The organism is Clostridioides sp. GD02377, from assembly GCF_045899875.1.
GTDB lineage: Bacteria > Bacillota > Clostridia > Peptostreptococcales > Peptostreptococcaceae > Clostridioides > Clostridioides difficile_A.
In genome coordinates, this window is record NZ_JBJODA010000018.1 from 1 (window position 1) to 57,671 (window position 57,671).

Genomic DNA, 57,671 nt, shown 5'->3' on the forward strand with positions numbered 1-57,671 from the left:
GATGTGTATAGAAATATAAACAAGGGAAATGATTTATGTGAAAAGATTGTAATCGTGGAAGAGTTATTATCTGCTTTTATATTTAAGTTAGCAAAGCAACTTATACCAAATGTAGCTCCAGGAATTTTAAGTGATAGAAAACTTAGAAATATGCTTGAAGAATTAGATTTATTGTACTTAGAAGATAGTTTTGTAAGTGGACTAGAAGGAAATATTACTACTGAGATGGGATTAAGAGTAGGTGATTTAGCTGATTTAATAAGGAATAATCTAAAAGAGATTGATATATTAAATAAAAATCCTAAAGATGCTCATTTATTGCTTTTAAAAAATGCTAGTGATGAATTAAAGAGTGAGTTAAGTGATTTTTTAAGACAATTTGGGATGAGAGGAATTGGAGAAATAGATATAACAAATCCTCGTTATCAAGAAGATTTCACTCCAATAAGTATGTCTATATTGAATAATATAAATACATTGGAAAAAAATGAACATAGAGAAAACTATCAAAGATTGATTGAAAAATCGAGTGAAAGTGAACAATTAATTTTGGAAGCTTATGAGAAGATAGGTAAAGATGATTTAGTAAAAAAAGTTGAGAATCATCTAAATAATATAAAGACTTTCTTGCCTTTACGTGAATATGGAAAATATATTATAGTTGGTGTATTTAATGAAGTAAGAAAAGTAATTGATGAAGTAGGGGATAAATTAGAAAAGGATAATTTACTTGATAATAGATACGATATATTTTATCTAAACCTTGATGAAATATATCAAGCATTAACTGAAAAAGTAAATTTCAAAGAAAGTATACAATGCAGAAAAATAGAGTATGATAGATATGAAAAACTGAATCCACCAAGGGTAATTACAAATGAAGGAGAGATATTCTCTGGGAGCTATTCAAAAGAGGGGGTACCAGAAGGAGCATTTGTTGGTATGCCAGTATCAGCAGGTATCTATGAAGGATATGCAAGAGTTATATTGAATCCAAATGATGACAGTTTACAAAAGAATGAGATTTTGGTGACTAAATTTACAGACCCTGGTTGGACTCCACTTTTTGTAAACGCAAAGGGGTTAGTACTTGAAGTTGGAGGGCTTATGACTCATGGTGCAATAGTATCTCGTGAGTATGGTATACCTGCTTTGGTGGGAGTGGAAGATGCTACAAGTCTGATTAAAACAGGAGATTATTTGAGAATAGATGCATATAAAGGATATGTTGAGATTATATGTAAATAGAGTGGACTTAGTAGAGTATTATAGGAGAGACGTTTACTAGTGAAAATGAATGAGGCAATATAAAATTATGATATATAAAAACACTTCTATGAGTATTTGATTTATCAATAAATAATAAATCTACCATAGAAGTGTTTTGATTTTAATAATAAAAGTGTTTTTCTCATAATAATAAAAGTATTTTGGTTACAATAATCATTTTATCTAATTCTTGTTTTTTAGAATAGTAAAATTTCCACTTGTAGCACTTACATAGAAATTTGTAGCCCCATTTTTATAAGTGTATAAATCATCGTGACGATTCAATTCAAAGTCACTATTTAAAGAACTAGAAATCTTATCAAAACTTAAAGTGAATCCTGGATTATCAGGAATAGATAAATCAATATTGGCAGAAGTAGTCTCGTAGTTTAGAGAAGACAACATTTTGTTAGATATAATTTTTGCATCACCTGAAGTTGATTCTGCTTTAATATCAGAAAGTGTTCCAGATACATCCATTCGTCCAGAAACTGTACTACAGACAAGACTTTTATTATTTATATCTTTTAAACTTATATCACCACTAGTTGTATCTAAATTTAAACTATCAATTTTGCCAGAAAGTTGTATTCTGCCAGATGTTGAGGTAAATGTGGCGTCTTTACTATCTAGTTTTGTTATATCAATATCACCACTAGTTGTGTCTAAGTTTACTTTATTAATATTACCAGAAAGCTCTATTGCGCCTGAAACCGTACTAGCTTCCATTATATTACCTTTTATGTAAGTACTATATATATCTGCTGAAGTAGTAGATAAATTTATTTTATCATAAAGCTTATTAGGCAAATATAGTTCAAGTATTGTTGGTTTTGGAAGATTAACTCCAATAAAGAATTTCTTTGCTGAATTATCATCTATAGAAAGAGAATTTCCATCAACCTTTATATTTGCAAGTTTTTTCTTTGAAAAATTAGAAGGAGTTTTTTGAATTAATTTGATTTTATTAGAATCACTTTTCTTAATTCTAACTTCACCTGAAATCCAGTCAACATTAATATCGTTTATTTTATCTGAAAAACTTTCATTTTTAGCTACTATATACTTATCATAGTTGTATTTAGAATGTAAATTATTAAAAGAAAGATTAAAAGAATGCGAGAATATATTTCCTATAAGAAGAAGGATAAATACTATAGAAAGTGATATTGCAACGATACTCCATACTAAAATCTTTGTTTTTATGAGTTTTTTATTCATGTTTATTATCCTCCTTTGATTCACTTAGTTGTATTATTCCTTTAATAATCTCAACACCAGCAGAACCTATTATAAATAGTATCCATGAAAAAGACCAAATATTAAATAGCATGCTTGTGATTAGATATATAGCAACTATTATAATCCAATATGCACTAATAAATGATTTGTAAGCCGGATTTATATCATCATAATTTGTTTTAAATTCTTTGAATTCTTTTGTTGAAGTATCATTATATAGAGCATAGTTTGGTTTTGTCATTTGATTATAAACTAGTAGTCCTACTCCAATTGCTATTAATATAAGCATTAAAAGAATCCCTAGAGTTGGCTCTATACCAAAGCTCACAATTGAGACTACAAACAAGAAAGGGCTTACTATAAAAAGAGCAATTGCTATTGATGCTCTTAAGGCTCTTTTCTTTTTTTCCTCAATTAATTCAGAAGGTACAAAATATGGTTCTTTAACACTTTCAATTAACTCAGATAAATCTCCAATTCCTGAGATTACTGAATTATATGCTTCTTGTTCTGTTTTACCATCTTGTATTTGGTCGTTGTATTTTTCTTTTAGATTTTCAAATAATTCATCTTTAAGTTCTCTGACTTTTTTTGTTTCATTAATTCCTGTAAAGCTATTATCAATATAAGTACGTATTTTATCTAACATATTTTCACCTCCTAAATTAATATGTCTATTAGTGCTTTTGTATTATCCCATTCTTCATGGCTTTTTATATATTTTTCTCTGCCTATGTTTGTTATAGAATAATATTTTCTTCTAGCTCCAGTAGCTTCATCTCCCCAATAAGAGGTTATTGCACCAGACTGCTCAAGTCTACGAAACGCTGTATATAGAGTGGCTTCTTTTAACTCGTACAATCCATTGGTCTTTTCAAGTATAGATTTATTAATCTCATAACCATAACTGTCTTTTTCAAGTAAATGTTTTAAGATAATTGTTTCTGTATGACCTCTTATCATGTCAGATGCGATTGTCATGAACATCACCTCCGATTAAATATATAATACTTTGATATACCTCGCCTGTCAAGGTATATCATGAGAAAAAATATTTCATAGTGTTATTATAAGATTATAAGAGTTTATATGAAAATAATGTAAAAGTTTTATGGATAATATATTTTATACTTAGTTTTAGATAAATTTATATAGTCATTATGTTAAAAAATGATATAAAGTCTAATTTAATTTAGCAAAATAAGTGATATAATTAAAAAAGAAAAGAAATATGGATTTATTTGGAATAATTTTGACAATCTATTTACTACACGTGTAGAGTCGTATATAATTAAATTATACGTAAAATATAAAAAATAATTTATCAATACGTTAGGAGAAAGTATTATGATAAAGTCAGGCTTATTTTGGAATATTTTCATTATGATATCCTTTATAATAGAATGGTTTCTTTGTAAGAAAATGCTAGATTATACAAGTGAGCAAAAAATTTCTAATAGAAAAATAAATATATACATGGGTAGCATTATTATTTTTGCTAATATAATTTATTTTTTTGATGTATCTCCAGATATAAGAGTAATTATATCTGTGATGTTTACTGTCGTATTTTACAAAATCTCATATGATGTGAGGTTTATGAAGTCTATATTAATATCCTTAATTTACTGGATGTTATTAATTGCTACAGATGCTTTAAGTATATCTTTAACAGTTTGGCTTAATTCTATAGATGATATGAGTAAGATGGCAACAGGTTATATATACAGAATTGAGTCCATGGTATCTGGAAAGATGCTTTTGATTTTAGCTTTATTTTTATACAGAACATTAAAGATAAAATTGAATATAGAAATAAATAAAAAGACATTCTCTTATATAATCATCCCAATAGTCGCTAATATAGCATCTTTTTTTATTATTTTTAAATACATATTTAATTCAAAGTCTGGTAGTGGAATGCATAATAGTCAATTTGTTATGATTTCTGTTGTACTGCTTATATCAAGTATTATTTTAATCTTAATTGCTAAGAAGTTACAGCAATATAATACTTTAATGGTAGAAAATAATATGATTAAAAACGTTTTAAAATCTGAAAGTGAGTATTATGAAGATATAGAAAAGAAATATCTAAAGACTAGATTATTAAGTCATGACATGAAAAATCATTTATTGTGTATAAATGCCATGATTAAAAAAGGTATTGATGTTACTTCATATTTAGATAATCTACAAGGAGAGATTCATGGTAATGACTTATTTTTTAATACTGGTAATTTCATATTAGATAGTATATTAAGTGAAAAGAAAGAAATCTGTGATAAAAATGATATAGAACTAAGAACAGGAATAAATTTTAGTCATTGTGAAGCTATTGAATTAGTAGATGTATGTCATATATTCTCTAATATTTTAGATAATGCGATTGAAGCATGTAACAAAATAGATAGTGGTAATAGAAAGATTTGTATTAAAGGCGATGTCATGCAAAATTTTTATCTAATAAGAGTGGAAAATACTAAAGTAAATGAGATTATTACTAAAAATGGAGATATTGTGACAGATAAAACAGGTCCTTTTCATGGTTTTGGAATAAGAAGTATAAAAAACTCTGTAAACAAGTATGGTGGTAATGTTGTAATTGAATATGATGATGACAAATTTGTAGTTAAAATTGCTATACCACTTAAAAATGTGAAAAAGGTAGTCAATCATGTAATTTAATGTATACAGGTAAAGTCTATAATTATGTGTACATATTGAAATTATTTATTATTTATCAAAATTTTTCAAAGTTGGGATATTATACATATTATAAATGGGGCATATTAATAAGCTTAAGATAGTAAGCTTTTTATTGTGATAAATAAAAAAAGAAGTTGCATCAAAAATAGAAAAACTCTTTAAAGATGTAACTTCTATGGTATATGTATGAGAGGCTATATCGCCATTTCTGGGATTAAGCTTCTCATAGCTTCTATAGTTGTTTGAATAAGCTTATCAAGTTCCCAGCCAAGCATTTCTGCACCACTTCTTATAACATCTCGAGAACAGCCAGCAGCAAATGACTTATCTTTAAATTTCTTTTTAACAGATTTCAATTCTAAATCAGAAACACTCTTTGAAGGACGCATTATTGCAGCGGCACCAATTAAACCAGTAAGTTCATCTACAGCAAATAATACCTTTTCCATAAACTGTTCTGGCTTGACATCTGAGCCAGTTAGTCCATATCCATGACTTACAGTAGAATCGATTATAGATTTATCTAAATCAAGCTCTGTCATTAATTCTCTTTGCTTAACACAATGTTCATCAGGATACATTTCAAAATCTAAGTCATGTAAAAGTCCAACTACTTCCCAAAATTCTACTCTCTCAGGGTCGTATTCTTTTGCATAGTATCTCATAACTCCAGATACGATTTGAGCGTGTCTTATATGAAATTCTTCCTTATTGTATTTTTTTAGTATTTCCCATGCTTGTTCTATATTTGGCATGTAACTCATTTTTATCACTCCTATAGCTGAATATTTTGAATTTTTATAAAGTTTATTTTCCATTGATTATATCAATCAATTTCCAATACGTCAACACACTGATACACAATTTTGCATGTGAATTCAGAAATTAGTGAAAATTGAATTTTTATGTCTGGTTTTTAGGTCTAAAACCTTTCTATTTAAATTCTGAGTATCTAAATTTTTTCATTCTGTAATGTTATTTTCGATATAAATGCTATAAGTAATGTAATAAATCCTACTCCTATTATAATAATATACACTCTATCTGATAATAAATCGAAAAGTCTACCATATATAACCTGCCCAATAGGCATTGCGACAGATGTTCCTGCAAAAAGAATAGCCATAACTTTTCCTAGCAGTTCATTTGGAGTTTTTAACTGTATGATTGTTATAGCATATATTGAGATAAGAGTCGTTGTAAAAAATATTAGCATAGAGGATATAATAAAGATTAAAAATGGAACTGGAAATCCTGTATTTAATATAAATGGATAGACTGAAAATGCCATTGGTATAAATATAAGTGCACATATGATGAAACAAATATGTAAGTTGGTTATTTTCAGATGCTTTGAGAAAATACCAATACTCACAGCAGCTATTAACGAACTAAAAGAGATTGCTCCTTCTGCTACACCATATAGAAAGTTATTAGATTCCATAGTTATTTTTACTATATAGGGGATACCTACGATTAGCATAGAACTTAAAACTAGATTTATTGCCATTGCTAAAAAGAGTATTTTTAATGTAAATCTATTTTCCTTACATATATGGATAATACCATCTTTTATATCAATAAATATAGTTTTTATAATGTTGCCAGTTTGTTCTTGTTTAACAAAAGGAATCTGTATAAATATCTCCATAATTGCAGATAGAAAGAAACTTATACAACTGATAACGACAATTGCATTGATACCAAGGATACTATACAAAACACCTCCTAATACAGGACCTGCTATATTTGTAAGAGAGGCAACTCCAGCTACGATACCATTTGCATTTATTAAATGTTCATTATCTACTAAAATGGGTGTACTTGACTGAACTGTTGGTTGATACATTGTGCTTATGACTGAAAGTATGGTCATAATAATTCCTATAAGTAGTATTGAACCATTATCATTAAATAAGAAGAGTGATAAGATTAGTACTGCAACACTACTTGAAAAATCGAAAATAACCATTAAGTTTCTTCTGTTGAATATATCTGCAATAGCCCCACCAATAGGGGAGAATACTACAATTGGGATTGAAGATACTGCGAGTATCGTAGCAAATATTTCTGCCTTACCAGTCATATCAAGTATGTAGAGAGATAAAGCAAACTTGAGTATTGATGCACCAAATAATGAAATTATTTGACCTAATACCATTAAGTTAAAATTTTTATTAAAAGTATTTAATGATTTTACCATATATATACCTACCTATCTAAGATTATTAAAATATTTATAATGATTGCTATGACAGCAATGACTATAAGGAAGTTTTTTCTTGTTTTAATCCCTAATATTATTATAAATGCAGAAAATATTATAGATAAGATAGAGTAGAATGGCATGAGTTCGCTGCTAGGGTCTACTAGTTTTGTGTGGATATTTAGTTTATCATTTATTTTGTAAATAATATCATTTAGTTTTTGTATTAATTCAATCATATTACCCCTCCTAGTTATAAAGAAATGTTTAGAAAATTTATTTTAAATTATTACTCAAGTATGTGTTCTACAAGATTGTCTACCATAAAATCAAATACTTCAATGTAGTTATATCCAATATCTTCTTTTAGCAATAGACTTGAAAGTAGGGCATTGCAAACACCAAAGGCTTTTTCTTTCTCTATTTTTAATTTGAGATTGTATCTTTCAATTAAGTTGTAAAAACTTTGTACATTATTATATTCAAGTTGCGAAAGCATCTCTTTAGGCATCTTATTTAATAAAGAGATGTAATCAGCATTGTTTGGTGAATATAAGAATGGGTTTTTATCATATAATCGGTATAACATCTTCAAGGCTTTTGCAAAACCCTCTTTTTGAGGCATGTTACTTAAAATTTCATCTACTGATGATATAAGTTTGTTTTGAATTTCATTTAATACTTCAAAAAATAGCTTTTCTTTTGAATCAAAGAATGTGTAAAATGAACCCTTTGCAATTCCTGATTTTGAACAAAGTTCGTCAATGTTAGTTTTTTTGTATCCATATTTAGACCAGTGAATTTCACATTCTGAAATTAATCTTTTTCTAATATTATTTTTTTCTATTTCTGTAAAGCTTTTAGCCATATTTATCAATCCTCTCTATAAGTATATGTTATCTATGACTTAAAATATATTTTAAGTCATAAATATATGATATTGTTCATTTACAAATTTGTCAAGCTTGATCCTGACAATAAGCAATATTTTTTGCTACAATCTGTTATTAATCTCATATGGAAGCCGTTATATGAAGCCAATAGCCATAAGGGATGTTATTTATAGGTTATTGGCTTTATGTCTTTATATCTGAGTATTTGATAGCTGGCAAATTTAATTGTTTTACAGTGATAAGATTTTCTTATTTATATTTGAGATAGGATAGCGAAAAATTTTTAAGCACTATATTTTTCAGATTCCTAACCTTATTTATAATATTTTCGATTTGACACTATATCATTTGAACTAATATAAGGATTATGATATTTTTTGCGTTTTCGAGTGAAATAAGGGAAATTAATGGATTCTTTTGGACAAAAGGAAATGCAAGCCATACACTGATTACATTTATGTTGAAATGTTGGTTTACCATTTTGCATTATTATATTTTTGCAAGGGCATACTTTAAAACATAATCCACAAGAAATGCAATCATCCCAAACCTTGAAATATTTATCATTAGATGGACAATTTTTTATATAATGGTCCATTATTTTATGAAAAAGTGTATTTACTAAAAAATTGGGTTTTGGGTAGTTTCTTATTTCTTTTTGTGATATTTCTTTTGATATAATTCTAAGCTGTTCCTCCGTTTTAGGGACACGTTTTTTAGGGTTAGGAAATGGTGGATACATGGCTACATAGTTTGCAACACTATATACTTTATTCCCATAAGATAAATTACACCCTTTTTCCTTGAGTAACAATGCTAATTCTTCCATGCTTTTTCCGTTAATAAAAGCAGGCATAGAAATTGCAAATATATAGGCATCAGGGGATAACTCTAAATTTTTTATAAATTGAATTACAGTTTCTGGTATAGTCCAATGGTATACAGGAAAAATAAATCCTATTCGTTCAGCAGTCAATTTTGAATAATCAGATGGTGATGTTCTCATTGAGATAATCTCTGTATTATTAAGTTCTTGTGCGATTACCTGAGCAGCTCGCATACTATTTCCTGTTCCAGTAAAGTAGTAGATTACATTACGCATATTTTTTACCTCCAAAATATGTTGAATAAGACTTGTAACAGTCTATTTTTTATTCTGAGTTTTAAACAGAATAATGTTCTGTTAGGATTATATCATATATGCAAATTATGGTCAATAATTAAGAGAATAGCGTTCTTTTAATTGTATAATCTGTCCTATTCTTGTTGACATTATGATATGTGTAATTATACCTTGCAAGAAATATAAGGGTGAAATAATGAGAGAATTATTTAAAATACAATGCCATTTAAAATACAAAAAATATAGATTATGAAAAAATTTTTTAAGGTAAACGTTTATTAAAAAAAGAAATGTTTACATAACGAATAAATGGCTATAATTTAAATACACAAAGTTATATCAGAGAGAGGAATAAAAATATGTTTAATGAACTTAGAACAAAAGAAAATGTATATAAAAATTTAATAAATGGAAAATGGGTGGAATCTAATTCAAGAAAACCAATAGAAATTTACTCACCAATAGATAATTCTCTTGTTGGTAAAGTACAATCTATGACAAAACACGAAGTAGATGAAGCCATTGAAAATACAAAAGAGAGTATAAAGGTATGGGCTGAAATGCCTGTATACAAGAGAGCTAATATATTCCATAAGGCTGCTGATTTATTGTTAGAAAATATGGACGAGATAGCTAATATATTGGTACTTGAAATAGCCAAAGATATAAAGTCTGCAAGAGCAGAAGTTGAAAGAACGGCAGATTTTTTAAGATATACAGCTGATGTAGGAAAAAATATGGAAGGTGAAGCTATTAGTGGTGATAACTTCCCTGGTGGAACAAGAAATAAGATGTCTTATGTTTCAAGGGTTCCATTAGGTACTGTTTTGGCGATATCTCCTTTTAATTATCCTGTGAATTTATCAATGTCAAAGATTGCACCAGCACTTATTGGTGGAAATGCAGTTGTATTAAAACCTGCCACACAAGGAGCTATTAGTGCACTTCATGTAGTAGAGATTATGAGAAAAGCTGGTATACCAGATGGAGTACTTAACACTATTACAGGTAGGGGTAGTGAGATAGGGGATTATGTTGTAACTCACAAAGGAATTAATTTTATCAACTTTACTGGTAGTACTGAAGTTGGTCAACATATATCTAAAATATCTAGAATGGTACCATTATTATTGGAACTTGGTGGAAAAGATGCCGCTATAGTATTAGAAGATGCAGACTTGGATTTTGCAGCTAAGAATATAGTGTCTGGAGCTTATTCATACTCAGGTCAAAGATGTACAGCAGTGAAGAGAATCCTAGTACAAGAGAGTGTAGCTGATGAATTAGTGGAAAAGATAAAGCCATTAGTAGAGAAGTTAACGATTGGAAATCCAATGGAGGAAGTAGTTATCACGCCTCTTATAGATAATAAAGCGACTGATTTTGTTCAAGGTTTAGTTGATGATGCACTACATAAAGGAGCAAAATTAATAACAGGTAATGTTAGAAAAAATAATTTATTTTATCCAACATTATTAGACAATGTAAATGTTGATATGAAGATTGCTTGGGAGGAGCCTTTTGGTCCAGTACTTCCAATTATAAGAGTTAAAGATATAAATCAAGCAATTGAAATTGCTAATCAGTCAGAGTATGGACTTCAATCATCAGTGTTTACAAGTGATATTGATAGGGCATTTTATATTGCTGATAAGCTTGAGGTTGGAACTGTTCAAATAAATAATAAGACTGAAAGAGGGCCAGACCATTTCCCATTCTTGGGTGTAAAGGCATCTGGTATGGGAACTCAAGGAGTTAAGTATTCAATTGAGGCTATGACTAGACCTAAGGCAGTAGTGGTAAATGTTAAAGAGTTATAAGTAAATGAGTAGCGTATAGATAAAAATATAGAATAATAACTGGCAATAGAAATATAGAGAAGCAACTAAAAATAATCAATAAATATAAGTGAATGGCTGGAAATATAAAATAAAGTGGAGAGTTTAATTCTCCACTTTATTTTTTGAAGTTTTAAGCAACTTTACTTGATAGAAGTATCTAATCTACTTTATTTTTAGGGAAACATTTAAATATAAAAGATATTCTAAAGAATTTTTAAGATATTTTATCCTAATAGAATTGATATATTTTTGTATAAAATTATCTTAAACTATAGAATAATGTTTAAAAAAATTGTTTTACTTGAATATTTATCCAGTTATGCATTTTGATTGACCAGTTACACGAAATATATTGAATATTAAGAAAATTAGTAATATTATATGGATAAATAAAAAAATATATAGGAGGTATTTTATATGAGTCTTTTTGTTGGTGGATGGTCAAAATTTAGAACTGTCGAGGAAGAAGATTTAAAAGTATTTAATGAAGCTGTAGGAATGTTAAAAGGTGTTGATTATGAAGCACTTATTGTTGCTACTCAAGTTGTTGCAGGAACAAATTTTAAATTTATTTGTAATGCTACTTCAGTCACAAATCCTCCACATGATTATTTAGCAGAAATAGTAGTTTTCAAACCTCTTCCTTGTGATGAGCATGATGCAACAATTACAAGTATTAATGTAATTAAGTAATATTAATAGGAGCTAGGATATGAGATTAAATATAACGAAACAAAACACTCTAGAGGTTGAAAATAGTAAAAAGGAAGATGTCTATTTTGTAATAGTTGATAATGTTTTCTTTGAACGTCATGGTGATGTATTTAATAGTATCACAGACAATAATTTAAATAATTATAATGTAGAAATATTACCGACTAATAATATTTTCTTAGAATTAAAAATAACATCTACTAAAGATTTAGAACCTGTTTTTATTGTAGTTGAAGATAGACAGTATAATCACGGAAGTGTAATGTTTAAGCCAGTAGTGGTGTAATGTCTAAATTTCTTACAGAAGTATAACTATAATAAAAAGAAAAAAGTCTATAAATATGATAACTATGAAAAGATAGTGTTTAAAAATATAACAAAAAAATATAACCAAATAAATGAACTAATTAAAATAACTGTGTTGACAAAATCTATATTCTGCAACACAGTTATTTTACTAAATAAGATAGAAATTTATCAATTACAAAAGTAAAATAAAACCTTTTATTTAAATCAAAATTTATAATTTAGGGGGCAAATAAATGCTAGAAAATCAAAATCAACTTTTAGATGAAATAACACTCTTATTAGATGAAGGAAAAGTAGCGATAAATAAGGCACAAGGTCAAAATTTAATTCTAGTTCTTGGAGGTACAGGTTGTGGAAAAAGTACTGCAATTAATTATCTTGCGGGATGTGTAATGAAGGAAGTAGAAGATGAAGATACTGGTACATCATATATTGAATGTTTAGACCCTGTAGCAGAGATTGGCTCAGGAGCTGTCTCACAAACTCTATATCCGAATATTGTAGATATGAGAAAACCAGTGGAAGGAATGAATGCAAAATTATGTGACACTGCAGGATTTAGTGATAATAGAGGAGTAGCTCATGATATTAGTGCAGCAGTTTCATTAGGTGAGGTATTTAAAAATTCTGCATCTATATGTGCAGTAATTGTACTAATACCAGAAGCAGACATTTTAGACTCTAGACTTACAAAAGTGCTGGATTTATTCCAACAGTTAAATATGTGTCTTCATAAAGATAACTTTAAAGGAAGTATAACTTTTTTCATTTCAAAAAGCTTCTTAGGAAGAACAGAAAAACAATTATATAATATTATCAGAAAAAAATATGAACAGTTGTGTGAATCCTCAGAAAGTAATATAGATGAAAAGGCTTGGTTATTTGAAGAATTGCTAAAAGATAATGGCAAAAATATTCATCTTTGTAAGCCTCTTGTAGCTGAAGAGAGAGAGACTTTATTAAAACAAGCACTAGAATTAAATGAAGTCAAGGATAAGACATCAGCATTCCAATATCCAATTAGTTCGGATGCAAGATTAGTTTTAGATACATTAATAAAAGAGATTCAAAGTAGTATAGTATCTAGTTTAGAAGATTATGTGAAGGCATATACAGAAGACTTTATTAATGTTATTGAAAGAATAACAATGATTCGAGAAATATCAACATATGATAGAGTTGTAGGGACATTTAAAAATTGGTTGGAAAATACATCAAGTCTTACTATAGACAAATTTATTAATGTGTTATCTAAAGAAAGTGGATTATTCTTGAAAGATAGTTGCATGAAGTTACAAAATAAGATAAAGGGAAATTTAGATATAATTGATGCCCTAAGTAAATATACAGAGAATGGAACTGGGGAAATTCTATTACCTTCTGTACACATGGAATCTATTATAGAAAAAGTAAGTAAAAAGATAATGGAGCAAAACTTCACTATAATAAGAAAGAATTTAGAAAAAGTTTTAGTTTCTCATGAAGTACAAAAACAAGTATTTACATTAAAAAATAGAGAAAAATTGATGGAAGTTGCAAATAAAAAGGACTATATGTATAGTGTAAATGATTTTGAAGAAATTTTGATGAATGTTACGACTGTACAGCGTGAAGAATTAGTAGACAGTATAACAAGATTAAATGCATATGGAGAAGAAGGAAACGAAATAATTAGAGAATTTGTAAGTAAATACATCTTAAATCCATTTATAGTAAAAACAATTAATATTAATGATAAGAAGTGTGTTGAAATAAGAGCATTGATTCCAAACTTAGTAATTAGTAGTGTATTGAAATATTTTAAAAATAGAAAAGTAGATGACAATACTACTACATTTATGTTCTTTGCTAAAGAGACTATTTATATGGATGATAACCTTGGAATGGAATTTGCATCAGAGAAAAATATTATTCTTTCTTGTAATAATCTCGATGTAAGTAGCAATGTAAAGATTAACGTAAGTGGAAAGAGTGGAGACCTTGTAGATAATTCTATGTATGGACAAAATGGTAAAGATGGTAGGGATGCAGGTAATATTTACCTATACATTAAGAAAGAAATTAGAAATTATCGCTTAACATTAATTGCAAATGGAGGAAATGGCTCTAAAGGAACAGATGGGAAACGTGGAGATGATGGAGCAAGTGGAGCTAATGGAGCAGATGCAGGATATACAAGTTATTTTGCTGCACAAATATTTAAGGGATATTTTGCAGAAGGCACAAAAGGTAAAAAAGGTGATAAAGGTGGAACTGGTGGAAATGCTGGAATAGGTGGAAATGCTGGTAAGAAAGGTAATATTTACTTCGTTTCAGATTCAGAAGAACAAAAAAATAGAATAATTAATCATTGTGATGTAACAGTGAGAGATGGAGAAGCAGGTCCAAATGGTGTACCAGGCTCAGGTGGATATGGAGGCAAAGGTGGTTATAATGGTTATAATACACTTTCATTCTCTGCAAGTGGTATAGATAAGACTCTGTACTATACAGGATATTTTACAAGTTGGGATTATAAAATAGAGAAAGTATTTTATTATCGTGTAGAACTTAGTGGTGGAAGTTGGAGTGAAGGAAAAACAGGACCATCAAGAGAGTATGCTGAATATGGAGATAGAGGAGACAATGGAGGATTTAATGCACCAAATACCAAGATATCAACAGCCGTTTCAAAAGTAGAAGAAAGTCTAATTAAAGAAAAATATCAAAGCTATTGTTCTGAAATATAGAAAGGGATGGATATATGGCAAATAAACTTTATAGTGGAATCGTAAACCTTTTGGAAGAGGGAAGGGACACACTTGAAAAATATAACTTAAAAGAAAAATCAATTTTATTATTCTTAGGTGCTTCAGGTGTTGGAAAGAGTACTTGTATCAATTATTTAAAAGGTTGTGAAATGGAAGAAAAAACAGATGCAGAAACTGGACAAGTATATATTACTGCAAAAGATTCAGCTGTTGAAATTGGTAATGGTGTATACTCTAAGACGTTATGCCCAGAAGTTGTAGATGTTACAAATAGAGACTTTTCATTATGTGATTGTCCAGGATTTTTTGATAATCGTGGACCAGAATATATGATTGCAGGAGCAATGCTTGTAAGAGAAACTATCTTTACATCTTCAAAGGTGAAAGGAATGGTAGTTATTTTAGACTACCAGTCTCTACTGGATTCTAGACATACACTATTAATAGAAACAGCTAAAAACTTAAAAGATATGTTTAATGATTATACAAAGTATAAAGAAAATTTTTTCTTCCTTATTAATAAAATACCTAAGTCACTCAGTGATAAAGTAACTGAAGAGAAAATAAGAGCTATATTGAAGAAAGTAAAAAAAGACCTAGACAGTCAAGAGAAAGATTATGATGGTTACAAGGAGCTAGTATATCTATTAAATGTAATCTTATCAGACAATATATCTATCAAACTGTGTAATCCACTGGATAAAAAGCCAGAAGTATTATTAGATAAAATGAAAAATCTTCCTGGAAATTTTGAAAAGACAGATATGGGCTTGATGCTTACTGCTTCTTGTAAAATAGAAATACAAAAAGCTGTTGATGTAACATATAATGAGACAGAAAAACTTTTAGTTCCTTATATACAAAGTGTAAAAAAAGGTATAGAAGACTCTATTTCAATTTTACCTTCTATAAAAAGTCTAAAAGATACAGAATCACAATTGGAGAGTATGTATACAAATCTATGTAGTAAAGTAGCTAATATTAGAGAACTTATGGAGTTTGTACAGGAACTTTCATATGGTGACGGATTACAAAAAGTTAATCTATTAGAAGAAGTACGCCTTCTCTTAGAACTAAATAGTTATTGTAGTGAAACTTACATTGTTGGCTTAAGCGAGCTATTAAAATCATTACTAAAGAATACATTAGAAGATGCATTAAGGGATATTAGATACTGGATAATAGAAGAGGAAAATAAGAAAGAAGAGGCCAAAAAGCTTGAAGATGCAGAATATAGAAGAGATAAGATTAGAAGTTGTACATATATAAAATCATATGATAAAGAAAATATACTTTCCATGTATATACCTATACCTAAGGTGAATTTATCAGATTTAACTGAAATAATATCTGGTTATCAACTTAATATTTTATCGTCTATATATATGTATGGAGATTGTGAGATAAAAATCGATTGTAATATGGAGAAAGAAGTTTTCTCAGGTAAAAATATTGTATTGTTAGCAAAAAAATTATGTATACCAGAAGGAACTCATTCAATTAATGTATCTGGTAAAGATGCAGAGCAATTGACTGGAGAAGACACTATTTATAATGGAATGAATGGAAGAGATGGTAATAATGCAGGAACTGCAGGTGACATTTTATTATCTTTTAAAGAGATAGAAAAAAAGGGAGAACTTAAACTTTATGTAGATGGTGGACTAGGTGGAAATGGACAGGATGGAAAAATAGGAGAGACAGGAATAACAGGAGAAATTGGAGCAAATGCAAATATAGGTTCTGAAAAAGAGTTGAAAGAATTTGCTAACGATAACGATACAAAATATTTTGTGATAAAAGCAGAAAAAGGAAAACAAGGTGGAATTGGAGGTACAGGTGGAGACGGTGGAAATGCTGGTCTTGGAAGTAAATCTGGACAGATTTATCTTCTTGGAAAAGCATCTGTACTAAAAGGTGCTATAAGTACAAAAGATGGACATCATGGTATAGCAGGAAAAGGAGGTTCTGGAGGAAAAGGAGGCTCTGGAGGTCTTGGAGGAATTAGAGGAATATATGAAGAAACAATAAGACGTGGAGAAGGGGGCGATTATAGTGATAGAAACTATTATTATTTTGATAGATATGTATTAAGTTACGCCTCAGACTCAACAGAGGTAGCAGATGATGGAGTAAAATTAAATGCTCTTTATGAAAAACATAAAGATTGGAAAATTAGCAAACGTGAAGATTCAGGTTCAGATGGAGCAGAGGGAAAAGAAGGGCGTTTTGGAAATGCACTAAAAGAAAAGGAATTATTAAAGCAAGAGTATTCTTTATCAATGGATATGTTCTTCTATGAGTTCTTTGATAGATTTGGTTTTACTGGAAGTAAGGGATATAGAAACCTTAAACTGTTATGTGCTGTAGGAATCTTAGAAGCTGATATTTTAGAACTTTCACATATTTATGAGATTTTTCATGCCGTTGAGAAAGTAGAGATGCAGTTAAATAAAGAAATACTTCAAAAGTACTTTAAATTTGAGAGCAAAAAGAAAGAACCACTTTCTATAGAAGATATGAATATAAAGAAAGAATTTTATCAAGAGGCAAAAGAGATTTATGAATATCTTATAAATAAATTGATGCAGTCTGATAAAATAGAATCTTTTGTAGCAGAAAAACAGAATTTTAGTGAATGGAGTATGATTTTATTTGCACTTGAGCAAAAGACTGCGTTCTATGTGCAAATGATAGAGGAAAATGAAATTGGAGGAAATCGTGTTACCGATATTCGTGCTTTAACAAATTACCTAGATAAGACCTTAAAAGAATTGGAACAAGGGCAGAAGGACAAATTAAAAGAGGGATATTTCAACACATATAAAGAAGGTATACTGACTCAAATTGAATCTGGAAATCAGCAAATAGAAGTTTTAAGAAATGAACTTGAGAATAAAATGATTTCTGTTTCTGCAAAAATGAATCTATTGATTCAAGAGATTCTAAAGATAAAAGAAGATGAAAAAGAAGATATAGAGAAACTAAAAGAGAAACAGAAAAAACTTGAGGAACAAATGAAAACACAGTTAATTCTTTCAGGGATACAGAGTGCGTTGAGCTTATTAACAGCATTTAGTGGCATTGGTCAAGCTTGTTTAGGGGCATTTGATAGTGCAAAATCTTTGAGTGAAAATCTTTCAGCTAAAGAAGAAGAATATAACTGGACTAACAGAATGGTTGAGTTCTCAGATTTTAAATTAAGTTCTGAGGGTATTAGTGTTGTTCTTGGAGCTCAATTGAAGGATGATAGAAAGAATGTTTTAGAAAAAATGACACATAACTTAGCAGGTGTTGATGAAGGAAAAAGAGAGAAGTTTGACCAGATTAAAGATATTATAGTTAAGTCTGTAGATAATCCTGCATATGCAGAAAGAGATAGTGATATTCAAGCGGCAAGAAATGGATTAAGTGAAGACGAATATAAAGAAATCTACACAAAAATTGAGAAGAAACAAATAGGCATGCTAGAAGCAAATTATAGCAATAAACAACAAAAAGATAAATTAGCTGCACTAGAAAAGAGCAAACAAGCTGTTGAAAGACAACAAAAGACAGCTGCTATTAAAAATGCCTTAAGTATTGGTAGTTCTGCTTGTTCTCTTGTTAATACAGCAATTAGTGGTGTTAATAATTGTCTTAATGTAAAGTCTAGTTTTGAAAGTAAGATAGAGGTTGTAAAAGATGCAATTAAGGATAAAGAAAATAATATTAAAAAATTGGATGAATTAAATACTCAGATGGTAGAGTTTAAAGATAAAACTTTTAAAGAATCTATTGCGCCATTTGTAGAAAAATTTGATAGTACAGTTAAAAATCAAGATATTTTCCAAAATGAGATAAGTAAGTTAAAGATGAAGGAAGTTTTAACTGAGTTAATTACAAAATTTGAAGGTCTAAAAATGGAAAACTCAGCAGAGATTTCTGGAATATTTAAAAAGGTACAAGATATGATGGAAACTCAGATTATCATTACTGATAAGATTGACAAGAAAAAAGATAACCTTGCAATGGGAGAATTAATTTATCAAATGTCGGATAGTGGTAATCAAATGAATGAATATCAGAAAAAACTTATTCATCAAATTGAATTAAATCAGGTTAGATACTTGTGTCAGCTAGAGGCAGCTGCTTTTCAATTGTGGACATTTCCATTTGGAAGTAATATAGTAAATATCTTAAATAGATGCCATGTAGGGATTACAGAAGATGAAAATGAGGTTGTAAATCAAGCTAAAGAGCAAAATAGACAGATTAAAGATTTTCTAGACCAAGATACTTATCAATGGCAAAGAACAGATAATCATATTCTAAAAGTACCATTGGTAGGAAGTTTAGGTGGAAAGAGTAAAGTAGGATTTGAAAATACATATTCTTTATATACTTGTAGTGAAGAAGAAGTGAAGAAGCTTTTGACTGGGGAGGAAATTAACTTTGAGATTCCAGTAAATCAAAACTTTGATGCTATGAAATATGTAACTATTTATGCTAATATACCTAATCTTAGACGAAATATTTTAGATGATAGTGCAAAAGTAAACGTGCATATGCGTTTATATGATAGTGGATATTTTTCACTATATGATGATAGAAAAGACGTCTATTATCAATATGTATTTCCACAAAACTATATTGATATCACACATGGTCTTGATGTTAAGTACAATGATTCAGACTCAATAAACTCAATATGGTCTTCAGTAGAAGATAAAGGAATAGAAAAGTTCAAGAATGCAGGATTAAATTCTGGGAGAAGCCCATACTCTATGGCTAAGGTTTCTTTGAAGTCTCATTTTAATAAGAAACTTTCTTATGATTTATTGACGAATGAACAGAAGAAGAAACTAGAATCGTATTTTAATAAATCTAGTAAATACGCATGGAGTGAGAGTATAGATATATTGAAAAGTCTTGGATATGTTGATTTGAAAGGTGTTTTAGCAAGAAATTGGTCTGAAATCAAGAAAGATATAGATAATGATGGAGAGATTATGAAGCATTTCTCAATATTACAGGCTGATTTGTTGGAAAGAATTATTTATGAGCAGACTAGTATATTAAAAGCAAATATACCTGACTTGACGATTGAATTTGTAGGGTGTGGTATTTATGTAGAGTCTGAATTTAATTATTTAAAGCAAAATGAGTTAAGATGTTATGAACAGAGATTAGTTAAAAATACAGTTGAGGAATAGTCTTTAAATAGGTATGAAAAAATCTAAAAAAGCACTTTTAAATATTTTGTTTAAAAGTGCTTTTTTTAATATGAATTATAAATTTATTATATGTACATATGTTTTGTAAGGAGTTTTATATAATTAGGATTAATTGTAGTTATAAGAATTAGAGTCTTCTAATAAATTTGTCATACTTTTTAAACTTATTCCAACAGTAGAGGCATTGTGTAAAAAGGCAGATGTACTTGGTCTAACAAATCCACCAACACCAAGTAAAATCAGACCTAAATTAAAGCCTATAATAAACTTAGAACTTAAATCAATTCTCTTCATAAGCTTATCACTAATCTGTTTTAAAACGATTAAGTTATTTAAATTATCTGCTGATATGGTAATATCTGAAATCTCTCTTGCTATTTCAGCACCTTCACTCATTGCAATTCCGACATCTGATTCTGAAATAGCAGGGGAATCATTGATTCCATCCCCAATCATAATCACTTTTCGACCATTTAGTTTTTCATTTTTGACAAAGTTGGCTTTATCTTCTGGTAAGACTTCTGAATAATATTCATCAACGCCAATTTTACTTGCTATAGATTTTGCTGTTTTTTCACTATCTCCAGTCATCATCACAATCTTTTTAATTCCATATTCTTTCAAATTTGAAATTACATATTTTGCTTCTTCTCTTAGAGGGTCATTAATGCAAATAACTGCTGATAACTTGCCCGATATTGCCATAAATAGGTGTGAATATTCATCTGATAGATTATTATACTTATCATCTTCACCATCTGGAATAGTACACTTCTCATCTTCAAATACGAAGTGTTTGCTACCTATTATAACTTTTTTATTATCAACTTTTGTTGAGATACCATGTGCAATAATGTATTCTACCTCTGTATGCATCTCTTTGTGACTAAGCCCTTGTTTTTCAGCTTCATATACTACTGCATTTGCTATAGAGTGTGGGAAGTGTTCTTCTAAGCAAGCTGCAAGTCTTAACATTTCTTTCTTATTATAATCTTGGAATGTAATTATATCTGAAACAGTCGGTTGAGCTTTTGTTAGTGTGCCTGTCTTATCAAATACAATAGTATCTGCAGATGCCACACCTTCAAGAAATTTTCCACCCTTTACAGTAATGTTGTGATTGTTACATTCTCTCATAGCTGACAGTACAGAAATAGGGATGGAAAGTTTTAATGCACATGAGAAATCTACCATCAATATAGAGAGTGCTTTTATAGGATTTCTAGTAATTGCATAGGTTAATATGCTTCCTAAAAAACTGTATGGAACTAATGTATCTGCTAGATGTTCAAATTTACTTTCCACAGAGGATTTTAATTTCTCAGATTCTTCAATCATGGTTACTATTTTTTGAAATCTAGTAGTACCAGCTTTTTCTTTGACACACATGACAATATTGCCTTGTTCTATTACAGTTCCAGCATATATGTAAGAGCCTTCTCTTTTGTTGATTGCAAGAGATTCACCTGTAAGTGATGCTTGATTAACCATTGCTTCTCCTGATACTATAACCCCATCGAGTGGAATCATATTTCCCATATTTACACTGACTAAGTCGTCTTCTTTTATTTCTGAAATTGGAACTAGTATTTCGGTATCATCTTTTTTTAACCATACTTTTTCAATGTTCAATGACATACTTTGAGCTAAATCGTCTATAGATTTTTTTCTGGTCCATTCTTCTAGTAATTCGCCTACACCAAGAAGAAACATGACTGACCCAGCTGTATTGACATCTTTTCTAAAAATAGAAATGCCTATAGCAGTGGCATCTAAAACAGAAATTTCTATTTTTTTATTTAGTAGAGAAGAGATACCTTTTTTAAAATATTTTATAGAGTGAAATCCTATTAAAAAAAATCTTAAGGACTTTGGGAAAAATATTTTAGAGACACTCTTAACAAGTAGCTTGTTTACTAATTTATCTCTATAGTAATTATTTAATTCTCTGCTAGTATGTTCAGGGACTAGACTTTCTATTTTGCTATTATTAAAACTAAACTTAGTGATTTCTGTTATTATGTATTCTCTTTCTCCAGTGTAATAAACAACTGCATCACCAGTTCTATCGTAAACTTTTGCTTTAGTAATACCATTTATAGAAGTTAAATAATATAAGAGAGTATCTGATTGCTTACTATTTAATTTACCAAGTTGTAAATCAAAGCGTATACGACCTCTTATTTCATGTTTTATATAAAAATTCAATTTACTTCCTCCTGATACTATTAATCATAATACTTGGTACTGTTAACTATGATATTTGATATTATTGATTATAATACTTGGTACTATTAACTATGATATTTGATATTATTGATTATAATACTTGGTATAATTAACTATAGTACCTAATATTATTAATCATAATAATCGTTAAATTTATTCTGCTGTGCAAGCGCTATTTTTTTCTTCAGTTTCATTTTCTTTGATTTCTTCATATTTAATGCTATTACAATTAGTATCTTCTACAGTTTTTATAGCTTCAGTTTTAGGAGCTTCTTGTTCATATTTAGAGACTTCTTGTATAGCGTCTGCCTTAGATGTTGATGATTCCTCCTGTTCGTTGATTTCTTTTGCTTCTGCTAAAATATCTTCTACGTTTTCTTGGATTTTAGTAGTTGTTTCAAGTACAGAGTCTTTAACTTTTAATGCTCCTGCTGTTGCACGAGTGCAAGTTTTTTTTGCACAGTCGCTTGAAAGTATCTTAACACCTAAAGTACCAAAAAGTACTCCTCCTAAAAATATCCCTGTTTTTTTCATTTTTAAAATATTCATTTTACCTTATCCTTTCGTTTAGTTAGATTTTATTTATATTTATGTACAGAGTAATAAATGCTTGAAGTAACTCTTATATAGCTGATACAATTTTCTATATTTATTTTATATTTTAGAAAATTCTTGATATCTATTTCAAAAATTAAAAATTCAATAATAATTGTTATTAATAGATTTCTAAAATCATATTACATTTATTACCATTTATGAAATTAAGTATAGCATGAGCGAATGGTATTTTCAACAGAAAATGATAATTTATATCAATTAATTTGGTTGGTTTGTGAAAGAATGTAGTAGGAGAGTTTAAGGTGTTGAGATTAAGAATTTTTCTATAGTGGAATTTTATAATGATTTATATGAGTGTTGGCATATGTATGAGTGTTAGCATATGTATGGGATTTGCAATCGTCAAAAAGCTAGAGATTTATGTTTTAATTCTCTAGCTTCTTATTTATTTTCTGTACATTATGCTGGGATAGCACCATGTTAGAATTTTTATTATAACCATTTTATCGATAAATGAGGAACAGTTCTGCCTTCCTTAGTTATATGTGTTGTAGAGAAGCCAATTGCACAGGCATCAAATCCATATTCGCCTGTTGGGACTCCTAAAATATCGCAGAAATCTTTATTATTGCCTAATCTTCCTATTACACTAACAAGTTCAAGACCTAATCCTAAAGCCGTTGATTTAAGCCACATATTTTGCATCACATGAGACAATGATTTTTGTTCTATGGCTGGTATTCCACGACGTTCTGCCACAATAATAAGATAAGGTGCTGTCCCTATACCAAGAACCCCTTTTTTAACTTGCATCTTTAAAGAAGCAATGAAGGATTGAAGAGTGATGTTGTTCTCGGCTTCCTTCTCAAGGGTTGATATTTGAGTTTTAATAACATCAATAAGAATAGTTTTTATTTTATCCATTTGTAAACTGTTATTTGAAATAACAAAGAAATGTCTGAAATCTGTTTGTTTTGCTACTGCAAGTATTGCATAAGGTGCAAGTCTTCCAGTTTCAATTATTTCTTCAACAAGTTCTTTTGAGGGTACTTCTTTTGTAAAACTTCTTACAGATCTTCGAGTTCTTAATAGCATATCCAAAACTTCATTAACATTGCTTTTGTCTAAATTGTTCATTTTGTCCTCCACTAATCAATACATCTACCAAATTATTAAATTTATATCCAATTCATAATTCAATAGATATTTGATATATTCCATTCATTAATATTATTCTTAGGATATTTTATAATACATTCATTAAAGGTAAACTTTTTGGTCATGTTAAACACCTTCTCCAAATTAATTTACTGTTTTTTATGAACACATTGTTGATTAATAGCCTATATGTATATTATAATGTTTATGTTGTTTTATACAATAAACAATAATATTTAAACTGTTAAGTAATGGACATTTACCAGAAAATTGTTAATTAAAATAAAAAAATTTATATAGAATGAGGAAATAATTCATGAATAAAACATCTAGTGATAGAAGAACAATACGTACTAAAAAGATGATTAGGTCTGCCTTAGCAGAGTTAATAGATGAGAAAGGATTTAACAATGTATCAGTTACTGACTTAACTCAAAGGGCAGATATAAATAGAGGAACTTTTTATCTGCACTATGTCGACAAGTTTGACTTGTTAGAGAAGATTGAAGATGAAATCATACAGGAAATTGAAGAAGAGACTAAGCATCTTGATTCAGTAAATATGATGAACATAGATGCTTCAAATGAGCCCCTTCCGTTTATGGTAAAAATTTTTGAATATTTTAGAGACAATTCAGTGATTATTAAGTCTATTTTAGGACCAAAAGGTGACCCTACTTTTGAAAGAAAGATAAAAAGCTTTATTGAGACCAATTTGTTTGAGAAACAAAAGCTTAAAAATTTTAATATAGATGAGGCAGTAATTTCAGAAGAATATTTTATACAATATATACTTTCAGCAGACTTAGGTGTAATTCAACATTGGCTTGAAAAAGACATGAAAGAATCTCCTGAAGAAATGGCACTAATACTTGCTAGAATGTCATTACTTGGTCCATTAAGAGCACTTGGTATTCGTAAAGACTTATAAATAAGTTTTAGATATTAAGATAAATATATCAAGCAATAAAATATAGTTTACTGTGAAGAAGTTTCTATTTTTTGATTCTATTGTAGAAATATGGTATATATACACGACAAGATGCACTTACTTGATTAACCCTTGTTTAAGTGCATCTTCTATTGCTTTTTTTATAACTTTGCTTGAGTTCGTAGCACCTGATATAGCATCTACATCTATTTTTTGCTCATTGAGTACTTCATCAATGACTTTCTCAGCTTTTTGACCCCTTTCATTTTTATGTTCCAATATATTGATGTTTGTAATTTTACCACTGTTTACAACAACTTCTACCTCAGCAGAGATAAGATTTACATTGCAATTCCCAATATAAGTTCCATCTTTAACATCAGAAAGCTTTATATTTTCAAAGGTCATATTCTTTACTGTCTGTTGATAGTCATGTACTCGTTTCATATAGATTCCAAAACATATAAAACCTATCAATAAAACAACAACAATAGTACGATAAATGATTTTTTTACTTTTAATTTTCATTTTAATACCTCTCAATTTTTTAGTTAAAATATTTGTATTTCTTTATTTTTAATATATATAATCACTTATTTGATGATGGAATTATTTTGAGATAGAGCGATAGAGTGTGTCAAATCCATATTTTAGAAATTCTTCTTTAGAGAGTTTGAGTTCTTGTTTTATATAAGCTTCTTTATTAGTTGCTGTTTGTATCAAACCAGATAACATTCCCCAAAATGAAAAAATAGTAGGCATAATTTTAATATCGTCTCTAAGCTCGCCTGATAGGATACCATAACTTACAAATTGCTTTATTTTATCGTTGATTTCCTCACCAACACGGAAAGTTTCTTTTTCTTCAGGTAAATAGTCTGTACTTTCAAAGTCAATGTTTATTTCGTCAAGAGCTATTTTGAAGTAAAATGGAAATTCTTCTTGGTATCTTAGTAGAGAATTGCAGATAAAATCATATCTTGCTCTCGTACTTTCTTGTTCTTCTAAAGAGTGGGTAATGTATGTATGTAGTTTTTTCATGCTTTCAAGTACTAGTACACCTACAATTTCTTCTTTGTTTTTGAAATATACATATATGGTAGCTTTGCTATAGCCAGCTTCTTTTGCAATATCATCCATTGAAGTAGCCTCAATCCCTTTTTTCATAAATAAAGTTTGGGCTGATGAAGCAATGTTTTCACGATGTACACTTCTTGGTTCTTTTTTTCTTCTTCCCATGATATAATCCTTCCTTAAAATTAATTAAACTGGTAGTTTAATTATAGTTAGGGTTAGTTATTTTGTCAATCAGTATTTGGGAGTTATTGCATAATAGAAAGCACCAAAGAATGATGATTTATGGTTTATCATTATTGATGCCATTTGTGTTAATTTATTTTATGTTTTTAGAGTTTTTTTATATCATGAAATATTGATAAAAAAATTCTGTTTTCTTCTTTTATAAATATGAAAAAAGCCGTTAACATTGTTGGACTAACGGCTCATATTAAAGTATTAAATTTAAATTTGTCTGAGTTACATTATATTTATTAGTTGTAGGTTTTTTGTTTTGTCTATGTACTCAAATACCAAGTATACCCGTACATATCAAGTACTTCAGCACCACCATCATTTTCATCTGGAGGTGGGTGAGGTAAAAATTTTTGCACAAGCGTACCACCCTCAGCAAGTTTTACAGATATTTCTTCAATCACTTCTTGAGATGGTAACACAACGCAAATCGCCATGCCAGAAATTAAAACAGGTTCTTCTGTATCTACGCCCATTATACAGCCATCATACTTTGTGAAAGTGACACTTGCGTGTATAATAGGGTTGTTCGGGTTGTTGTTTAGTCGTACAAACCTAGTTTTTCCACCTCCAAAAACCTCAGCATAAAAGTTAAATGCTTCTTCACAAGTATTATTGAAGGTTAAATATGGAGTTAATATGGTAAACATCTCCTTTATTTGGTACAAAATATAAATAATTTGCAGTTATAATTACTCTACAAATTAAGAATTACTAACATTAGTATACCAGAAATACTGATAATTTATATTACTGAAAAAGAAATTCTTGGATATTTTCGAAGTCTTGATTGTAACAATAATAAACAGTTTGCCTTGATTTATCATAAACCATTGAAAACTCTGTTATCCATTCGTCTTCACTTTGTTTGACTGCTTCCAATATCTCAAAGGCTTTTTCTACATTCATATTAACTGATAAGGAGAGTAAGGATATACTCTTATACAAATTGAATCGACAAGTAGATAATGGTAAAATGAACTTAGAAAAAGCAATAATGCAGTTTATACAAATGGGAGGATTATAATGGATTTTCACAAGGCTTATACCTTGCTGGAGTAGAGTGTATAGATGATGCAGAGCCACCAAATGGTTGGGTAAAGTGGACTGTGCCTAGTTATGAATATATCTATGTTGAAAATGAGGGAAAAGATACTTTCCAAACTGTTACTTTGTATCTACATGAAAATAATATCACCCTTGCTGGCTCAGTACATGATTTTAATTGCCCTATAACTGGCAAAGGATATATGTTTTTCCCAATACTCAGATTGTAAGCAGACTTCCATATGAAAGTAATAAATGTTTTAGTTATGATAAAACTTACTATTTTACTGTAAAGAAATCAAATATTGACATACTAGTAGACAATATTACTAAAGCATTTTTATACTCAAATTTTCTATAGAACAAGGAATTATATTGTATCTAAAAAATATCAAAAACTAACGTTGCTTAGGTGGCGTTTTCTTTGCTCGTATATATTGAATAATGTCGAGTAAATCTGCATCTTCTAAAATACGATATTTAATCCAGCCTCCATTATCACCACAAGGATAACGATTTGACCAGTATTCTTTAGCTTTTGGTGTTAAGGCAATTAGCATTTTTTCTACTGCTGGAACTTGTTTGTCACCTATCTGAATCATAACAGTGAATGCCCCTTTTTCAAAGAAAGCATAGCATAGATGAAAAGATTTATGACTATATTTGTAACCCCAACCATAGTTATTCCCAAAAGGGAATCGAAGTTCTTTTGATAAGCTATATTGAGTTTCAAGGTAAGTTTCTAACTTACACAAGCGTGTATACCCATCTTTACCCATGTATTCAATTATTTGAGATAAGCTAGGTTTATTGTTTTTTTCAAGCATACGTTCGTACATTAGATTTCACTCCTTAAACATGTAATTTGTAATTAGAATTAATATCCTAGTGATAATTTATAGTATAAGTTTAAGTCCTTGTTAAGTTTGTAAGTAAGCTGAGGACTATTTTTTATATACATTTTCATAAAGTATCTTATTTTTACTTTTAGTATAACAAAGTAATTATGACAACAGTTTGTCATGTTTTGTAAGTCTTGCCTATATAATATGTATAAAATACAAAGTAGTTAATATTAATAATAATATTGATGGCTAGAAAATATTATATTTATATTTGTTGGAAAATAATGTAAAAGAATGATAAAATAGAGTTTATAATATAAAAGTAAAATTATATTATAATTATATGTATTTGTTGGATTTATGTATTTAAATACTGTAGAATTTATGTTAATTATCGCTAAAAAAGCATAATACTACGGTGTAAGGTTTTATAAACTTCTAATTGAAAGGGGAGAATTCAAATGGATAAAAGGTACTTAAAATCCAATGTGTTTGAAGCTTTTCAAGATAGACTTTCTTATATTTTCAGTGAATTTGATTATGTCTATGTGTCTTTCAGTGGAGGAAAAGATAGTGGTTTATTATTGAATTTAGTTTTGGATTATAAGAGAAAGCATAATATAAGTTCCAAAATTGGAGTATTTCATCAGGATTTTGAAGCTCAATACAGTATGACAACTGAGTATGTTGAAAAAACATTTAAAGAGAATCTTGAAGATATTGAGCCCTATTGGGTGTGTTTGCCGATGGCCACAAGAACAGCTGTAGGAAATTATGAAATGTTTTGGTATCCATGGGATGATGAGAAAGAAGAGTTATGGGTAAGAAAAATGCCAGTCAAAGAATACATAATAAATCAAGAAAATAACCCATTTGTCTATTATAAATATAAGATGAGGCAAGAAAGTTTGGCAAAACAATTTGGCAGATGGATGAGGGATAAGCATAAAGGTGCAAAAGTTGCTTGTTTATTAGGAACAAGAGCGTCGGAATCATTACAACGCTACTGTGCTATTGTAAATAAACAGCATGGATATAAAGGAAAGTGCTGGATAACGAATCAATTTAAAAATGTATGGACAGCATCTCCTATATATGATTGGGAAATAGAAGATGTTTGGCTAGCTAACTATAAGTTCAACTATGATTACAATAAAATTTATGATTTATTCTATAAAGCTGGTGTAGCTCCAAGAAGCATGAGAGTAGCATCTCCATTTAATGATTCAGCGAAGGATAGTCTAAATTTATATAGGGTATTAGACCCAGATGTATGGATGAAATTAGTTGCTAGAGTACAAGGAGTCAATTTCACCTCTATTTATGGAAAAACAAAAGCTATGGGGTACCGAAGTATTTCATTGCCAGATGGACATACTTGGAAAAGCTTCACCTATTTTTTACTTGACACTTTACCTGAAAATATAAGAAAAAATTATATTAAGAAATTTTCAACATCTATTGATTTTTGGCATAATAGAGGAGGAGGTTTACCAGGAAGTGTTATACATGAATTAATAATGAAAGGATATAAAATAGAATTAAATGGAGTTTCAAATTATACAAAAGACAAAAAAATTAGAGTTAAATTTTTAGGTGATATACCTGATGATACAGATGATATCAAGTTTACCAAAGATATTCCAAGTTGGAAGAGAATGTGCTATTGTATTTTAAAAAATGACCATATGTGTAAATTTATGGGATTTAGTCCTACAAAAGAACAAAGAGTTAGGACAGAATATATTAAGAAAAAATATGAAAAAATTCATGAGATAGGAGTTAAGATGCTATGAAACAGAAAAGTCCAGTATATGGAATCATTGCAATACCCATTGAAAAGATAGAATCTAACGACTATAATCCAAATACAGTAGCCCCACCAGAAATGCAGTTGTTATATAAAAGTATTAAAGAAGATGGGTATACAATGCCAATTGTTTGTTATTATAATCAGGAAAAAGACAAGTATATTATTGTAGATGGTTTCCATCGTTATAGAGTAATGCTTGAAAATAAGGATATCTATGATAGAGAGAATGGACTTCTTCCTGTTTCAATAATTGATAAATCTCTTGATGAGAGAATGGCAAGTACTATTCGACATAATCGTGCAAGGGGCTCACATAATGTGGATTTAATGAGTAGTATTATAACTGAACTGTGTGAAATTGGAAAATCTGATGAATGGATATCAAAGCATCTAGGTATGGAGATTGATGAAATTCTTAGATTAAAGCAAATAACTGGATTATCTTATTTGTTTAAGGATAAAGAGTTTAATAATTCATGGATTCCGTCTGATTCTGATAATATGTAAGAAAATTAAGAGTATACATTAAAAATTAAGAGTTTTAAGTTTATATATAAATACAGAGAAAGGGCTGTCTCGAAGTGAATTTTTTGGTTCATGAGACACTCTTTTTTTATGAAATTAAATATATTTTCATCATTTTAATAATGAAAAAGAGGCTTATCTATATTTTGAGATAGCCTCTTTTTTATTTGTATAAATGTTAATACCATATATGAATGTAGAAGTCTTAATACTATATTTGTATAAATGCTAATACCATATATGAACGTAGAAGTCTTAATATTATATTTGTATAAATGTTAATATCATATACGAATGTAGAAGTCTTAATATTATATTTGTATAAATGCTAATACCATACATGAATATAGAAGTCTTAATACTATATATGAAAATATGAATTTTAAGACTAGATAATGAAAATATAATTATTAAAATCATATATGAAGCATGCTTTTTATAATGCAACTAAATAAAATTATAAAATAAATAGACTTGTTTTATTTAAGCTAGATTTAGATTTTAGAAAATAAAAATATAAGGTTTGATAAATTTTAAAAATAATTTATTTGCTAGAAAAAATAGCATTAAAATATATATTTATAAGGATTTAAGTAATAAAAAGTAACATTTTGACGAGAAATAAATATTATATAGTAAATAGTAATTGTGTTATAAGAAATTGTATAAATTCTATACTGATTATTTAGAATGAATATTTATACAAAATTAGTTGAGTAGACAAATTTTAAGAATAAAAGAGGAACAAAAAAGATACTCGTTTATTTCTGTTAAAGTTCTATTAAAACCACTGATTATAATATAACACAAGTATAAAATTATTAAAAATAATACTATTTTAAAATTCGAAAAATTAAGGAGGATAATTAATGGAATATTTAAAAGAGGATAAACAAGATTATTGTTATGAATTTGCTAGACCATACATTAATCGTCAAATTTATGATGACACATACAATCCAAAAACAGCATTAAGAAGAGGTACTTTATTTCCTGAGTTGGATTTAATAGAGTCAAATAACTACAATGATTGGTTATATGAAAATCCTAAAAATAGAGTTAGAGAGAAAAAAGGGGGTAGTATGTACTAATGTCATTAAATAGAAGAGAACTTCTAGAGAGAATTTCAGAATATCAATTTGCTTGTATAGAATTAAATTTATATTTGGATAACAATCCAAGAGATGAGGAAGCTCTTGATTCATACAGTAGATACTGCGATAAATTTACACAAGCTATGTGTGATTATGAGTCTAAGTATGGGGCATTAATTAATTTTGGTTATGAATCAAGTGAATATCCTTGGTCATGGGTATCAGAGCCTTGGCCATGGGACAAGTCATTTTATAAATAAAATTATACAGTATTAAGATTAGATTTACTATTAAATATATTAAGGAGGAGTAAAATAATATGTGGATTTACCAAAAAACACTGGAACATCCAGTTAACATAAGACAAGCAGACCCTAGAATGGCAAAATATATAATGACTCAGTTGGGAGGACCTAATGGTGAGTTGGCAGCTGCAACTAGATATCTTCAACAAAGATACACTATGCCAACAGGAAAATCTCGTGCACTTTTAACTGATATAGGTACAGAAGAAATGGCTCATGTTGAGATAATTTCTTCAATGTTATATCAATTAATAAGTAGCTGTACTCCAGAAGAGCTTAAAGCTGCTGGACTTGGAACTAATTATGCTACTTTTGGACATGGTCTTCAGCCAGTTGATTCTAATGGAGTAAACTTTACTACAAGTTATATTAATGTCTTTGGCGATGCTGTAACTGATTTACATGAAGATATGGCTGCTGAACAAAAAGCATTGGCTACGTACTATCAATTAATAAATTTAACTGATGACCCAGATTTGAAGGATATCTTAAGATTTTTAGGTGAGAGGGAAGTAGTGCATTATCAAAGATTTGGTGAAGCACTAATGGATGTTTACGAGTTTACAGAATGTAAACATCAGTTCTAATAAAATAATAAAAGGAAGGTGCTTCAAAATGAGCTTTTAGTTTATGAGGCATCTTCTTTTTGTATAAAATAAAATAAATCAATCTCTTTATATATAAATTAGTCTTATAAATAATTAAATAAATATAAAAAATTTAAGAATTAAAATATGTCAACTTGACATGATAATTATGATAGAATATAATACTTACTAAAAGTAAGTATATGATTTCGAGCTAATTAAGGAGGAGAATATGGAAAAATATTTACCTGCTTGTCCAGTAGAAATAACGCTACAAATGATAGGTGACAAATGGAAGTTTTTGATATTAAGAGAATTAATAAGAGGTAAAAAACGTTTTGGAGAATTAAGTAAATCAATTGATAATATAAGCCAAAAAATGTTGTCTCAAAATCTAAAAAGTATGGAAGAAGATGGTCTAGTGCATCGTGAGGTATATGAACAATTTCCACCTAAAGTTGAATATTCTTTGACTGAATTAGGGATGACTTTACGACCTATATTAGTTTCTCTGTTTGAATGGGGCAATATGTATAAAGAGTATAGTGAAAAGGAGAGTAAAGATGAATAGAGTAGTAATCACTGGGATTGGAATAGTATCCCCTATAGGAAATAATATTGAAGAATTTTGGAGTAATGTAAAAGCAGGTAATCATGGTATACAGATGATAGATAGGTTTGATACTAAAGATTTTCCTGTAAAAGTAGCAGGGCAAGTAAAAGGTTTTAATCCTTTATTATCATTCTCTAAGAAGGAACTTAGACATAATGACTTGTATTGCCAATATGCAGTAGAAGCTACAAGACAGGCTATTTCTGACTGTGGAACTGATTTTAAAGAATTAGACCCTTATCGTATAGGAGTTATAGTTGGTAGTGGGATAGGTGGAATAAATACTTTGGAAAGTGAATATGGAAAATTTATTGAGAAGGGAAGTAGACGAGTTTCACCATTTACGATACCAATGCTAATCTCAAATATGGCTGCTGGAACGATTGCTATTAAATATGGATTTAAGGGAATCAATTATGCTTTAGTATCTGCTTGTGCGACATCTACTCATACAATAGGGGAAGCATTTGAGGCTATTAAATGTGGAAGATTAGATGTCTGTGTAGCTGGTGGTTCTGAAGCAGCTATAACTGAATTTACATTAGCTGGATTCAATAATATGAAAGCATTGAGTGATAGTGACGACCCTGACAGAGCATCAATTCCTTTTGATAAAGATAGAAATGGATTTGTCATGGGTGAGGGAGGATCTATTTTAATACTAGAGAGTTTAGAAAATGCAAAGAAAAGAAATGCAAAGATTTATGCAGAGGTAATAGGGTATGGTGCTACAGAAGATGCATACCATATTACTAGTCCAGACCCTACAGGAGAAGCAGCTTGTCAGGCTATCTTGATTGCATGTAATGAGGGTGGAATTAATCCAAGTGAGATTGATTATATTAATGCTCATGGTACTTCTACTCCAATTAATGATAAATACGAGACGAATGCGATAAAACTGGCATTAAAAGATTCAGTTAACGATGTACTTATAAGTTCTACAAAGTCAATGACAGGGCATTTGTTGGGAGCAGCAGGGGCATTGGAAGCAATAGTTTGTGTAAAAGCTATAGATGATAATTTTGTTCCTATGACTGTAGGTTATAAGAATTTTGACCCAGATTGTGATTTGAATTATGTTGTTAATGGTGGAATTGAGAAAGAAGTGAAATACACTATTTCTAATTCATTAGGATTTGGTGGGCATAATGCTACTATTTGTATAAAGAAGTTTGAGGAATAGTAGTAAGAATAAGCAAAATTAAAATAAGACTTTCCTTTATTTTTCCAAAAATGTATTGTATTATTGATTCAGTAGTAAATGCAATGAAATCATATGTCAATAATCATTTAGTATTTGCATTATAGTATCATTTAGTTATATTTATTAAATATAAAGAGTAAATAATAAAGATTATATATTTAGTGAATTAAGAGCTATATTTGTTGATATTGTACAGAATTATTGGGAGAAGGAGGAAAAGCATGAAAAAAGATACATCTCATGTTATCAAACGGGCAGAGAACTTTCAGGTAATTTTGATTGGAGAAGGACTGATAGTTGGTGCTGTGGCTGGTTTGATTGTACTTTTATATAGGATACTTTTGGGGCGAGCTGGTATCTGGCTTAGCCAAATTTTGACGTTTGTAGAAGGTTCTACAATAAAAATAATAGCTTGGTTTGCAGTGCTTGCACTACTTGCTTGGATTGTATCAAAGCTTGTAGACTTAGAGCCAATGATTTCTGGAAGTGGTATTCCCCAGCTTGAGGGAGAAATGACAGGAAAAATCAAGCAGGTATGGTGGCGTGTGTTGCCAACTAAATTTATTGGAGGATTTTTGGCACTTATGGGAGGTCTTGCACTAGGAAGAGAAGGACCTTCTATTCAGCTTGGTGCTATGGCAGGGAAAGGTATCTCTAGAGCGCTTGATAGAGGTAAGACAGAGGAAAAATTTCTGTTAACCTGTGGGGCAAGTGCTGGATTGTCAGCAGCATTTCATGCGCCATTAGCAGGTGTTATGTTTTCGCTTGAAGAAGTTCATAAGAACTTTTCAGTGTCTGTTTTAATTTCTGTGATGACAGCATCTTTGACAGCAGATTATATCTCAGCTAATTTTCTAGGGATTGAGTCTGTGTTCCAGTTTGACATTGGTCATGTATTGCCACAGAATTATTATGGATTGATAGTGATTCTAGGTGTGATTCTTGGAGTTATGGGAGCATTTTATAACTGGTTTACTTTATATGTGCAGTCTTTATATAAAAAGATTCCTAAAATCGGTACATTTGGTAAACTGCTGATTCCATTCAGTATGGCTGGTATTCTTGGACTTATGATGCCTCAAGTGCTAGGAAGTGGGCACAATTTGGTGGAGTCACTTACAAGTCATGAATATCTTTTTGGGATGGTTGTTTTGATTTTTGTCGTACGCTTTATATTTTCAGCTGTTAGTTTTGGGTCAGGTGCACCAGGTGGCATCTTTTTTCCGTTGCTTGTTTTAGGAGCATTTATAGGTGGAATATTTGGAATGATAGGTGTTAAGGTTTTTGGAATGAACCCAGATTATATAAATAATTTTGTGCTTTTGGCTATGGCAGGATATTTTACAGCTATTGTACGTGCACCTTTGACTGGTATTATATTAATTTTTGAAATGACGAGTTCTGTTAGTCAAATGCTTTCACTATCTGTAATTTCGATTGTGGCATATATTGTGGCTACTCTTATGAAATCAAAACCTATTTATGAAAGTCTTTTGGAGCGATTACTTGAGAAAAATGGAGAACCTGCTCCTAAAGAGAGGGGAGAAAAGATACTAGACCAGTTTTCTGTTATGTTTGGTTCTCCTGTTGCAAACAAAAAAATTCAGGATATACAATGGCCAGAGAATTGTCTTCTGGTAGCTATTCAAAGAGGTGGTGAAGAGATTATTCCTAGAGGGAAAACTATTCTTAAGCCAAGTGATATAATTGTGACTATGACAGATGAGAGAGACAGTGGTGTTGTGTATGATAGGATGGAGAATTTGTGTAAAGAGAATACTTCCCATATTTTATAGATGAGTGATAATATTAAATTGAGTAAAGAGTCAGTTATTGAGTGGTATGAGAAAATGAAAGTGTAGGATTTTAGATGTAAAGAGTTTGAAAAATAAATTGATTGTATGTAAAATGGTAGATTACATTTTATTGAAATAGTAAATTAAAGTTTATTGAACTGAAAAAATAAATTTGGAAAAAGGAAGATTTAAGTATGTGTGATGAATTTGTAAACTTGACAGTAGAAAATCTTGCCAATGAACATTTATGTTGTATTATCCGTACAAGAAAGTTACATCAAGGTATTGCAGCCAAAAAGCAATGGATTTCTGAAAGATTAAGAGAAGGGCATACCTTTAGAAAATTGAATGTCAAAGGTACTGTATTTATTGAGTATGCACCACTTGAGACTGCATGGGTTCCAATTACTGGTGATAACTATTATTATATATATTGCTTATGGGTATTGGGTGATTATAAAGGAAAAGGGTATGCGAAATCGTTAATGGAGTATTGTGTGGAAGATGCTAAAAAGAATGGAAAATCTGGCGTTTGTATGCTTGGGGCAAAAAAACAAAAAGCATGGCTTTCAGACCAATCATTTGCGAAAAAATTTGGATTCGAGGTCGTCGATACTACTGATAATGGATATGAGCTACTTGCACTTTCTTTTGACGGAACAACACCAGTGTTCAAGCAAAATGCAAAATCGTGTGAAATCGAGAGTGAGGAACTAACTATTTATTATGATATGCAATGTCCATTTATCTATCAAAATATTGAACGATTAAGAGATTATTGCACAACACATGATGTTCCAGCTTCATTTATTCAAATAGACACATTACAAAAAGCAAAGGAATTACCTTGTGTTTTTAATAACTTCGCATTATTTTACAAGGGGAAGTTTGAAACAGTAAATTTAATAGATGTTGCTTATTTGAAAAAAATGCTAAATAAATGATAGAGAATAATATTCTATATCAATGTAGTGGCGGAAGTCTTTTGATTTTCCGCCATATTTGTGTGCAGACAAATTGCTGGTTCTAATGATGACTTAAAATAACATAATTAAGAGGGCTATTTTAGAAATCTTATAATTTTAATTTAGAGTATGTATTCATTTTTTTATATCTTATAAATAAGACATGATTTTTTAGAAATTCAAGTATTGTACAGATAAGATTGACTTATATTGACATATTTAGTTATTCTAGATTTAAGAGAAGAGAGGTGGCTATATGAATTTGATTTTGAATGATATTCTTAGGACTGTTGTATTAAGTGATTTGTGTATAGTTATCCTATTGAGTTTTAGAATGACTATATTTAAAAGGTTTAGCAAAAGATTTAATTATTATGTTTGGTTGATTGTGATTATTAAGTTATTACTACCATTTACATATTATACTTTTACATTTAATAGGAGGGAATATCAATATACTATTAGTAAGGTGTATTTAGAAAATTTTAATACTATCTTTACTTCTAAAAACAGTATTTTATTATTTATTTGGATTGCTAGTATAATAGTATATTTGGTTTATATTAGTTGGAGATACATTAAGATTAAAATTTTGATGAATGATTTATCCTATGATGTTGAGGATAATGAGATAAAAAATCTTTATGAGAATTTATTAAAGGAGCTTAGTATAAATAAAAAGATACAACTTAAATATTCTTATGAAGTTGAAACACCAGTGTTTTTTAATTCAAGTGTCATTTTACCTCCTTATGATTATACATTAAAGGAGCTGGATTGGATATTTAGACATGAGCTTATGCATTTTAAGAGTAAAGACCTTTATGTTAAGTATTTGGTGCTATTTTTAAAATGTGTTTATTGGTTTAATCCTTTTATATATATAATGGAGAAGTTTATAGATTTGGATTGCGAATTTTATTGTGATGAAAGGGTTTTAAAGAACCATACTGTAGAGGAGAGACAGGACTATGCGCTTACTATAATAAGTGCGATGAGGAAAGGTTCAAGTCATTCAAATAAGTTTGTGGCTGGTTTACATAAGGAGTCGGATATTAGAAAAAGAGTGTCTAATATGTTTAATGAAAGATATAGAAATGGTGTTTTGATGGTGGTAATTTTGTGTTTGTTATCTTCTATTACATATTTTAGATTTGATACAATTCATTATGATACATTGACTTATCAAATTCATAAACAATTTTCTATTGAAAATAATAATCAGAATTTAAGATATTTAGGAACTGTTAATACAGATGAGTAATATAAGTTTATCGTTAAATATATGCAAATACAATATATAATATCAAGTATATTGCTCTGAATGATAGATTTAGGATAAAACAGATACTTCATTAAGAAGTATACTATTTGTATGTGAGGTTTTTGAAAATATTGATGGAATTGTAAATATTAAGAATACTGTAAGACTAGAAAGTGATGTTATAACTAAAGAAAAAGTAAACTTTTCAAAAGGTGTATCTTCATATGTTGCAGATTCTATTTTATATAAAAATATAAATTTATTTCAAGCAAAGAACACTCAAGAGGTACTCTGGATAAATAAGAAAATTTAATGATAAAAGAACAAGATATAATAAAAAGTCATTTTTAATAGTAGAGAAAATTGATAATCAGTTTTATTGTGCATTAAGTAATTATGAAGAAGTATTTATTAATTTATTATATAAATTAAGTAATTTTGATTATAAAGAATTTTATTCTTACCTGTGACAATATAAATCATATTTTTAGATATTTTCTTTATAGTATTTTAGTTGTATAATACATTATTGTGTATAAAGGTGTTAGTTATAGTAATCGAATGGATAAATAGAGTATTTAAAATAATTAGTTTATAAGGAGAAATATTTATGAGAAAGCAATTGGAAGAAATGACTTTAGAAGAATTATGGGAGTTGTTTCCAATAGTTTTAACTGTTCATAAGGAATGTTGGAAAGATTGGTTTAAAGAAGAAGAATGTAGCTTAACTGGGGTATTACCTATGCAAAATATTGTTAGAATAAGTCATATTGGAAGCACTGCTGTGAGCACAATCTATGCCAAGCCAATTGTTGATATACTTATTGAGATAATGAATGATTGTAGCATAAAAGAGATTAAAAAGTTAATTGAATCAAAGGGATATGTTTGTATGTCTGAGAGTAGTAGCAGGATTTCACTTAATAAAGGATATACAATAGATGGTTTTGAAGAACGAGTTTTTCATTTACATATAAGGTATGCAGGTGATAATGATGAGTTGTTTTTTAGAGATTATTTAATTGACAATCCAAGTGTAGCTAAGGAGTATGAAGAACTTAAGTTAAATCTATGGAAGAAGTATGAGCATAATCGTGATGCTTATACAGATAGTAAGTCGGATTTTATTAAAGAATTTACTGAAAAAGCAAAGGTATTGTATTCTAATAGGTATATTTAGAGATTTATTTATATATTTTTATTAGGTTACTTATTGATTTTTAATGTAGGTAAGTTATATAAGGGTAGAAAGATTAAGTTTATTAAATTGTATGAAGTTACATACAAAGGGATGTTAGATTGTTTAGATTATATGAATTTAAATAAAAAATGGTAATCAGATTGATTGCCATTTTTTATTTTTAATGAATGTAGAGGTAAAATAGAACTCTTTTACTTTATCTCTTTGTATTAATATAACATTTATAGATTGACTTTTAGACAAATGTCTAATAAAATAAATTTAAAGGTGTGTGATTATATTGAAAAAAATACCAAAGTCTGAATTGTTAGTTATGAATTTTATCTGGGATAAAGATATGGATAAGATACCTGCAAGAGAGGTAGCTCATTTTATGGAAGATTACCATGAATGGACGAAAGGAACTACAGGAAAAGTTCTTTCTAGATTAAGTGACAAAGGATTTTTAGAGTTTGAAAAAGATGGTAGAAATACTGTCTACACTGTTAAGATTAAGCGTGAAGAGTATTTGAAGTTTGAAACAAAAGATTTCTTTGAATTTATGCATAAGAATTCCATCCATAGCTTTATTTCATCACTAGGTTGTGAAACTGAGATATCAGATGATGATATAAAAGAGCTTGAAAAATGGATAAAAAAAAGAAAATAGGAGAAGTATCTTATGGAACTTTTTATAGAGATTTTAAAATTAAATATTCATATAAGTATGCCAATTCTTGTGTTTATTATATTTACTAAAAAAGTAAATAGGTATGGCTATAAGTTTTATTATTTAATGTGTATCTTAATAATATTTAGAATGTTATTTATATCTAAAATAAATTTAAATATATTGACTATGAACAATAACATAATTAAGAGTTATAAACACAGTATTGATAGTTACATATCATATGGTTATAGTATTAATCTAGATATATTTATGTATATTTGGATATTAGGTATTATATTAATATCTTTTTATTATTTAAAAAACAATTTTAAATTTTATAGCTATGTAGAAAATTTACAAGAAGAAGTTTTAGATGTAAATATTATTAATATTTTAGATGAACAAGCAAAAAAATTAAATATAAATAGAAGGTTTAAAGTATTTAGAGTTAAAGGGATTTATTCTCCTGCTATTATAGGATTAAGAGATTATAAAATAATAATTCCAGAAAAAGAATATAGTAATAGAGAATTAAATTTTATTTTTAGACATGAATTAGTTCATTATAAAAGAAAAGACAACTTATTTAAAGTTATGGTTAGCTTTGTATGTACAATATACTGGTTTAATCCAATTTGCCATTTACTAAAGAAACAATTTAATGAATTATGTGAATTATCTTGTGATGAAATTGTAATTGATGAATACACTTCAAGTGAAATCGAAGAATATGCATATCTAATATTAGATACAATAAAGTATAAAAAAACATTAAGGTACTCAACATATGTATCTCAGTTTCGAAATGAAAAAAATATTATTTTAAAAAAGAGGTTGAATCATATGTTTAATAAAGATAAAAAGAAAATTAATTTATGTTTTAAGTTTTTATTAGCTTTTATAATAATTGGCACTATGTTTTCTATTAATGCTAATTCTGAACTCAATGGTGATATATTGGGAAATACTGATGGTAAGATTAGCTATAATAAAAATGGAGAGACATACGGTCCATCTATAACAGGTTCAAAAGGAACTTTAGTTGAGCCAGAACTTATTGAAGCAATAGGTATAGGAAAGAGAGTAGGGTATGTAAGGAAAAGGGATTTGTATGATTGTGATAATCAACCCAAAACACCAGAAGAAGCAGTTGTTTATACAAGAAAAAAAAGATTTAATATATTTAAAAAAAGCATACCTCTTTATGATAGAGAAGGTGTGAAAATTATAGGAAGATTTAGAATTGGTTAAAATAAAAAAAGGGATGTTTCAAAATGAAAATTTGAATCATCTTTTTTTATACAAAAAGAAAAAATTTTATATTATAAAACGATAAAGTATAATTTTTTGTTAAAAGATATAAGAAATATATATATTTAAGCAAATATATACAATAATTTACATCTTTGTAATAACATTTTCTTTACAAGTTTTTAGAGATATGATAATATTTAGAAAAGTGCATATGTATTCATAATAATTACTGAAAAACGCTTAAAATATGAAAAAATAGATAACGTATGCATGAAATAAGCAAAGTTTAAAATTGATAAATTTGGGAGGATATAGTTATGGGAAAATATCAAGGTTCAAAACAAGTTGTAAGAAACTACTTCGAAGCATTAGAAAATGCAAATGTAGATGGAGTTAAGAATGTTTTAAATGAATACATGAAATCAGACTATAATTGGAAAGGTGTATATCCATTTCGTGAACAAGAAGGAATTGAAAATGTAGCAGATGTATTTTGGAAACCTTTAAAAAATTCATTAAGTAACATGCAAAGAAGACAGGATATCTTTATTGCAGGGACTAATGAAATTGACAATAGTGAGTGGGTCATGAGTATGGGACACTTTATGGGACTTTTTGATAATGATTGGCTTGGAATTAAGCATACTCGTAAAATGATTAGTTTAAGATATGCAGAATTTAACTGTGTGCAGGATGGAAAAATTTCTAAAACTGGATTATTTGTAGACATAATTGGATTTATGATTCAAGCAGGAGTAAATCCATTACCTCCACAAACTGGTTCATATTTTGTATATCCAGGGCCAATTGACCATAATGGATTACTTTTTGAAGATGCAGATGAAATTGAAGGAGTAAAAACTTTGGCATTAGTGAATAAAATGGTAGATGATTTATCTGAGTTAAATGAAAGTGGTGCTATGGGATGTCCTCCAGAAGTACTTGAAAAATCATGGGCTAAAGATATGATTTGGTATGGGCCAGGAGGGATTGGTGCTTCTTATACTATACCTAGATATCAAGAGCAACACCAACTGCCATTTAGAAACAATTTAAAAGGAAAGACTTTTAATGGACATGCATGTAGATTTGCAGAAGGAAACTTTGCTTGTTTCTTTGGATGGCCTAATCTGACTAATATACCATGTGGAGGTTTTTTAGGATTGCCAGGTGGTGAGGTTAAAGCAGATATGCAGGTAGTTGATGTGTATTATCGTAAAGGGGATAAGCTTCAAGAAAACTGGGTACTAATTGATATTCCTTATTGGCTAAAACAACAAGGTCTTGATATTCTTGAGAGAACTAAAAGTATTTTTAATGCTTAATTATGCATACGTATCCTTAAAGAAGTGGAGGAATATAAAATGACATCCAATAATAAAAATGATGGAATAGTAAAAGAGCAAGAAAAAGAAAGTTCTATAAGTGAGCTTGAATCAGAAAAAGTTAAGGGAAAACATAAATCTAAAGTAAATCAAACTAATTTTAGTAATATGGATAAAAATGAAGCTACTAATAACGAAATTACTAAAAATGAAACTACTAATAACGAAGTTACTAATAATGTAACGATTGATAATGAAATTACTAAAAATCAAATTAATAATAATAAAACGACTGATAATAAAACTACTAAAAATCAAATTACTAACAATAAAACCACTGATAATAAAACCACTGATAATAAAACTACTAAAAATCAAATTACTGATAATAAAACAGGCATACATAAAACTGAGGAAGATAAATCTAATATAAATATTACTACTGAAAAAAATGAAAAAGTTGTATTTAAGGGGGAATATAATATGGAGTCTACAAAAATTTACTATGGGGATTCACTAGAAGTAACACCTGTTGGAGTGATGGACTACAATGATTTTTCAAAACAGACAAAAAGGGAGCAAGAAATACCTGGATTTGATTCTAAGTATAGGGATTTTGTAGATTATATTATGAAAATAACACATAATATTTGGGAAGAAAAAGGTATAGGGGTTATTTATGATACATATCACAATAATGTTACAATGCACTGTGGTTCTTCTAATTTAGTCGGTATTAAAGATGTTATTTCCAATACTCTTCAAACATTACATGCGTTTCCTGATAGAAGATTAATTGGGCAAAATGTAATATGGTCTAACTTTGGTGCTGATGGTTTTTTATCTTCTCATCGTGTTTTATCTACAGCAACTAATCTAGGTGATAGTAATTTTGGACCAGCAACAGGTAGAAAAATAAACTTTAGAACTGTGATTGATTGTGCTACAACAAACAATAGAATTCATGAAGAATGGTTAGTTAGAGATAATTTATGGATTGTCACTCAATTAGGATTAGACCCTCATGAAGTAGCAAAAGGTATGGCAAAAGCAAGTGCATCTAAAGTACTTAGTTTACAATCAACATATGGTATCTGTGAATCTATGGATGGTCAATTCATGCCAGCTAAGTATCAAGCAAAAGATGAGTCTGTTGGTGAAATGATGCTTGAAATGACAAGTCGTATTTATAATTATAAATATATAAATGAAGTTAAAAAATACTATCATGATAATGCAGTAGTCCATTTTATATGTGATAAAGATTTAAATGGATATGATGAGATACAAGGCATGATTGTAAGTTTACTTGCTTCAATTCCAAATGGAAGTTATGAAGTAGAAAGAGTAACCTGTAATCAGAGGGAAAAAAATGAAGGATATGATGTATCTGTAAGATGGAGATTACGTGGAATAAATGAAGGGATAGGTTTCTTTGGACAACCTTCTGGAAAGCCTGTGGAAGTAATGGGAATTAATCATTATCATGTATTACAAGGTAAAGTAAAGGAAGAATGGATAACTTTTGATGGCATGGATGTTCTAAAGCAAATGTATATGGGTGTGGAAGAGTAAGTTTATTAGAGTATAAATAGTCTTGAAATCTATATAATGAGTATTTTTTTATAAATTTGAGAAATAGATGTATATAGCAAATAATGGATAAATTCTTAGATGTACTATGGTATATAACGAATAACAGGATAAATTCTTAGATGGACTATGGTATATAACGAATAACAGGGTAAATTCTTAGATGGACTATGATTAATATTAAAAAGGGGGATTTATAAAGAATATGAAAACAACAGTTGGAATAGAAAATGATATCATATTAGGAAAGGACTATTCAAACCTAAAAAGAGGAATTGCATTTTTTTCAATTGCTTTAATATACTTTTTTTATTGCTACAACTTTATGGTAGGTACTTTTATTAAACCAACAATGATTTATGCCCTAGCAGAGGGTGGATTTGGTTTTTCATTGAAACAAACAGAAGAAATATTTGCTGTGATGTCTTTTGGTACAATTCCAGGAACGTTTATTTTCGGAGTGATTTCAACAAAAATCGGAAAAAAGAGAACTTTAATTAGTGTTGCTTTATTAATTGGATTGACAACATTTATACCAATGTTGTCTCCTACAAATATCATGTTATGGAAAATTGCACGTTTGTGTACAGGAGTAGTACTAGGTGGTGTATTTGGAACAGCTATGCCTTTGGTTGCAGATATGTTCCCAAGTAAATATCGTGGTAAGTTAGCTGCTATATTGACTGCCTTATTTTCATTAGCTATGATTTTTGGTGGAAAAGTGTATGGAGTATTGGGTGATTCAAATTGGCAAATATTGATGTATACTGCAATTATACCACCTATAGTTGGAGGTATCTTAGCAATTTTCTTTGTACCAGATGATTTGGAGTATACAAAAGAATTAGTTAAAAAGGGAAAAGAAACTGGCGAAAAAATTAGTTATATAAGTATGTACAAGGGAAAATACTTATGGATTGGTATAGGAACAATTCTTTTATCAGGGGCTAATTTTACAGCATATTCAGCATTTTCAAATAATGCAACTACATACTTAGTAACAGGACTAGGAATGACATCAGTAGTAGCTGGTTCTCTATATAGTTTACAAGGAATTGGTCAATTAGTAGGATATTTATTCTGGGGCTCTATAGCAGATAAATTTGGGAGAAAAGTACCTTTTATAGGTATGGCATTAGCAGCAGTATTTGTTTTTATATATACAAAATTAGGAGGAGACAATATAACAACATTCTACATGATATCAGTATTGTTAGGTCTTGTTGTTGGATATTCTGGGGCATGGGGAGCATACTATACAGAACTGTTCCCAAGTAAATATCGCTCACTGTCATCTGGGATGTCGTTTAATGGAGGAAGAATTATATCTACCTTTGCAATACCTGCAATAGCTGGGACAGCTTCTGGTGCTTTAGGTATGATAACTATTTTTTATATATCAATAGCAGTATTTGTAGCAGGTGCTATTGTATGGTTATTCTTACCAGAAACATTAAATAAGAAGTAATAAAATACTGACAAATTTTTTTGTTACTTAGAAAGGGGTGGCTTATGATTTCATCAATTGATGTGTGTATTATAATAGGATATTTGCTGTTAATGTTAGTTATTGGTTATTATTCAGGAAAAGATAATAAAAATCAAGAAGATTATTTCTTAGCAGGTAGGTCAATGCCGTGGATTCCGATTGCTTTATCAGTTGCAGCTACTATGATTAGTGCAAATGGCTTTATAGGTGGTCCTGGATGGGCATATATGGATGGGATGTATCCAGTAATGGTTAATATTACAGTACCTTTAGCAATATTTTTTGCACTGAGCATTACCACCCCAGTTATTTATAGATTAAAGATAACATCTGTATATGAATACATGGGATTTCGTCTAGGAAATTATTCAAGAGGGTTAACTATTATTCAATTTTTTATTAATTCATTGATTCAAGCGAGCTCTATGGTATATATACCAGTGCTTATTATTCAGATGATTACTGGTTGGTCGCTTTATATTTTAGTTCCAATTGTTGTACTTGTATCAATCATATACACGTTATTAGGGGGAATTAAAGCAGTTATATGGACTGATAGTATTCAAATGCTAGTAGTAATAAGTGCTGTATTTATAGTAATTATTGTAGCTTTAAAAGGAATGAATCTTAGCTTTTTTGATACCCTACAAATTGCACAACAGAGTGGTAAATTAAATACATTTGATTTTAGCACAGATTTCTCAGTTACAAATACTTTTTGGGCTACTTTAATCGGTGGAACTATAATGTGGATAAGATACTTCTGTTTTGACCAAGCTCAAGTACAAAGAGTTTTAACATCTAAATCTTTAAACAGTGCAAAAAATTCTTTTGTAGTTAGTGCATTTGTTATGAATCTAGTTTATTACTTTATGTTATTGGTAGGAGTGATTTTATTTGTCTTCTATGATGGAAGAGCATTTGAAACTTCAAATGAAATAATGATTACTTTTATTTTGAATGAACTTCCAGTAGGAGCGATTGGAATTATTATTGCAGGTGTGTTTGCAGCAGCAATGTCTAGTATTGACTCTATATTGAATAGTATGACAACTGTTTTTACAAAAGATATTTATGAGTTTTATTTTAAAAAAGATGGTAAAGAATCATCATTAAAAGTAACAATGATTATAACCATAGTTATAGGTGTTGTTATGACAGGTTTCATTATTATGGGGTTTGGAGGAAGCATTAAGTCAATTCTTGACCTTGTTGGTAACTATATCTCATACTTTGCTGGACCAGCTACAGGTGCATTTGTACTAGCAATGTTTACATATAAGGCTCATGATAAAGGAGTATCTATTGGTTTTATTGTAGGATTAGTTTTAGGGTTTCTTATTTCTAATAAATATAACGTGAGCTGGTTGTGGAATCCAGCAATAGGTGCTACAATAACATTGATATTTGGATATATTTTTAGTATCATCTTAAAAAACAATAATAATGTAGAGGATATTAAAAAATATACTGTACTTGGTATGAGAAAAGAACTTATTTCTAAAGGGATGGATAAAGTAGATGGAGTGTCCATACTACCATTTTCTTTAGGTAAGCAAGAATTAATTGTATTAGCTTTTTTCATTATCCAATATATTATCTTATTTTTAATACAATTTTAAGAAGAAATACTAGATATTTAAGGAGAAATACTAAATGAATCAAAAGAAAGTTCATTATAATAAATCAGCTACATCAAAAGATGTTGCAAGATTGGCAGGAGTATCTCAATCATCTGTTTCAAGAGCATTTGGTAGTGCAAATGGAAAGGGTGTAAAACCTGAGGTAAGAGAAAAAATTTTTCGTATAGCGGATGAAATTGGGTATGTCCCTAATCTGGTTGCAAGAGGAATGATTAGTGGAAAAACAAATGTCATAGGATTGATAGTGGGAGATAGCTTAGGTCCGTTTTACAATAGGATTATTGACCTATTTGTAGAAAAAATTCAAGAAATTGGTAAGCAATGTCTTGTTTTTAAAGTTCCTAGACAGGAAAGTATAGACAGTATAATCTCAAAAGTAATTCAGTTTCAAGTGGAAGCAGTAGTTATTACTGCTTCAGCTATGAATAAGGTTATGGCTGAGACATGTGAAGAAAATAATATTCCTGTCATACTTTTTAATCGTTTTATACCAGGTATAAAAATAAGCACAGTCTATGTAGACCCAATTGAAGGTGGTGGAATGGCTGCTGAGTATCTTATTAACAAGGGGCATAGCAATATAGGATATATTCAATTTACAAGAGAAACTAGTGAAGAAATGGAAAAGAAGATTGGATTTTATTCTAAGTTAAGACAAAATGGGATTCATAGCCTTAAAGAGGAATCAGCAAACTATGATTATGAATCTGGTTATGAAGCAGGGAAAAGAATGTTAGCATTATCAAACCCTCCAACAGCAATTTTTTGTACAAGTGACTTAATAGCTACTGGTGTGATGGATGCAGCGAGATTTGAATATAAATTGAGAATACCAGAGGATTTATCAGTAATAGGATACGATGATATTCAGATGGCTTCATGGAAAAGCTATAGTTTAACAACAATTAGGCAACCATTAAATTTATTGATTGACAAGACTATTAATATACTTAAAGTTTTGCTAAATGAGGATAAATGTGAACCAATAGTTGAGATGCTTAAGCCTGAATTAATTGAAAGGGATTCTACGATTTAAATGGGAGTTAGTTTAAATATATAACATAGTTTTATAAGAAATCAAAAAACTGTTATTAAAATGATTTTTATAATCAATTAATAACAGTTTTAATTATTTATATATTTTGTAAGGCAATTAGATATTAGATTTTAATAGTTTTTTTTGTTTACTATTATTTTAGTATGCCAAAGAGAATCTTATTAATAAGAATTATTGCTAAACTATTTCTGTCATAAAATTTTACTTAAATTCAACATCAGTATACCCCGTTAGAGAAATAGCGATTTGAGTCGCTTCTGTACCTTTTTTATACTTAAATCCAGTATTTGTTTTAGTAAAATAATTAGGATAAACCAATAAATCATATATTAAGAAGTTTTTATCTGTAGCTATTAGGGAAATCTTGCTATTATCATACTTATTTTTTGAAGTAAATTGAATGCCTGCATTTGCAGCGTTAATATTTATTATATCTGTACAATTATCTGGCAAATTATAACTAAAGTCACCATTACGAACTTTGACATTCATAACACGTTTTACATTTGGAACATAAAGCTTAACAAAGTCTGTCTTACCCATTAATGAAACTTTACCAGATATACGAACAATCCATTTACCATTCTCTTTTGTAATATGAACATCATAGTATTCACCATCATAACTAGCTTTTATTTCATTTGAAGAAGAAGGGAGTATCTCCAAACCTCCATTATAAATATCAAAAGACATATCGATATTTTGTATATTGTCTGGTAATTTACCACTACTAGAAGTATCGATATTTTGTGTATTGTCTGTTACTTTATTGTTGTTTTTCTGTGTGTCTAAATTCGAGTTATTATTAGTAGGATTAGAATTTATATTTTTGTTTTTACTGTTATCAACTGGAATTTGTGGTACTGTATATGCTCCAATAGCCGTTGCTCCAACTGTAAATAAAACAGTTATTACAATTGTAAAAAAGACTACTAAATTTGATTTTTTTCTAAAATTCATAATAGCACCTAACCTTTCTTTGAGTAATTTCTTGCTTTCACTTAGAGTGACAGAAGCAAGAGACTCTTTATATTTTCCAACAGTGGCTATAGAGTTTAGTAGAGTCTTTCCATAGTCTTGTACATTATTTGAATCAAGTTTTTTGACAATTGCTTCATCACATGCAAACTCACATGCTTTGTTAATTTCTTTTCCCATAAGATATACAAGAGGATTAAACCAGTGTAAGCAGACTGTAATTTGTACTAGCCATTTATAGAGCATATCAAATCGGCGATAATGTGTAAGTTCATGTAGAACAATATATTGAAAATCTTTTTCTGCAATATCGACCCTCGGCAGTACAATACATGGTCTGAAAAATCCAATCAGTAATGGAGAAGAAATAAGTGGGTTGATGCAAAGCTCTATAGCTCTTTTTATTCTTATTTGACTTCCAAGAATTGCAAGTCTGTCTAAGAGTTCTGTGTCTGAGACAGGAGCTTGTCCAGCTTTTATGTATCGCACGAAGCTTTGGTAAATTGTTATTTTTCGTATGAATAGGATAAGGGCAATTACCAACCAAATTATCCAGATATTATTTACTAGCAAAGTAATTATGTCCTGTACTGCTTGGTTACTGGTGAATAGCTCCATTTTATTTATATATTTTTGATTGCTTCGTTCATTATTTATAGTTGGGGTATTTTTATCATCATTCAAAATATCTTGATTTTGTTGAGCAGGTGGATATTTTTCAGTATGATATGTAGTATTGTCGAATGTTTGAAAAATGGTTCCCATTAAGTTTGTTTCTGGTGTAAATGGTAATAGTAGTCTCATAATGACAATTAACCAAATATAATACTGCCACTGCCTGCTTATTTTGTCTTTAAAAATTTGCTTGCATGAAAAAAGAATGAGAATAAGCAGTGAACCAGAAAGGGACATTGATAAGAATACTTTCAGTACATTATTCATTTATCTTTTTCCCCCCTCCAAAAGTTCCTTTAGCTCATCGTATTCTTCATCAGTCAACAAATCACTTTGAATTAAATTAGAGACAAGTCCTTTAACATTTCCTTCATAGATTTTATCGAGTAATTTTTTTGTTTGACTTGTTTGATATTCAGATTCTGATATAAGGGGAGAGTATTCATTTCGGCGTCCTAATTTTTTTGCTTTTAGATACCCTTTATCCATAAGTCGAGCTAAGAGCGTTATTAGAGTGTTTTTTTGCCATGTTTTGCCTATTGATGTTAGCTCGTCTAAAAGAGATGCAAAAAGTACTGGTTTATCATGTGTCCAAATAATTTTCATAATTTCAAGTTCAGCATCTGATAGTTGTTGAATCACCTAAATCTACCTCCTTTTGTATGACATTATGTCATTTTATTTTAGTATAATGCTATGTCATACATTTGTCAACAAACTTATTTAACTTAGAAGGAGTGATAGTTTGTTGGTGAAATAATCAAACTATGCTTGTTAGAAGAATAGAATGGTAGATAGAAAGACCTAATATAAGAGGGATATGGAAAAGTTAATAAAAAGAGGTAATAGTAAATAGATGTGGGAAGAAGAGCGCAATTACGAAAGGAGGTAATAAAGAAAAATGAGTAATTACAAAAAGAAATAACTAGAGGAAAGGTGTAATTATAAAAATAAAGAAGTGATTATAAAAGTAAATAACAATAATAAAGAAGTAATTATGAAAATAAAGAAGTGATTATAAAAGTAAATAACAATAATAAAGAAGTAATTATGAAAATAAAGAAGTAATTACAAAAATAAATAACAAGAAAAAAGAAGTAATTATAAAAATATAGAACCAATAACTAATAAATACGGTTATTGATTCTTATATATATGCCAGTTTTTTATGTGATTTGTATATGAGTCTTATGCTAACAAACTAAAATAATCTAATATAAAGAAATAAAGAAAATTCGTTATCTGTATAAGAAATATTCAACTCTCCATTATACTTATCGACAATTCCTCTAATATTCTCAATACCATATCCATGAGAATTACTATCTTTTTTATCTGAAACAAATAATTCATGTTTTTTATTAATAGGATTTACTTTATTATTTGTCAACAAATAGCTAAAATACTCTTTCTCACAACGAGCCTTTAACACCACTTTTCTATTTGATAAATCTGATATTTTTAAAGATGCTTCTATAGCATTATCCAAAGAATTTGAAAAAATAGTACACAAATCTATAGGCTCTATACCTAAGTGATTGTCTATATCTATATTAAAATGGACATCAACTCCATTTTCTTCTAACTTTGTATGACGAAGATTTAAAATTGAATTAAGAGCTTGATTTTTACAAAATTGCTTGCCACTAAGAGTGCCAAGTCCTATTTTCAACTGATTAAAATATTCTTTAGCTCCATCAATATCTTCCACCTCTAAATACGATTCAATCATTTGAAAGTGGTTATTCATATCATGACGTATTTTACGTATTTGAATCTGTTGATTTTCTAGTAAGTTGTAGTATTTTTCTTTTATGTGATTTGCTTGATTTTCTATCTTCATCTTTACATTTTCAATTAATGGTTGTAAAAGAAGTATTACACCAATATTTGCTATAATTGCTGATAAAATGATTATATAAGTGCCATAAGAATCACCTAAGATAATATTGTTTTTACTACCCATAGGAATTAAGTTAGTTGGTGGCAGAATAATAGCAATTAATATTGATAAAAATGAAGCTATACAGACCATGTCTATAAAAATCCATATCTTGTTTGATAGGTACTGTTTTATGTTGACTAATCTATTTTTTAAGAACATGTGTATAAAAAACCAAAACAATAATTTTATTATAGCAGAGACTATCTTAACAATTGAAAGTATTAAAAGATACTCACTTGAACAGATAAGTTCCCTATATAGAGGGTTGTTTATAAAAAGAAAATTGATACCAACTATAATAGGGTAGAGTATCATGATAATTGATACTATGGGAATCAATCTACTTTTACTACAGATTATAAGCATTATCAGATACCCAAGTAATGTAAATAAAATATTTACAGGGTCGGAAGCCCATATTATCATCTGGCTGATAATAGAGTAACCAAAAATCAATATGACTTTAAAAATCCAATGGTTTCTAAAGTCTATAAAATAAGAAGTCAACTTATAAAGAAAAAAAGCTATGTAAATATTAATTAAAACGATGATAAAAGTTGTGCCATTATTAAGTAAAGAATAAGAGTTCATCTAAGATACCTTTCTAAAAAATCGTATTCTAATATGTGTTTTAAAACTAAGATTTTAATATCCTTTTTAAAATTAAGTTTCCAATATATACCTTGTAAACTTTCCTACAACTTCTTGATACTTTTGACGGCTTATAGGAATTTTTTCATTATGAACTTTAGCATAAGTTTGATTTACACTATCTACATGGTTTAGATTAACAATATACCTTTGATGTGTGCGTACAAAGTTAGATGGAAGAACAGTTTCCATATCATTTAACTTCCCATAATATTCTAAAGTTCTATCAGAGGTCACTACAGTCAATTTTCTTAGCTCACTTTTAAAGTAGATAATGTCTTTCATATTGATTTTACAAAGGTTAGTTCCAATTTGAACTGTAATAAAGTTTTCTTTCCATTGTTCTAATTTTTTTAGTGCCTCTTTTAGTACCTCATATATTTTTTCACTTTTGTAAGGCTTTAAGATATAGTTCAAAGCACCTACATCATACCCATGAAACACATAATCAGAAAAACCTGTGACAAAGATAATTATAGTATCTTCTGAGTATCTTCGTATAGTCTTTGCTATATCAACACCATTGCTTTCTCCAAGTTCAATATCTAAAAAAATAATATCCATATAATAGCTTTCTTGCTCTAGGTTGTATATTAGGCTTTCACCATTTGAATACTCTTTTATTTGGCATGGGTGACCCCACAAATCCATTTTCCTTGTAATGATTTTATTTAACATATTTCTTTGTTGTTTTTCATCATCACAAATACAAATCGAAATCAATGTGTAATCTCCTTTCAAGTTTTATGTTTATATAATTAAGTATATAATATATCTTGCTACCTAGATATATATAATGAGATAACAAATATATCTAAGTAGCAAAATAAGTTTTCTATATCAGTATAGATGATACCTAAAACTATTTTATTAAACTTATTTTGAGATTCCAATGGTTTTTCTTACTTTGAAATCCCAATAATATTTTTGAATTTCTTATAAGTTAACAGATATACAAGGTACATATAGATACCACAAATCCCTATAAGACCTAAGTTTATCAAAAGAGCATGCACCTCGCTGTTGACAATTCTACTATCATTGTTAATCATAATCATAAAATTAAATAGATAGATTACAAAACTTCCTACAATAAGAGGGTATGAAAATACTTTCTTTAATTGATTTTTAATACAGAATTTTATATAGTCGTTATTAGCTCCTAATCGACTTAAGTCCATAAAAACTTGCTTATGATTCATAGCTATAGTGACACCTCTTGTATATGCAATGATTCCAACTGCTGCGAAACAGATGATTGCCACATATATAAATAACATTAAAAAGACTGCCATATTTTTTATCATATCTTGGCTTTGTAAAATTTTAAAGTTGGGATAGTATTTCCAATTGAGGTACAGTTGATTATTGTCTGGTTCTAGTTTTAGAGGTCCTTCTCCACTTGTATATCTCTCATCCATAAAATACTTTTCTCCAGTTGATTCATAACGTTTTTTTACATACTCATCATAACCAGTAAACATTCCCAGTTCTTTAGATGTTCTTTTTATAATCTCTGCCTTTAAATCATTAGCAAAAGCATAAGTATCTTTAGAATTATCTACATTAAATAGTACAGAATTATTGTAATTTTTTATAGATAAATCTTTAGTAAATGCTTTATAATCATTTTCATTAAGAACATAAACATTCATACTTTTGTTTTGAAAAAAAGAGCCATTAAAGATTAGATTTCCAGCATGTCTAAAAGGCATTTCTTTTTCTGTTACTGGACTTGATATAAATTTGGTATAATCGTAGTCTTGATTTTCATTCTCTTTATTTACAACAGCAAGATATTCACCATTTTTTATATTTATTGGTTTTCCAATTAATTTAGAAAAATCTTTAGAATTAAAGAACATGTCGTAGGAACTTTTTTTCAGGTATACATTGTCAATAGTTCCATTTTTATGACGTGTTGACTCCACACCATCAACAATCAATTCAATAGAAGGAAGTTCCATATAGTTGTGAATATCTATATTGTATTTATCTGCTAATTGTTCAATATCTTTTTTTGATACCTGTTTATCTCTTTGATTGTAGGTAAAAGTGTAATCGATAGGGTTGTTTTTAATATTATCATAAATTCCTGTGACTATATTAGGAATATAGAATATAGCAAATAATGCTCCTGCAATTAAAAATGAAATAACACACATATTTTTTACTGTCTGTCTTCCCATAAATCTCATCATACTAGTTGATATGATATTTTTGTAGTATTTCTCAGGATGTTTTCCTCTTTTTGCATGTACTACTATATATGTCATAACCATGTAGATTCCAATAGCAGAGAATAGGTAGGTAATACTCCATATAGATGGTAATACATAATTTAATTTGTCTATAACTATTGAAGGGACAATATAACCTAAAATAATACCTAGTATAACGAAAAACATACCTAATATACCATACCATTCCTTTACATCCTGTATTGGTTCAGATATTCTCTGGTCATTTAGTATATCAATTATATTTGTACGATTGATAAATTTTGATGAAAGCATAAATATACAAAATGTCACAAATATACAGAATATAAATCCATATATGAATCCTTGAGTCCCAAAATGATATGTCATTTCTCTAGTGTCAATAATCACTAATTGGAATATCTTCCAGATTCCAAAAGAGACAGGTACACTCAATAAAAGACCTAAAAAACAGCATATTATAGAAATCAACAATATTTCTGAGAATAGAAGTTTTTTTAATTTTTTCTTATCTGCTCCTAGAGCCATGAAAATACCAATTTCTTTACTTTTAAATTTTAAAAATAGGGAAGAGGCATATGTAGTAAAGACAGCACATCCTAATATAGCAACTGAGAATATCATTGTAGCTTGTTTTCTACTATCTCCACCAGTTGGGAGGATGTTTTGTACTGTTGGGCTAAAATAAATTAGAGCATATGAAGTAACTAATACTACAGAAAGTATTATACAAAAGAATAGGGTAGTATAGTTCTTCCAATTGTAGGCTCGAAGTTTTCCATATAACTTATTAATTGTCATCTTGAGCGCCTCCCATTTCTTTTAAAAGTTCTAGTAATTCATCTAGAAATTCACGTCTTGAATTTGATTTTACAACCTCCTTATAAACTGTTCCATCTTTAAGGACAATAACACGGTCGCAGAAGCTTGCTGCAAAGCTATCGTGTGTAACCATAAGTATAGTAGCATCTAACTCCTGTTTTGCTTTTAGAAACGAATCAATAACTGTACGACAAGACTTACTATCAAGGTTACCAGTTGGCTCATCTGCTAATATTAAGTCAGGGTTGTTCATAAGTGCTCTTGCTACTGCTGTACGTTGCTTTTCTCCACCAGATATTTCAGCGGGGTATTTTTTTCTAATATGTTCAATACCGAATAGTTCGCATAGACTAATGGCACGATTTTCCATTTGTAAGACTTGACCACCTTTGATAATTTGTGGAACACATATATTTTCAAAGACGCTAAGACCATCAAATAGCATGAAGTCTTGGAATACAAATCCTAATTGTTGGTTTCTAACTTCAGAAAGTTCTTTTTCTTGTAAATTTCTTATATTATTGTTTCCAAGAGTTATTTCGCCATCGTCAATTGGAATAAAGCATGAGATACAATTTAGGAGAGTGGTTTTTCCACTTCCTGATGAACCCATAATTGCTACAAATTCACCTTTGTTGATTTCAAAAGAAATATTTTTTAATACTGGATATGTTTTATTACCTGTTTTGTATGATTTACATAAGTGGTTTACTTTAAGCATATATACCATCCTCGCTTTCATTTATCTTGTAAGTCAATGATAGCATTTTAAAGGGGTAGAGAAATACCAGCCCTATTGTAAGAATTGGATGTTTTTTTGTAATACTTGAAAATGTATTATTGATTATGCAAAATTCTATGAAGTAGGAACTCTGTGATTTCAGTCATGGGAGGTTCAAAGTGTTAGAGGTAGTATAGTTTATGGTTCTGTTGAGTAGTGATAGTGAGAAAGTTTATAAGTGTGCTTATAGGTATCGATTATCATGGTAGAGTAAGATAATATATTGAGAAAAAGGGTCATGGAGTAGTGAAGTAGTATTTAGAAAAGATTTTAAAAAATATAAATGTGATAGAATTGGAAAGGGATACTATAGTATTAAACCAAATAAATTGCTAAAAAATTTAAAGTTTGGTGTTAAAAGTATAAAAGAACTACTAATATAAAAATCATAATGAGCCTATAGAAAATATAAATAGAGATTTAAAAATATCCTAAAAAGCGATAGAAACACTTTTAAGATAGTCAAATAATCTCCATATCATCGTAAATTATTATAATAAAGACATTAATTTCTTACCAAAAAAGATACTACAATCAACAATGAAAAAACAATTGAAAGTATCGAAAAAGTAAAGTGAGAATTTGAGTCATTATTACGGTTATTAAGTTTTATCCATAAACCACATATAATTGTGAACAATAATAAAATTGCTGATATTACTCCTATAAATGTAAAAAACATTAAAACTCCCTCCCTATTTAATGTAAATATCTTTTAGTCAATGAGAATATTTTCAACCATTACCAGGGCTATACAGCAAAAAAGCTAATATATCATTATTTTATAGTATCTACTAGAAGTAAATCTAACTGAAAATCTATTAGACTATTCCTTTGTTCAACATTCATAATATCAATACCAC

At 29.1% G+C, this 57,671-nt stretch carries 51 protein-coding genes (1 of these 51 running past the window's edge); 27 read left to right on the forward strand and 24 right to left on the reverse strand.

What is annotated here, in order from left to right; genetic code table 11:
• Positions 1–1,248: PEP-utilizing enzyme (locus Q3304_RS15435; RefSeq protein ID WP_407814118.1), on the forward strand; the 1,248-nt coding region annotated here is incomplete at its 5' end.
• A gap of 204 nt (positions 1,249–1,452) precedes the next feature.
• Here the strand turns inward: Q3304_RS15435 and Q3304_RS15440 are convergent.
• The 3 genes from Q3304_RS15440 to Q3304_RS15450 are packed head-to-tail and all read right to left on the reverse strand — an operon-like array spanning position 1,453 to position 3,492.
• Complete coding sequence (locus Q3304_RS15440) at positions 1,453–2,490, reverse strand: DUF4097 family beta strand repeat-containing protein (RefSeq protein WP_407814119.1); 1,038 nt, start codon at positions 2,488–2,490, stop codon at positions 1,453–1,455.
• The gene (locus Q3304_RS15445; RefSeq protein ID WP_074179074.1) at positions 2,483–3,160 is read right to left on the reverse strand and encodes a permease prefix domain 1-containing protein; all 678 of its coding nucleotides are present in this window, start codon (positions 3,158–3,160) and stop codon (positions 2,483–2,485) included. Before Q3304_RS15445 ends, Q3304_RS15440 begins: the two co-directional genes overlap by 8 nt.
• An 11-nt stretch (positions 3,161–3,171) precedes the next feature.
• Entirely contained in the window at positions 3,172–3,492 is a 321-nt protein-coding gene (locus Q3304_RS15450; RefSeq protein WP_054269099.1) for a PadR family transcriptional regulator, read from the reverse strand.
• A 366-nt stretch (positions 3,493–3,858) separates the two neighbouring features.
• Between Q3304_RS15450 and Q3304_RS15455 the strand changes: the two genes are divergently transcribed.
• Positions 3,859–5,199, forward strand: a complete 1,341-nt coding sequence (locus Q3304_RS15455; protein WP_407814120.1) for a GHKL domain-containing protein — start codon at positions 3,859–3,861, stop codon at positions 5,197–5,199.
• Between the two features lie 215 nt (positions 5,200–5,414).
• On the opposite strand, the gene Q3304_RS15460 is transcribed toward Q3304_RS15455, so the two are convergent.
• The 5 genes from Q3304_RS15460 to Q3304_RS15480 form a co-directional block, all read right to left on the reverse strand.
• On the reverse strand, positions 5,415–5,984 hold the full coding sequence (locus tag Q3304_RS15460; RefSeq protein ID WP_054269101.1) for a hypothetical protein: 570 nt from the start codon (positions 5,982–5,984) through the stop codon (positions 5,415–5,417).
• 188 nt (positions 5,985–6,172) lie between these two features.
• Positions 6,173–7,423, reverse strand: coding sequence for an MFS transporter (locus Q3304_RS15465; RefSeq protein ID WP_074179076.1), 1,251 nt, complete (start codon positions 7,421–7,423; stop codon positions 6,173–6,175).
• A gap of 8 nt (positions 7,424–7,431) precedes the next feature.
• Positions 7,432–7,665: a hypothetical protein gene (locus tag Q3304_RS15470; protein WP_054269103.1), complete on the reverse strand. Its 234-nt coding sequence runs from the start codon at positions 7,663–7,665 to the stop codon at positions 7,432–7,434.
• A gap of 50 nt (positions 7,666–7,715) precedes the next feature.
• Positions 7,716–8,294: a TetR/AcrR family transcriptional regulator gene (locus tag Q3304_RS15475; protein WP_167639742.1), complete on the reverse strand. Its 579-nt coding sequence runs from the start codon at positions 8,292–8,294 to the stop codon at positions 7,716–7,718.
• 338 nt (positions 8,295–8,632) lie between these two features.
• Positions 8,633–9,421 (reverse strand): EFR1 family ferrodoxin, encoded by a 789-nt coding sequence (locus Q3304_RS15480; RefSeq protein WP_219673740.1) that lies wholly within the window; start codon positions 9,419–9,421, stop codon positions 8,633–8,635.
• Positions 9,422–9,801: 380 nt separating this feature from the next.
• On the opposite strand from Q3304_RS15480, the gene Q3304_RS15485 reads away from it, so the two are divergent.
• From Q3304_RS15485 to Q3304_RS15505, 5 genes are all read left to right on the forward strand, one after another.
• Entirely contained in the window at positions 9,802–11,262 is a 1,461-nt protein-coding gene (locus tag Q3304_RS15485; RefSeq protein WP_054269106.1) for an NADP-dependent glyceraldehyde-3-phosphate dehydrogenase, read from the forward strand.
• 438 nt (positions 11,263–11,700) lie between these two features.
• Positions 11,701–11,976 (forward strand): hypothetical protein, encoded by a 276-nt coding sequence (locus Q3304_RS15490; RefSeq protein WP_054275850.1) that lies wholly within the window; start codon positions 11,701–11,703, stop codon positions 11,974–11,976.
• Between the two features lie 19 nt (positions 11,977–11,995).
• Positions 11,996–12,283, forward strand: coding sequence for a hypothetical protein (locus Q3304_RS15495; RefSeq protein ID WP_054269108.1), 288 nt, complete (start codon positions 11,996–11,998; stop codon positions 12,281–12,283).
• 256 nt (positions 12,284–12,539) lie between these two features.
• Positions 12,540–15,035: an ATP-binding protein gene (locus Q3304_RS15500; RefSeq protein WP_074179080.1), complete on the forward strand. Its 2,496-nt coding sequence runs from the start codon at positions 12,540–12,542 to the stop codon at positions 15,033–15,035.
• Between the two features lie 14 nt (positions 15,036–15,049).
• Complete coding sequence (locus Q3304_RS15505; RefSeq protein WP_407814121.1) at positions 15,050–20,251, forward strand: hypothetical protein; 5,202 nt, start codon at positions 15,050–15,052, stop codon at positions 20,249–20,251.
• A 129-nt stretch (positions 20,252–20,380) separates the two neighbouring features.
• Here the strand turns inward: Q3304_RS15505 and Q3304_RS15510 are convergent, their stop codons facing one another.
• From Q3304_RS15510 to Q3304_RS15520, 3 genes are all read right to left on the reverse strand, one after another.
• Positions 20,381–22,480 (reverse strand): heavy metal translocating P-type ATPase, encoded by a 2,100-nt coding sequence (locus Q3304_RS15510; RefSeq protein WP_407814122.1) that lies wholly within the window; start codon positions 22,478–22,480, stop codon positions 20,381–20,383.
• 174 nt (positions 22,481–22,654) lie between these two features.
• Complete coding sequence (locus Q3304_RS15515; protein ID WP_407814123.1) at positions 22,655–23,050, reverse strand: DUF6110 family protein; 396 nt, start codon at positions 23,048–23,050, stop codon at positions 22,655–22,657.
• 501 nt (positions 23,051–23,551) lie between these two features.
• Positions 23,552–24,196, reverse strand: a complete 645-nt coding sequence (locus Q3304_RS15520) for a nitroreductase family protein (RefSeq protein ID WP_407814124.1) — start codon at positions 24,194–24,196, stop codon at positions 23,552–23,554.
• A 337-nt stretch (positions 24,197–24,533) separates the two neighbouring features.
• Between Q3304_RS15520 and Q3304_RS15525 the strand changes: the two genes are divergently transcribed.
• Complete coding sequence (locus Q3304_RS15525; protein ID WP_219673746.1) at positions 24,534–25,148, forward strand: TetR/AcrR family transcriptional regulator; 615 nt, start codon at positions 24,534–24,536, stop codon at positions 25,146–25,148.
• Positions 25,149–25,265: 117 nt separating this feature from the next.
• On the opposite strand, the gene Q3304_RS15530 is transcribed toward Q3304_RS15525, so the two are convergent.
• From Q3304_RS15530 to Q3304_RS15545, 4 genes are all read right to left on the reverse strand, one after another.
• Entirely contained in the window at positions 25,266–25,676 is a 411-nt protein-coding gene (locus tag Q3304_RS15530) for an FMN-binding protein (protein ID WP_407814125.1), read from the reverse strand.
• A gap of 81 nt (positions 25,677–25,757) precedes the next feature.
• Complete coding sequence (locus tag Q3304_RS15535; RefSeq protein WP_074179085.1) at positions 25,758–26,387, reverse strand: TetR/AcrR family transcriptional regulator; 630 nt, start codon at positions 26,385–26,387, stop codon at positions 25,758–25,760.
• A gap of 335 nt (positions 26,388–26,722) precedes the next feature.
• Complete coding sequence (locus Q3304_RS15540; RefSeq protein WP_407814158.1) at positions 26,723–27,109, reverse strand: VOC family protein; 387 nt, start codon at positions 27,107–27,109, stop codon at positions 26,723–26,725.
• A 100-nt stretch (positions 27,110–27,209) separates the two neighbouring features.
• Positions 27,210–27,341, reverse strand: coding sequence for a hypothetical protein (locus Q3304_RS15545; RefSeq protein ID WP_407814126.1), 132 nt, complete (start codon positions 27,339–27,341; stop codon positions 27,210–27,212).
• A gap of 227 nt (positions 27,342–27,568) precedes the next feature.
• Between Q3304_RS15545 and Q3304_RS15550 the strand changes: the two genes are divergently transcribed.
• Positions 27,569–27,736 (forward strand): hypothetical protein, encoded by a 168-nt coding sequence (locus Q3304_RS15550; protein WP_219673748.1) that lies wholly within the window; start codon positions 27,569–27,571, stop codon positions 27,734–27,736.
• A gap of 168 nt (positions 27,737–27,904) precedes the next feature.
• Here Q3304_RS15550 and Q3304_RS15555 read toward each other — a convergent pair whose 3' ends face one another.
• Positions 27,905–28,345, reverse strand: a complete 441-nt coding sequence (locus Q3304_RS15555; protein ID WP_054269117.1) for a DUF3788 domain-containing protein — start codon at positions 28,343–28,345, stop codon at positions 27,905–27,907.
• A gap of 467 nt (positions 28,346–28,812) precedes the next feature.
• On the opposite strand from Q3304_RS15555, the gene Q3304_RS15560 reads away from it, so the two are divergent.
• From Q3304_RS15560 to Q3304_RS15645, 18 genes are all read left to right on the forward strand, one after another.
• Complete coding sequence (locus tag Q3304_RS15560) at positions 28,813–30,147, forward strand: phosphoadenosine phosphosulfate reductase (protein WP_407814127.1); 1,335 nt, start codon at positions 28,813–28,815, stop codon at positions 30,145–30,147.
• Complete coding sequence (locus Q3304_RS15565) at positions 30,144–30,671, forward strand: IbrB-like domain-containing protein (RefSeq protein ID WP_407814128.1); 528 nt, start codon at positions 30,144–30,146, stop codon at positions 30,669–30,671. Before Q3304_RS15560 ends, Q3304_RS15565 begins: the two co-directional genes overlap by 4 nt.
• Positions 30,672–31,558: 887 nt before the next feature.
• Complete coding sequence (locus Q3304_RS15570) at positions 31,559–31,780, forward strand: spore coat associated protein CotJA (protein WP_054269120.1); 222 nt, start codon at positions 31,559–31,561, stop codon at positions 31,778–31,780.
• Entirely contained in the window at positions 31,780–32,043 is a 264-nt protein-coding gene (locus tag Q3304_RS15575; protein ID WP_054269121.1) for a spore coat protein CotJB, read from the forward strand. The genes Q3304_RS15570 and Q3304_RS15575 overlap by 1 nt, the downstream gene beginning before the upstream one ends.
• Positions 32,044–32,102: 59 nt before the next feature.
• Positions 32,103–32,675, forward strand: coding sequence for a manganese catalase family protein (locus tag Q3304_RS15580; protein WP_054269122.1), 573 nt, complete (start codon positions 32,103–32,105; stop codon positions 32,673–32,675).
• Positions 32,676–32,907: 232 nt separating this feature from the next.
• A complete protein-coding gene (locus tag Q3304_RS15585) occupies positions 32,908–33,246 on the forward strand; it encodes a helix-turn-helix domain-containing protein (protein ID WP_169466586.1) in 339 nt (112 codons plus the stop codon).
• Positions 33,239–34,474 (forward strand): beta-ketoacyl-ACP synthase II, encoded by a 1,236-nt coding sequence (fabF, locus tag Q3304_RS15590; protein WP_407814129.1) that lies wholly within the window; start codon positions 33,239–33,241, stop codon positions 34,472–34,474. Before Q3304_RS15585 ends, fabF begins: the two co-directional genes overlap by 8 nt.
• 242 nt (positions 34,475–34,716) lie before the next feature.
• Complete coding sequence (locus Q3304_RS15595) at positions 34,717–36,291, forward strand: chloride channel protein (protein ID WP_407814130.1); 1,575 nt, start codon at positions 34,717–34,719, stop codon at positions 36,289–36,291.
• Between the two features lie 194 nt (positions 36,292–36,485).
• On the forward strand, positions 36,486–37,235 hold the full coding sequence (locus tag Q3304_RS15600; RefSeq protein WP_407814131.1) for a GNAT family N-acetyltransferase: 750 nt from the start codon (positions 36,486–36,488) through the stop codon (positions 37,233–37,235).
• A gap of 277 nt (positions 37,236–37,512) precedes the next feature.
• Positions 37,513–38,520 carry a M56 family metallopeptidase gene (locus Q3304_RS15605; RefSeq protein ID WP_407814132.1) on the forward strand — a complete coding sequence of 336 codons (1,008 nt, stop codon included), beginning with the start codon at positions 37,513–37,515 and terminating at the stop codon, positions 38,518–38,520.
• A gap of 610 nt (positions 38,521–39,130) precedes the next feature.
• Positions 39,131–39,700 (forward strand): GrpB family protein, encoded by a 570-nt coding sequence (locus Q3304_RS15610; protein WP_407814133.1) that lies wholly within the window; start codon positions 39,131–39,133, stop codon positions 39,698–39,700.
• Positions 39,701–39,992: 292 nt separating this feature from the next.
• On the forward strand, positions 39,993–40,370 hold the full coding sequence (locus Q3304_RS15615; protein ID WP_227832233.1) for a BlaI/MecI/CopY family transcriptional regulator: 378 nt from the start codon (positions 39,993–39,995) through the stop codon (positions 40,368–40,370).
• Between the two features lie 12 nt (positions 40,371–40,382).
• Positions 40,383–41,624 carry a M56 family metallopeptidase gene (locus Q3304_RS15620; protein WP_407814134.1) on the forward strand — a complete coding sequence of 414 codons (1,242 nt, stop codon included), beginning with the start codon at positions 40,383–40,385 and terminating at the stop codon, positions 41,622–41,624.
• Positions 41,625–41,944: 320 nt separating this feature from the next.
• The gene (locus Q3304_RS15625; RefSeq protein WP_054269128.1) at positions 41,945–42,952 is read left to right on the forward strand and encodes a nuclear transport factor 2 family protein; all 1,008 of its coding nucleotides are present in this window, start codon (positions 41,945–41,947) and stop codon (positions 42,950–42,952) included.
• 39 nt (positions 42,953–42,991) lie between these two features.
• Positions 42,992–44,527 (forward strand): ester cyclase, encoded by a 1,536-nt coding sequence (locus Q3304_RS15630; protein ID WP_407814135.1) that lies wholly within the window; start codon positions 42,992–42,994, stop codon positions 44,525–44,527.
• A 223-nt stretch (positions 44,528–44,750) separates the two neighbouring features.
• A complete protein-coding gene (locus Q3304_RS15635; protein ID WP_407814136.1) occupies positions 44,751–46,013 on the forward strand; it encodes an MFS transporter in 1,263 nt (420 codons plus the stop codon).
• A 44-nt stretch (positions 46,014–46,057) separates the two neighbouring features.
• Complete coding sequence (locus Q3304_RS15640; RefSeq protein ID WP_054275864.1) at positions 46,058–47,656, forward strand: sodium:solute symporter; 1,599 nt, start codon at positions 46,058–46,060, stop codon at positions 47,654–47,656.
• 34 nt (positions 47,657–47,690) lie between these two features.
• Positions 47,691–48,713, forward strand: a complete 1,023-nt coding sequence (locus Q3304_RS15645) for a LacI family DNA-binding transcriptional regulator (protein ID WP_054269131.1) — start codon at positions 47,691–47,693, stop codon at positions 48,711–48,713.
• Positions 48,714–48,935: 222 nt separating this feature from the next.
• Here Q3304_RS15645 and Q3304_RS15650 read toward each other — a convergent pair whose 3' ends face one another.
• From Q3304_RS15650 to Q3304_RS15685, 8 genes are all read right to left on the reverse strand, one after another.
• On the reverse strand, positions 48,936–50,654 hold the full coding sequence (locus Q3304_RS15650; RefSeq protein WP_407814137.1) for a M56 family metallopeptidase: 1,719 nt from the start codon (positions 50,652–50,654) through the stop codon (positions 48,936–48,938).
• Entirely contained in the window at positions 50,655–51,029 is a 375-nt protein-coding gene (locus Q3304_RS15655) for a BlaI/MecI/CopY family transcriptional regulator (protein WP_219673757.1), read from the reverse strand.
• A 559-nt stretch (positions 51,030–51,588) separates the two neighbouring features.
• A complete protein-coding gene (locus tag Q3304_RS15660; RefSeq protein WP_407814138.1) occupies positions 51,589–52,923 on the reverse strand; it encodes a GHKL domain-containing protein in 1,335 nt (444 codons plus the stop codon).
• 72 nt (positions 52,924–52,995) lie between these two features.
• Positions 52,996–53,706, reverse strand: coding sequence for a LytR/AlgR family response regulator transcription factor (locus Q3304_RS15665; RefSeq protein ID WP_407814139.1), 711 nt, complete (start codon positions 53,704–53,706; stop codon positions 52,996–52,998).
• 179 nt (positions 53,707–53,885) lie between these two features.
• On the reverse strand, positions 53,886–56,006 hold the full coding sequence (locus Q3304_RS15670; RefSeq protein ID WP_407814140.1) for an FtsX-like permease family protein: 2,121 nt from the start codon (positions 56,004–56,006) through the stop codon (positions 53,886–53,888).
• Complete coding sequence (locus Q3304_RS15675; RefSeq protein ID WP_054275871.1) at positions 55,996–56,748, reverse strand: ABC transporter ATP-binding protein; 753 nt, start codon at positions 56,746–56,748, stop codon at positions 55,996–55,998. The genes Q3304_RS15670 and Q3304_RS15675 overlap by 11 nt, the downstream gene beginning before the upstream one ends.
• Positions 56,749–57,313: 565 nt before the next feature.
• Positions 57,314–57,490, reverse strand: a complete 177-nt coding sequence (locus Q3304_RS15680; protein WP_054269136.1) for a hypothetical protein — start codon at positions 57,488–57,490, stop codon at positions 57,314–57,316.
• Between the two features lie 95 nt (positions 57,491–57,585).
• Positions 57,586–57,671: the final stretch of a TetR/AcrR family transcriptional regulator gene (locus tag Q3304_RS15685; RefSeq protein ID WP_167640317.1), read on the reverse strand. The gene runs 496 nt beyond the window's last position; the window shows 86 of its 582 coding nt (coding positions 497–582); its start codon lies off the right edge, out of view; it ends in the stop codon at positions 57,586–57,588.

Excerpts from the sequence above, each read along its gene's own strand:
- Q3304_RS15440 (WP_407814119.1), bottom strand. The coding sequence starts at position 2,490 with ATGAATAAAAAACTCATAAAAACAAAGATTTTAGTATGGAGTATCGTT.
- Q3304_RS15445 (WP_074179074.1), bottom strand. The coding sequence starts at position 3,160 with ATGTTAGATAAAATACGTACTTATATTGATAATAGCTTTACAGGAATT.
- Q3304_RS15450 (WP_054269099.1), bottom strand. The coding sequence starts at position 3,492 with ATGACAATCGCATCTGACATGATAAGAGGTCATACAGAAACAATTATC.
- Q3304_RS15455 (WP_407814120.1), top strand. The coding sequence starts at position 3,859 with ATGATAAAGTCAGGCTTATTTTGGAATATTTTCATTATGATATCCTTT.
- Q3304_RS15460 (WP_054269101.1), bottom strand. The coding sequence starts at position 5,984 with ATGAGTTACATGCCAAATATAGAACAAGCATGGGAAATACTAAAAAAA.
- Q3304_RS15465 (WP_074179076.1), bottom strand. The coding sequence starts at position 7,423 with ATGGTAAAATCATTAAATACTTTTAATAAAAATTTTAACTTAATGGTA.
- Q3304_RS15470 (WP_054269103.1), bottom strand. The coding sequence starts at position 7,665 with ATGATTGAATTAATACAAAAACTAAATGATATTATTTACAAAATAAAT.
- Q3304_RS15475 (WP_167639742.1), bottom strand. The coding sequence starts at position 8,294 with ATGGCTAAAAGCTTTACAGAAATAGAAAAAAATAATATTAGAAAAAGA.
- Q3304_RS15480 (WP_219673740.1), bottom strand. The coding sequence starts at position 9,421 with ATGCGTAATGTAATCTACTACTTTACTGGAACAGGAAATAGTATGCGA.
- Q3304_RS15485 (WP_054269106.1), top strand. The coding sequence starts at position 9,802 with ATGTTTAATGAACTTAGAACAAAAGAAAATGTATATAAAAATTTAATA.
- Q3304_RS15490 (WP_054275850.1), top strand. The coding sequence starts at position 11,701 with ATGAGTCTTTTTGTTGGTGGATGGTCAAAATTTAGAACTGTCGAGGAA.
- Q3304_RS15495 (WP_054269108.1), top strand. The coding sequence starts at position 11,996 with ATGAGATTAAATATAACGAAACAAAACACTCTAGAGGTTGAAAATAGT.
- Q3304_RS15500 (WP_074179080.1), top strand. The coding sequence starts at position 12,540 with ATGCTAGAAAATCAAAATCAACTTTTAGATGAAATAACACTCTTATTA.
- Q3304_RS15505 (WP_407814121.1), top strand. The coding sequence starts at position 15,050 with ATGGCAAATAAACTTTATAGTGGAATCGTAAACCTTTTGGAAGAGGGA.
- Q3304_RS15515 (WP_407814123.1), bottom strand. The coding sequence starts at position 23,050 with ATGAATATTTTAAAAATGAAAAAAACAGGGATATTTTTAGGAGGAGTA.
- Q3304_RS15520 (WP_407814124.1), bottom strand. The coding sequence starts at position 24,196 with ATGAACAATTTAGACAAAAGCAATGTTAATGAAGTTTTGGATATGCTA.
- Q3304_RS15525 (WP_219673746.1), top strand. The coding sequence starts at position 24,534 with ATGAATAAAACATCTAGTGATAGAAGAACAATACGTACTAAAAAGATG.
- Q3304_RS15530 (WP_407814125.1), bottom strand. The coding sequence starts at position 25,676 with ATGAAAATTAAAAGTAAAAAAATCATTTATCGTACTATTGTTGTTGTT.
- Q3304_RS15535 (WP_074179085.1), bottom strand. The coding sequence starts at position 26,387 with ATGGGAAGAAGAAAAAAAGAACCAAGAAGTGTACATCGTGAAAACATT.
- Q3304_RS15540 (WP_407814158.1), bottom strand. The coding sequence starts at position 27,109 with ATGTTTACCATATTAACTCCATATTTAACCTTCAATAATACTTGTGAA.
- Q3304_RS15555 (WP_054269117.1), bottom strand. The coding sequence starts at position 28,345 with ATGTACGAACGTATGCTTGAAAAAAACAATAAACCTAGCTTATCTCAA.
- Q3304_RS15560 (WP_407814127.1), top strand. The coding sequence starts at position 28,813 with ATGGATAAAAGGTACTTAAAATCCAATGTGTTTGAAGCTTTTCAAGAT.
- Q3304_RS15565 (WP_407814128.1), top strand. The coding sequence starts at position 30,144 with ATGAAACAGAAAAGTCCAGTATATGGAATCATTGCAATACCCATTGAA.
- Q3304_RS15570 (WP_054269120.1), top strand. The coding sequence starts at position 31,559 with ATGGAATATTTAAAAGAGGATAAACAAGATTATTGTTATGAATTTGCT.
- Q3304_RS15575 (WP_054269121.1), top strand. The coding sequence starts at position 31,780 with ATGTCATTAAATAGAAGAGAACTTCTAGAGAGAATTTCAGAATATCAA.
- Q3304_RS15580 (WP_054269122.1), top strand. The coding sequence starts at position 32,103 with ATGTGGATTTACCAAAAAACACTGGAACATCCAGTTAACATAAGACAA.
- Q3304_RS15585 (WP_169466586.1), top strand. The coding sequence starts at position 32,908 with ATGGAAAAATATTTACCTGCTTGTCCAGTAGAAATAACGCTACAAATG.
- fabF (WP_407814129.1), top strand. The coding sequence starts at position 33,239 with ATGAATAGAGTAGTAATCACTGGGATTGGAATAGTATCCCCTATAGGA.
- Q3304_RS15595 (WP_407814130.1), top strand. The coding sequence starts at position 34,717 with ATGAAAAAAGATACATCTCATGTTATCAAACGGGCAGAGAACTTTCAG.
- Q3304_RS15600 (WP_407814131.1), top strand. The coding sequence starts at position 36,486 with ATGTGTGATGAATTTGTAAACTTGACAGTAGAAAATCTTGCCAATGAA.
- Q3304_RS15605 (WP_407814132.1), top strand. The coding sequence starts at position 37,513 with ATGAATTTGATTTTGAATGATATTCTTAGGACTGTTGTATTAAGTGAT.
- Q3304_RS15610 (WP_407814133.1), top strand. The coding sequence starts at position 39,131 with ATGAGAAAGCAATTGGAAGAAATGACTTTAGAAGAATTATGGGAGTTG.
- Q3304_RS15620 (WP_407814134.1), top strand. The coding sequence starts at position 40,383 with ATGGAACTTTTTATAGAGATTTTAAAATTAAATATTCATATAAGTATG.
- Q3304_RS15625 (WP_054269128.1), top strand. The coding sequence starts at position 41,945 with ATGGGAAAATATCAAGGTTCAAAACAAGTTGTAAGAAACTACTTCGAA.
- Q3304_RS15630 (WP_407814135.1), top strand. The coding sequence starts at position 42,992 with ATGACATCCAATAATAAAAATGATGGAATAGTAAAAGAGCAAGAAAAA.
- Q3304_RS15635 (WP_407814136.1), top strand. The coding sequence starts at position 44,751 with ATGAAAACAACAGTTGGAATAGAAAATGATATCATATTAGGAAAGGAC.
- Q3304_RS15640 (WP_054275864.1), top strand. The coding sequence starts at position 46,058 with ATGATTTCATCAATTGATGTGTGTATTATAATAGGATATTTGCTGTTA.
- Q3304_RS15645 (WP_054269131.1), top strand. The coding sequence starts at position 47,691 with ATGAATCAAAAGAAAGTTCATTATAATAAATCAGCTACATCAAAAGAT.
- Q3304_RS15650 (WP_407814137.1), bottom strand. The coding sequence starts at position 50,654 with ATGAATAATGTACTGAAAGTATTCTTATCAATGTCCCTTTCTGGTTCA.
- Q3304_RS15660 (WP_407814138.1), bottom strand. The coding sequence starts at position 52,923 with ATGAACTCTTATTCTTTACTTAATAATGGCACAACTTTTATCATCGTT.
- Q3304_RS15670 (WP_407814140.1), bottom strand. The coding sequence starts at position 56,006 with ATGACAATTAATAAGTTATATGGAAAACTTCGAGCCTACAATTGGAAG.
- Q3304_RS15675 (WP_054275871.1), bottom strand. The coding sequence starts at position 56,748 with ATGCTTAAAGTAAACCACTTATGTAAATCATACAAAACAGGTAATAAA.
- Q3304_RS15680 (WP_054269136.1), bottom strand. The coding sequence starts at position 57,490 with ATGTTTTTTACATTTATAGGAGTAATATCAGCAATTTTATTATTGTTC.